The following is a 56,740-nucleotide window of genomic DNA, read 5'->3' on the forward strand; positions in this document are numbered from 1 at the left end:
GATCAGTACGCGCGGGGCGTTGCTGTGGGTCTTGAACACGCCGACCGGCTTGCCGGATTGCACCAGCAGGGTCTCGTCGTCATTCAGGTTGGTCAGGCTTTCGACGATCTTGTCGTAGCATTCCCAGTTACGTGCCGCACGACCGATACCACCGTAAACCACCAGTTCTTTAGGGTTCTCGGCGACTTCCGGGTCGAGGTTGTTCATCAACATGCGCAGCGGTGCTTCAGTCAGCCAGCTTTTGGCGGTCAGCTTGTTACCGCGGGCAGCGCGGATTTCGACATTACGATATTTCGTAGGTTTCTGGGTATTGTCAGTCACGNTGCTTCAGTCAGCCAGCTTTTGGCGGTCAGCTTGTTACCGCGGGCAGCGCGGATTTCGACATTACGATATTTCGTAGGTTTCTGGGTATTGTCAGTCACGAAAAAGACTCCTCAGCGATCAATCCAAACCAACCCTGGCGGTGGGTAAGCCAGCCTGTGTGCATCGTTGCGCCACAAGCGAATCAGTGGACGTTGCGAGGAGTCTCGGTCGACTCATACGCATACGTCTTTACTTGTACATACAAGCATATGCAATCAAGCGGCCAACTTGCTGGATGGCGGTTCAAGAAAAGTTTTTAACACGCTGTAACGCTTCTGGATCAAGGGTTGTAGAAGAGATGAAATTTTTCGGGGGGATTTTTCGGGGGGCGTGACCGCTGTTACTAGAGCGTGGTTTTGCGCCACGCTGGGGCGTTCGGTAACAAGTTGGTGCGCAGTTTCGAATCAGAAGATCGTTCCCACGCGCTACGTGGTAACGATCATCGGTGGTCTTGGATCAGCGTGCAGTCAGTTCGATCACACAGCACGGGCCATTGCTCGAGACTTCCAGCAGGCCGGCGTTACCGTCGAGTTGCAGACAGTCATGACGGCCGAGTTGTGACGCTCTGTTTCCGAGCTTCACTTCAAGCTCGTCAGTGACACTAAATACGAGCACGGTGCCTGCCGAGCTGAAAAACCGCTGCTCGCCGTCCAGCCACTGCAATCGCGCGCGGTAACGCTGCGGTGCATAAATCAGGTTGAAGTCGCGGATTGGCCCACAGAGCAATGCGCAGGAAACCTGGCTCTCGCCGCTGAACGCAAATGGGTCCAGCGGTAACAGTGGCGGAGTGTCCTGACCATCAACCCGCAACGTCATGCCGTCGCCTTGCAATACCGTGATCACCCGCTCATAGCCGGCGAACGTCGAGAAGCCGCCCGACTCGCCAATATCGGCAATCGACAGGCGCCAGCCGAAACCATCAAGGCCGGTGCCCGCGTCGCGAGTGATCTCTTCGGTACTGCCGCCGCCGTTTTTCCACGGCATGCGCGGGTAATCTATTGCGCGTAGAACCTTCAACTCATTCATTTATGGCTCTCTATTTATGAAACCGCCCTTCCAGACGATGACGGGAACCGGGGTGGATCAAACGGGCGGCGGTCACTGGCTGACGGCCGGACCAGGTGCGGCGACGAATCAGCAGGCACGGCTCGCCCTTTTCAATCTGTAACAACTTGCACTCGCTGGCCTCGGCCAGAATCGCCTCGACCACGTGCTCGCCTTCAGTCAGCGGCGCGACCTGGTTCAGGTAGGCGTAAGGCGTTTGCAGGGTGAAGTCCTGCTTGAGGTATTCCGGGGCTACCAGCGCGTTGACGAAGCGGTCTTCGATTTGCACCGGGATATCATTTTCGAAATGCACGATCAGCGAGTGAAAGACTTTCTGGCCTTCACGCATGTCCAGCGCCAGGGCACGCTCGGAACCGGCGGCCTCTTCTTCCAGGGTGATGACCTTGCAGGTGTGGCGATGGCCACGGGAGGCGATTTCGTCGGCGATGTTGTGCACTTCAAACAGCGCGGACTGACTTTTCGGCTCGGCGACGAACGTGCCGACGCCCTGCATGCGCACCAACAGACCGTCGGCGGTCATCTCGCGCAAGGCGCGGTTGATGGTCATACGGCTGAAACCCAGCTGGTTGACCAACTCGCTTTCCGACGGAACTCGGTAATGCGGCGGCCAGTTTCCACTGTCGATTTGCTGGGTGATCATCTGTTTGACGCGGGCGTACAAGGGCGCCGGACTGTCGCCCAGATTGGCGCTCAGATTGGCATTCGGCGGCAATGTGGCAGACGGAGTTGGCACGGTTAATCCTTGTTCATTTGTTGGGGGCTACTAGCTTGCCGGAGTTTACCGAGCAGGCAAACGTCTGTATATGTATATACAAATAACACACGATGGGGTGCTGAACCATGTCCGCCTTCTTTGCCGAACGCGCGCTGCTGCCTAGTGGATGGGCCAACAATGTACGTCTTGAGGTCGGCGCCGATGGCGTGTTGACCCATATTCAGGCCGATTCCAACGCAGATGGCGCCGAACGGCTGAGCGGTCCGCTGCTGCCGGGTATGCCGAATCTACACTCCCACGCCTTCCAGCGCGCCATGGCCGGGCTGGCGGAAGTGGCGGGTAATCCGAATGACAGTTTCTGGACCTGGCGCGAGTTGATGTATCGCCTCGTCGGAAAAATCAGCCCGGATCAACTCGGCGTCATCGCCCGTCAGCTGTACATCGAAATGCTCAAGGCCGGTTACACCTCGGTCGCGGAATTTCATTACGTACATCACGACACCAACGGCCAGCCTTACGCGGACCCGGCCGAACTGGCGCTGCGCATCAGCCAGGCCGCCCGTTCCGCCGGGATCGGCCTGACCCTGCTGCCGGTGCTCTACAGCCATTCCGGTTTCGGCGGCCAGGCCCCGAACGAAGGCCAGCGCCGCTTTATCAACAGCACCGAAAACTACCTCAAGCTTCAGTCGCGCTTGCAGCCGATGTTGGCGCAGCAACCGGCGCAGTCGCTGGGTTTGTGTTTCCACTCGTTGCGTGCGGTAACGCCGCAGCAGATCAGTGAAGTGCTGGCGGCGAGCAACCAGCAGTGCCCGGTGCACATTCACATCGCCGAACAGCAAAAGGAAGTCGACGACTGCCTGAGCTGGAGCGGTCGCCGTCCGCTGCAATGGCTGCACGAGAACGCTGACGTCGACCAGCGCTGGTGCCTCGTCCACGCGACCCACGCCAACCCGGAAGAAGTCACGCTGATGGCCAAGAGTCGTGCGATTGCCGGCCTGTGCCTGACCACCGAAGCCAACCTCGGCGACGGAATTTTCCCGGCGGTGGACTTCCTCGCTCAGGGCGGGCGCATGGGCATCGGTTCCGACAGCCATGTGTCATTGAGCGTGGTGGAAGAATTGCGTTGGCTGGAATACGGCCAGCGTCTGCGCGACCAACGCCGTAATCGTTTGTATGGCGCGGATCAGCCGATGGTTGGCCGCACGCTGTACGACGCGGCGCTGGAGGGTGGGTCTCAGGCGCTGGGGCAACCGATCGGTGCGCTGGAAGTGGGCAAACGTGCGGATTGGCTGGTGCTGGATGGCAACGATCCGTACCTGGCGACCGCCAGTGGCGACGCGATTCTCAATCGTTGGTTGTTTGCCGGTGGCGATCGCCAGGTGCGGGAGGTGCTGGTCAACGGCCAGTGGGTTGTGCGCGACGGGCGTCATGCGGACGAAGAAGAGAGCAATCGGGCTTTCACCCAAGTCCTGCGCGATCTGTTGGGCTAACACCGGAAACAACAAATGGGAGCGCGCAACTTCGCTCCCACCGTGTTTGATCTTCAGTGGTCGTTAATTCGACGTCTTGGCCATCTGCGTATCGGTCGCCCGCCAGATCAGCCGCGTGGTGTCGTAGCCCTGCTGACGCGCCTTGCTCAGCAGTTCTTCACGCACGACGCCATTAACCGTCGGGGTCCGTGACAGCAGCCACAGATACTTGCGGCTCGGATCGCCAACAATGGCGGTCTTGTAGTCATCGCTGACATACAACACCCAGTACTCCCCCTTTGCCACACCCGGAATCAGCCGCGAAAACCAGTTATCGAACTCGACCCACAGCTTGTCGGTTTTGCCCGGTTCCTGTGGCCAGGCCGTGCCTTTGGCCTCTTCCCATTGCCAGTCCGCCGTCAGGCAGCGGTTCAGCACCAACACCTTGCCGTCAGGCTTGAGCGTGTAATGGGCTTCGGATTGCGCGCAGTTGCGCTGGAAATACATCGGCAGACGGGCCAATTCGTACCAGGTCCCTTGGTACTTCTTGAGATTGACGCTATTGGCGGTTTTCGGTGCCAACGGATCTACGCCAGACGTGGCGCAGCCGGCCAATACCAGGCCAGCTAAAAGGACTATCAATAACCGCTTCATTGTTTTTCTCCCGTGGGTGTATAACCCCGGTTACTTCAGGCCTTGGCCGGAAAACATCAGCACTTTGTCACCGGCGTACTGCACGCTGATAAAGCTGTTTTTGTCGCCCCAGGTGCAACTGGACATGCCAAGCGCGCCCGAGCAATCGGCGGGTTTGCCCAGCAAGGTTTCTACCTCGGTCTTGGGCATGCCTGACGACAGCTTCGAGTAGTTTTCCTGATTAACCTTGCTGCACGCGGCCAACAACACGCAGAACGAAAGCAGGGCAATAGAACGCAACGACATGGAGTAGCTCCTGGGGCGAAGGGGAATGGCATGACTGCCAAGCTGAAGCTTAGAAGAGAAAACCCCTGTCTGGTTCCCCGGCCGGCCGGCTATTTGTTGGGCCGCTCGTCTGTCTTTTTTCGAAAAATCAGCAACTTTGTTTCGCTATTGAGAATTTCGTCGGTTTTCACAAAAACCGCCTAATCTTTGGCGCCGGTCAGTCGACATAAACGCAGCGTAAAGCCGATCGACGGGGTGAACCAGTCGGTGGCGCGGTTGAAGCCGTTAGTGGGTAGCTTCCGAATCTAACCGCCTGTCACTGATCGTACCCATGCACGGGGTGGCAACGATCAGTTAGAACCGCGATCCAGGCCCCGAAAGAAACGCTAACTCCTCAGCCGTAGATTCCCTTCCCAACACCGCATTGCGATGCGGAAACCGTCCAAACCGCGCAATCACTTTCTGATGCCGCTCGGCATAATCCAGGTTACTGGCAAACACCGCCCGATCAGCCTCAGGCTGCTGCGCCACCAACTCGATAAACCGCGAAACCGCTTCGTTCTGCACGGCCAGATTCTCGCAGTGCTCGAATACCAGGTAGATGAATACCCGCTGGATCGGCCGCAATTGCCGATCGAAATCCGCAGCGATGCCTTGCGCCACCAGTGCCTGAGCCCTGAGATCGCCTGAAAAGGATTTTGGAGTGTCGCGAAAGATCATTCGCGGGAGTTGATCGAGCAATAGCACCAGGGCCAACCAACCTTCGGGGCGTTGCGCCCACTCGGTCAAACCGCCGGCCAGTGCCTGCTCGACCCAGTCCCCGAAACGCGTGCGCGCTTCGAGGTCCTGGCTGTTGCGCTTGCCGAACCATAACGTGCCCTTGTCAGTCGCTATTTCGTTGGGGGATTCGAGCGTTCCGAACCACCATTCGAGCAACGGATGCCAGGGCGCGATCATGGTTTATTCCTTGTGGTAAGCCGTGACGCGTTCAACTTCTTCTTTCGAACCGAGGAACACGGCGACACGCTGGTGCAAGCCGTCAGGCTTGATGTCGAGGATGCGCTGATGGCCATCGGTGGAAGCGCCGCCAGCCTGCTCAACCAGGAACGACATAGGGTTGGCTTCGTACATCAGACGCAGCTTGCCCGGTTTGGAAGGTTCGCGGCTGTCGCGTGGGTACATGAACAGACCACCACGGGTCAGGATGCGGTGCACGTCCGCGACCATCGCGGCGACCCAGCGCATGTTGTAGTTCTTTTTCAACGGGCCTTCTTCGCCAGCCAGCAATTCGCCGACGTAGCGTTGTACCGGAGCTTCCCAGTGCCGCTGATTCGACGCGTTGATCGCGAACTCCTGCGTAGAGGTCGGGATCGTGATGTCTTCGTGGGTCAGGACGAAGCTGCCCATTTCGCGGTCCAGGGTGAAGCCTTTTACGCCGTCGCCCAAGGTCAGCACCAACATGGTCTGCGGGCCGTAGATGGCATAACCGGCGGCTACCTGCTCGGTGCCCGGCTGCAAGAAGGCCTTTTCGTTCAAGGCTTCATTCTGGCTCAGGTATTCGCTCGGGCAACGCAACACCGAGAAGATAGTACCGACCGGTGCGTTGATATCGATGTTCGACGAGCCGTCCAGTGGGTCGAATACCAACAGGTACGCGCCTTTCGGGTATTTGCCCGGGATCTGGTAGGCATTGTCCATTTCTTCGGACGCCATGCCGGCCAGGTGACCGCCCCATTCGTTGGCTTCGAGCAGGATCTCGTTGGAGATCACGTCGAGTTTCTTCTGCACCTCGCCTTGGACGTTTTCGGTGCCCATGCTGCCCAGAACACCACCGAGGGCGCCTTTGGACACGGCGTGGCTGATTTCCTTGCAGGCGCGCGCCACCACTTCAATCAGGAAACGCAGATCGGCAGGGGTGTTGTTGCTGCGGGTCTGCTCAATCAAATAGCGACTCAGGGTAACGCGAGACATGGAAGGCTCCGGTGGAATGGGGGGCTAAAAACCCGCGCAGTTTAACGCGAGTCGGGGCGCATTTCCTCCTATCAGACGTGTTACCCCCAATAGAGTTCATGCGCCCGGTTGAGCGTAGTTCGAAACCGCCCGGATGTGCACAGGGCGTTGCTGCCCGTTTCAAGGCTTGACTGGCGGCTTGCGCAACAGACTGAACGCCATCGAGGCCAGAAACAAAACACTGAGCAGCAACACCGCCCACAACCCGAACGTCTTCCAGTTGGTGTCCGTCGTCGCAGCCGTTGTCTCGGTCGACGCCGACGCGACCACCGCCCCGCGCTCCACCGTTGCCTTGCCCAACGTCGCCAACTTTGCAGCGCTGTAATCCGGAATCAACGTCGACAGCGGCAGGTTCGCTGCCTTCACCGTGGCATTTCCCAGCGCGAGCGTATAAGGCCCCGCTCCGCGCGCCAGGAACACCAGTTGAATGGAGCGCATGGCGAATCGCACCGTCGGCGCCTCGGCACCCAGACCGCCGCCGCGCTCGTCCACCGTCAGCTTCAACTGCTGCACGGTTTGCCCCGACAGTTGCAATTCGTTCTGCACCACGTCCTGGCCACTCTGGGTCAGGCGGTAGAGCAAACCACTGCTCAGCGCCTGCCACGGCAGGCTGCTTTCGCGTCGACCGGACAAGGTCACGGGCGCCAAACTGTTGGGCTGACTCAACTCGACTTGCAAACGCTCGACATTCAGCCCCATGGGTAATTGCCAGGTGTATTCCCCGGCCTTTACGCTGCTGCCTGCCAGCGGTTGCGACCAGATAAGCGGTAGTGGCAGGCTGCGGGTCTTGGCGCTTTGCAATTGCGCCGAGGTCAACGTCGGTGCCGATTGCGGCGTGCTCCATAGCAATCGCAGGTAACGGGCCGACTGACCCGGCAAGGCGACTTCATGTTGCTCGACTCGCTCATCGGCGAACGTCAGGCGCGCCATCTGCCCTTCGCCCCACGACTGCCAGTGTTGCAAGTCGTCGCTGGCCTCGATGGTGAAACGCTGAAAGCCATCGCGTTCGCTGGTCCAGTCGAGGATCAACTGCTGCAAGGGTGCTTTGATGCTGCTGGCGTCGAGCAACCAGCCACGCAGCATTTCTTCGCCCGCCTCCAGTTGACTGGACGGCTGCACTTCGACCAGCGTGCCGTTGGCGCTCGATTGCACCCGCACGCTCGGTGCGTGCTCTGTGGAATCCGCCGAGTTGTACAAGGGGAACCACGTCACGTCAGTCAGGGTGGGGGTTTCGCGGGTCTGCGCGGTCGCGCGCGCCAAGGAGTACGCCTGAGCCTCACCGGCGGCATTGAACACGCGCACATCGTTGAGATCGGTCTGCCGCGCATTCAATTGCACGCTCAACGGCAATTCGAGGCGATACCACGGACCTTCGCCGCTGACCGACAACGGCACCTGTGTGGCGAAGTCCGCCAATTTTTCCTGAGCACTGGCCGACAGCGCCATACCCAGCGCAACAGCGCCCAACCAGACACGGTTCAGCTTCTGACTCAAGACGACACTCCTTCAGTTTGCGGGGCCGGTTTTTCAGCCTCCGGCACAGTCTCGACGCGCTTGGGCGGTAACGGGGCGAAATAGCCCACCACCAACAGCAACACGCCAACGCCGATAAACGAGACGATCCGGGCGAGTCCGCCGCGGTTACTCAATTCGACAAAGAACAGTTTGACCACCACCACGCCGATCAGCGCCGCACCGATCAGCCAGACTTCACGGCGATGACGCCGATGGCCGCCGATCATCAGACTCAGGGCCATCAAGGTCCAGACGATGGACAGACCGGCCTGCACCCGCATGGATTCGAGCAACGCCTCCAGCTCGAACGGCACACCGCCCCAATGGTGGGCCGTGCGCATCACCAGCGCCGTGAAGAACACAAACAGCGAGACGCCAGCGATCAGTTGCGTGGCGCGATCACAGTAGTCCTTGCGAATCGCCAGTTGCCTCACGGCGCTGCGGGACCACACGTAAACGCCGAACAGCGCAAACAGCAGACCCAACTCCAGCGGGTTGACCAGCGGCACGTAAGGCAATGGCTCGGCGGTGCCGTCGCTGACGACGTTCGCCAGCCAGAACCAGCCGAGCATCAGCAACGCCAGCGGTGCCGCCGCGTACACACGGTATTCGCGCGAATAAGCAGACACCGGCCATGGCCAGGCACGGGTTGCTGCCATCAGCACCAGATACAGGCTCGGCAGCATCGCCCACCCCAACCAGCGCCAAGCGTTGTACTGCTCGGACAACAGCAACAGGCCGTAACGCAGTTCCAGGGCCAGCACACCGATCAATAGCCAGCAGCCGAGTACATGAGCCGCGCTCAGGGCACGCTGCGGCAACATCGGCGCCAAACGCCGCAAGGAGATGAAATGCACAACGAACACGGCCGCCCATACCAGCCAACCGACATTGGCCGCTGGGTGATAACGCGAGTGCCACGCAGCCAGCAACACCCAACCGGCTGCAGGCATCAGCAAGGTGCAGAGCAAGCCCAGCGACGTCCATTTCAGGCGCAGCGCCAACACCGTCCACAGCGAAACGCTCAGCGCCGCAACGGCCAGCAACAACGTCGCTTGCAGATTCAACGGTGCGAAGCGCAGCACTTCACTGACCCACGCCAGCGCCCACCAACCCGCGCCCCATACCAACAGCAGTTCGGACAAACGCTGCAAGCCCAGCACATCGAAGGCCGAGGCAGGGTTGCCGAGCTGCAAACGCCAGGCGCCAACCATCGCCGCCAAACCCAACACCAGCGGTGTCCAGAAACCGCTATGAGCCAGAGGCTTCAATCCTTCGCTCGCAAGCGGTCCGAGCACATCAGGCCCGACCATCAGGAACGCCGCGCCACCGATGACCTGCAACAGCAAACCGAAGACAAAACTCACGCGCTGCTTCAGGTACAGGCTCAGCCAGATGATGAACAAACCGCTGGCCGCCCATACCGCACTCGCCGTTTGCCAAGGCAGGACGAACAGCACCGCCAGATTGATCAACACCAGACCGGCGAGCAACACCACCGACAAGCCGCGCAGCAATCGCACGTCGCTACGGACCATCTCATCGCGCGCCGCCAGCAACATGCCGGCGATCAGCGCCAGGCCGATCAACGACGCGCTCAGCAGGCCGCTCCACCCCGCGCTGAAAACGGCGCCGGACTCACCGCTCGAGCCCTGCAGCCGCAGCAGGAACAACACACCACCGAGCAACTGTACGGCGAACGCGGTGAACAGGAACGTGCGCGATTGCAGACGCAAGCCAACGAACAACGTCGCCAATCCCGCCAACGCCCAACTGATCGCCGTACCGTGAGTGAAGAAGAACAACGGCGCCAGCAGATAAAGGAAGGTCAGACCGAGGCAAGCCAATACCGGCAACCCTTTGCGCTCCCATTCCGACGCTTGCTCGGGCAAGGCTTTGCGCAACTGGTAGAAGCTGAACAACAACGCCACGCCCAGCATCAACGCGCCGAGCGGCGCACCGTTGAGCAGGCTGCTTTCGCCGATTCGCAGTTCACTGAGAAAGGCCAGCGCCGAGCCCAGTTGCAGCAGCAAGGCAAAGGCCCGGGCCAGCGGTCGTTGCTGACGCAGGCCGAGCCAGAAAATGCCGGCGCCTTCGACGGCCCAGGCCGCAGCCGTCCAGCGCGCATCGAGCCCCAACGGAATCGCCAGGCTGGCGAAGATCACCCCCAGCGCCAGGCAGGTTTCCGCCAACAGCAACGCTCGTCCACCCATCAGCAGCCGCGCCAGGGCCATGTAAATCATGCCCAACGCCAACGCGCTGAAGGCTGCGGCAAACTCGAGATGCTGAACCAGTGCGAACTGCAAGCCGAAGCCCACCAACGGAGGACCGAACAACATCGTGCCGTCGACGTAATCGCCCTTGCGCGCCGACCAGCGCAGCAGCGCTTCACGGCTGCCGTCCTCGGGCGCGTTGCCCATTTCCAGCAACTTGCGCCGGGCGAACAGCAGACCAATGGCCAGGTACATCAGGAAAAACACCATCAGGAACGGCTCGGTGCTCCATAACAGTTCCGGGGTATAGGCACGCAGGCCCCAGGCGACACCGATGCCGAAGGTGCCGACGAAACCGATCAGGTTGAGCAGGCGCCAAGCCTTGAACCAGGCGATGGCGAGGATGCCGGCGTTGAGCAAGGCGAAGTAACTGAACAGCGCGACATGATTGCCGGCGCCGGTGGAGGTCAGGATCGGCGCGGCGAAACCGCCAAGTGCCGCAGCGGCGGCGAGGCCCAGAGCGTCCTGGGTGATGGCAAGAATCGCCGAGAACACGGTCACCGCGACCAGCAGGCCTAACGCCGCCGCGGGATCAAGCAGCGGATGCAGGCGCATCGCGGCAAACACGGTCAGGTACAACACCGCGATCCCGGTGCCTTGCAGCATCAACGCGTAATGGCTGTTGCGTGTTCTAAGCCACCAACCCAGCCCCAGAAGACCCAATGCCGCCGCCGCAACACCGGCGTAACGCAACTCGATCGGCACCACCATGCCTTCGGTGGCGTACCGCAGCAGGAAGGCCAGGCCAAGAAACAACAGCACCACACCGACCCGTAGCACAGTGTTGCCACCCAACAGCCAGTTGCGTGCGCCACTGATCGCGCGCTCGATGAAATTCGGGCCACGCGGGATGGCAGGTTGTTGCGGCTCGCCGGCGACCGCGGTAATCGGTTCCACTTCGGGAGGGAGTTCCCAGATCAGCTCCGGGGCTTGGACAGGGATTTCGTCGAGAATGAATTCAGGAGCCGCAGCAGCTTCGCTGGCATTTGGATCGCTGATGTGCGACGCCTTGACGCCTGACACCTCCAGCAATGCCAGACGTTGCTCGACCGCCTTCAGCGCCGCCTGCGCCTGCTCAAGCAGCCGATGCTGCTCGTCAGCGTGTGAACCCAAACGGCCAACGCGAATGGCCTGGCCAATACCCAACCCGAGCAGCGCGCCCAGCAGCGCATCGCTGAACGACTCGTCGAGTATCCCGCCCAGCACCAGCCCAATCAGCATGAACATCCATTGCATGGTCGATATCCCTAAGCGCAGCAGCCAATCTGGCAAACTGACGCGCAGTATATCGGCCAGACCCAACCATCGTCGGGCCTTGCTCGCAATTATTGCTGAAAGTTACTCCAAAGCTTTCCAGATTTCCGTGGCGTACTCGCGAATAGTCCGGTCGGACGAGAACCAGCCCATCCGGGAAGTGCTCAACACCGCCGAACGCCACCATGCCTCCGAATCATGCCAATGGGCTTCTACCCGCATCTGCGCGTCCCAGTAAGAGTCGAAATCGGCGCAGACCAGGAAGCGATCGTAGTCGATCAGCGAATCGATCAATCCTGTGTAACGGGAAGGATCATCCGGCGAAAACACCCCACCGCGTATCGCTTGAAGCACATCATTAAGCCGGTGGGATGCCGCAATATCGGGCGTCGCATTGAACTCATGGTTCTGCTTGCGCGCTTCAACTTGCTGAGCGCTGAGGCCGAAGATGAACATGTGTTCGGCGCCGATGCGTTCGCACATCTCCACGTTGGCCCCGTCCAGGGTACCGATGGTCAGCGCGCCGTTGAGGCCGAACTTCATGTTGCTGGTACCCGAGGCTTCGAAGCCCGCGGTGGAAATCTGCTCCGACAAATCCGCTGCCGGAATGATGCTCTCCGCCAGACTGACGTTGTAGTTGGGCAAGAACACCACTTTCAGCAAACCACGCACGGTCGGGTCGTTGTTCACCACCCGGGCGATGTCGTTGGTCAGTTTGATGATCAGCTTGGCCTGGTGATAACTGGCCGCGGCCTTGCCGGCGAAGATCTTCACCCGCGGCACCCAATCGATTTCCGGCTCGGCGCGAATGGCCTGATACAGCGCAACGGTGTGCAACAGGTTGAGCAACTGACGTTTGTATTCGTGGATCCGTTTGACCTGCACGTCGAACATCGCCGCCGGGTTGACCGCAATGCCGAGTCGCTCGTGAATGATGTATGCCAAGGCTTTCTTGCTGTGCAGGCGCTGCTCGGCGAAGGCTTTGCGGAACGCAGCTTTCTCGGCAAACGGTTCCAGCTCGAGCAAACGCTCTTCGGCGTTGTCCAGCAGATCCGGACCGAGGGCGTCGACCATCATCGAGGTCAGCTCCGGGTTGGCCTGGTAGAGCCAGCGGCGGAAGGTGATGCCGTTGGTCTTGTTATTGATCCGGTCCGGGTAAATTTTGTGCAGTTCGGAAAACACCGTTTTTCGCATCAGTTGCGTGTGCAGCCCGGACACGCCATTGACGCTATGGGAGCCAAGGAACGCGAGGTTGCCCATGCGCACGCGGCGACCGTTGTCTTCCTCGATCAGCGACACCGCGCGCAGCACCTCGAAGTCATGGATACCCTTGGCCCGCAGCGAATCGATGTGCTGGGCGTTGATCAAGTAAATGATCTGCATGTGCCGCGGCAGCATCCGTTCCATCAAACCGACCGGCCAGGTTTCCAGCGCTTCCGGCAGCAGCGTGTGGTTGGTGTAGGACAGCGTATCGACGGTGACCTGCCATGCCGCATCCCACGCGACGTCATAGACATCGACCAGTTGCCGCATCAGTTCGGCCACGGCAATCGAGGGGTGGGTATCGTTGAGCTGGATCGCGGCATGATCGCCCAGGGTCAGGACCGAGGTGTGCATGTTGCGATGACGACGCAGCAAGTCCTGCAAGGACGCGGCCACGAAGAAGTACTCCTGACGCAGACGCAGTTCCTGGCCGGCTTCGGTGCTGTCCGCCGGGTAGAGCACCCGGGAAATACTTTCGGCCCGCGCGACTTCTGCCACAGCGCCCAAGTGGTCGCCGGCGTTGAAGCGTTCAAGGTGCAAATCTTCCATGGCCCGGGCGCGCCACAGGCGCAGCGTGTTGACGCTCGCCCCACGCCAACCGACAACCGGCGTGTCATACGCAATCGCGCGAACGGTTTCCGCCGGGGTCCAGACTTGCCTGGACTTGCCGGTTTCGTCGGTGACGGTTTCGACGCTGCCGCCAAAGCCGATCGGGTAAACAACCTCTGGTCGTTCGAACTCCCAAGGGTTACCGAAATCCAGCCAGTGTTCGGTCTGTTCCTGCTGCCAGCCGTCGACAATGGCCTGGCGGAACAAGCCGTGTTCATAACGGATGCCGTAACCGTGGCCGGCAATGCCCAGGGTCGACATGCTTTCCATGAAGCACGCGGCCAGACGACCGAGGCCGCCGTTGCCCAGCGCAGCGTCGGGTTCCAGCAGGCGAATGCGTTCAAGGTCGACGCCGAGCTCAGTCAGGGCCTCGCGGGCCACGTCCAACAGGCCAAGGTTGCTCAAGCTGTCGTAGAGCAGACGGCCGATCAGAAATTCGAGGGAGAGGTAATAAACCCGCTTTTGACCTTTACGGTAAATCTGCCGGGTGTGATCCATCCAGTGCTCGACCATGTGATCGCGCGCCGCCAGGGCAATGGCTTCGAACCAGTCGTGGTCGAAGGCGTGGTCCGGGTCTTTGCCCACCGCGTAGGTGAGTTTGGTCAAGACGGCGTCGCGAAATGCGGCCACCTCTGCTTCACGAACAAGTGGTTCTTGAGTCATTGATAGGACCTCGAGCGAGCGTGGAGTAGTTGAGCCTAGACGGTCTGACAGGCCGCTGGAGCTCTGGTTCGGCAGTTTTTCCTGATAGTGCGAGATAGATCGATATTACAACGCCATGTACCGGAAAGAATGCAGGGCCCGTGCCGCAATACCGGTGTTATTGGGCAGTACACGAAAAAATCTGGCGAAAGGTTGTTCAAAAATTCACCAGTCCCGGTATGATCGCGCGCCCTGATGCACGCTGGTAACAACCGATGATGAAGTCCAACCTGATCGCCGCCGCGGAGATCGATCGCCTCGATACCTGGGCCAAGTACTCCGCCCCGATGTGTGGTTCGTGCGTTTCCAGCTGCTGCACGCTGCCGGTCGAGGTCAAGATCAAGGATCTGATCCGTATCGGCATCGTCGATGAATTCGAGCGCGGTGAGCCGCCGAAGAACATCGCCAAGCGCCTGCAGAAGGAAGGGATCGTCGAGCGTTACAACCAGAAGTCCGAGATCTTCACCCTTCAGCGCATGAGCAACAACGATTGCCTGTACCTGGATCGTAAGAGCCGTCTGTGCACTATTTATGAAAAGCGCCCGGATACTTGCCGCAACCACCCGAAAATCGGGCCGCGGCCGGGGTATTGCGCGTATAAGCCCAAAGAAGTGGCGCGCGAGACCAGCGCCAGCCGTCGCCCCCTCGAGAAGTTTTAACACACCCCAGACAAACAAAAACGCCCCCGACCTTGCGGTCGGGGGCGTTTTTTTAAGCGCTAACTAAGTCGAAACTCAGTTGCCGCTTTTCTTGGCCGCGCGGGTACGCTCGCTTTCGCCCAGGATCTTCTTACGAAGACGGATGGACTTAGGAGTGACTTCGCACAATTCGTCTTCTTGAACGAATTCCAGAGCCTGCTCCAGCGTGAAGCGGATAGGCGGAACCAGAGCGATGGTTTCGTCTTTACCCGAGGCACGCATGTTGTCGAGCTTCTTGCCTTTGGTTGGGTTAACGCCCAGGTCGTTGTCGCGGCTGTTGATGCCGACGATTTGACCTTCGTACACGTCTTCACCGTGACCCAGGAACAATTTGCCACGCGCTTGCAGGGTTTCCAGCGAGTAAGTCAGCGCCTTACCGGTAGCCACCGAAACCAGCACGCCGTTCTGACGGCCGGACATGTCGCCGGACTTCATCACGTCGTAACGGTCGAAGATCGAGGTCAGGATGCCTGCACCGGAGGTCAGGGTCAGGAACTCGTTACGGAAACCGATCAAGCCACGAGCCGGGATGTTGTACTCAAGGCGCACACGGCCCTTGCCATCCGGAACCATGTTGGTCAGGTCGCCCTTACGGATACCGATCTGTTCCATGATCGCACCTTGCGATTCTTCTGGCAGGTCGATGGTCACGTTTTCGTACGGTTCGTGCTTGACGCCGTCAACCATGCGGATGATCACTTCCGGACGACCAACACCCATTTCGAAGCCTTCGCGACGCATGGTTTCGATCAGTACCGAGAGGTGCAGTTCACCACGGCCGGAGACTTTGAACTTGTCGGCGGTGTCGCCTTCTTCAACGCGCAGGGCAACGTTGTAGAGCAGTTCTTTGTCCAGACGCTCTTTGATGTTACGGCTGGTGACGAACTTGCCTTCACGACCGCAGAACGGCGAGTCGTTAACCTGGAAGGTCATCGAAACGGTTGGTTCGTCAACGGTCAGCGGCTTCATCGCTTCGACGTTCAGTGGGTCGCACAGAGTGTCGGAGATGAACAGCGAATCGAAGCCGCTGATGCAGACGATGTCGCCGGCAGCTGCTTCTTCAACGTCAACGCGGTGCAGACCGTGGTGACCCATCAGCTTCAGGATACGGCCGTTACGGCGCTTGCCGTCGGCATCGATCGCCACAACCTGGGTGTTCGGCTTGACGCGACCACGAGCGATACGGCCAACGCCGATGATGCCCAGGAAGCTGTTGTAGTCCAGTGCCGAGATTTGCATCTGGAACGGACCGTCACGGTCAACTTTCGGCGCAGGTACGTTGTCGACGATCGACTGGTACAGCGGGGTCATGTCTTCAGCCATGTCGGTGTGTTCCAGACCGGCAATGCCGTTCAGGGCCGAGGCGTAGACGACTTTGAAGTCCAGCTGTTCTTCGGTAGCACCGAGGTTGTCGAACAGGTCGAAGATCTGGTCCAGAACCCAGTCCGGACGTGCGCCTGGACGGTCAACCTTGTTGATAACCACGATTGGACGCAGGCCGGCTTCGAAAGCCTTCTTGGTCACGAAACGGGTTTGCGGCATAGGGCCGTCTTGAGCGTCAACCAGCAGCAGAACGGAGTCAACCATCGACATTACGCGTTCAACTTCGCCGCCGAAGTCGGCGTGGCCCGGGGTGTCCACGATGTTGATGTGGTAGCCGTTCCAGTTGATGGCGGTGTTTTTCGCCAGAATGGTAATACCGCGCTCTTTCTCCTGGTCGTTGGAGTCCATCACGCGCTCGTCGTTGAGCTCGTTGCGCTCCAGGGTGCCGGATTGACGCAAGAGTTTGTCTACCAGGGTGGTCTTACCATGGTCAACGTGAGCAATGATGGCGATGTTGCGTAGATTTTCGATCACTTGTGTATCTCGATCAGAGGATTCGGTGTGCTGACAAGTCTTGGCAGCGATTTACAGTAGAGTCAGGCCTTGCCGTTACAGCTTGACGGCAGAGTCGGGGGGCCGGTGACGCAGGCCACAGGCATACAGCCCCGGGCTCTTAGCTCGGTCGATAAACGCGCACATTGGCATGCCCCTCACTGAGCAAATGGTGGGCATGCAGGCGACTCATCACGCCTTTGTCGCAATACAGCAGGTACTGGCGAGTAGGGTCCAGTTCCTTGAAACGAGCGTTCAATGCATAAAACGGCATCGTTTGTACCTCAATGCCAACGAGGCCCAGCGGGTCGTCTTCAGCGGCATCCGGATGACGGATGTCGATGACGATCTGACCAGCCAGCGCTTCACTGACTTCTTCGATCTGCAAGTCCTGGCCCAATTCGTCGATCACGCGATCGATCGGCACCAGTTTGGCGTTCTCGAGCGCACGCTCAAGCACTGCCATGTCGAACTGTTGTTCTTCGTACTCCACGCGTGGACGCTTGGCGTGGGTCTTGGGGTTCACCGAGATGACCCCGCAGTATTCCGGCATGTGCTTGGCGAAATCGGCAGTGCCGATTTCGTTGGCCAGGTCGATGATGTCCTGCTTGTGACTGGCGATCAGCGGACGCAAGACCAGCTTGTCGGTCACGCGGTCGATCACGGACAGGTTCGGCAGCGTCTGGCTCGACACCTGGGAAATCGCTTCACCGGTGACCAGCGCATCGATGTCCAGCCGATCGGCAATACGGGAAGCAGCGCGCAACATCATACGCTTCAAAACTACGCCCATATGACTGTTATCGACTTTACCGAGAATTTCTCCCAGTACTTCCTCGAACGGCACACTCACAAATAACACGCGTTGGGAGCTGCCGTACTTCTTCCAGATGAAGTGCGCGACTTCCATAACGCCCAGTTCATGGGCTCGTCCGCCCAGATTGAAGAAGCAGAAATGGCTCATCAGCCCGCGGCGCATGATCTGGTAAGCGGCGACGGTGGAATCGAAGCCGCCGGACATCAGCACAAGCGTCTGTTCCAAGGCACCCAGCGGATATCCGCCGATGCTGTTGTGCTGGCTGTGGATCACGAACAACCGTTTGTCGCGAATTTCGAGGCGAACTTCGATTTCCGGGTCTTTCAGCGAGATCCCGGCGGCGCCGCACTGACGACGCAGCTGGCTGCCGACGTATTTCTCGACGTCCATCGAGCTGAATTCGTGCTTGCCGGCACGCTTGCAGCGCACCGAAAAAATCTTCCCGGCCAACGCATCACCGAAGTGCTGCTTGCACTTGGCGACGATGTCGTCGAAGTCACCCAGCGGGTATTCGTCGACTTGCAGGAAATGCGCGATGCCCGGCATGCAGCTCAGGCGCTCGGTCATCTCCTTCAGGGCTTTGGGCTCAGCGATGCGCGTTTCAAGCTCGAGATTGTCCCACACACCGTTCACCACCACAGCCGGGTCCAGGTCGCGGAGCACGGTACGGATGTTTTTGGCCAACTGGCGGATGAAACGCATCCGTACCGGGCGGCTCTTGATGGTGATCTCGGGGAAGACTTTTACGATTAGTTTCATGAAAACAGCGCGCGCTGGGCCAGCCGAAAAAGGGGGGCGCGGATTATAGCGGAAATTGCTCAAGGTTTAACCAGTTAATGTGCAGAAGGTTTTGCGCGCACCAAAACAGGTCATTTGTTGAGTTTGACGCTACATTACGGGGCGCTATTTCCGCCTTTACTACGCTTTGCATCTTTATAAGCGTGAAATTGGGGCAAAAAACCCATGGTGGGGCACTGGCATGCAATTTGCTCCCTTGTGAGGCAGGTTGCCTTGGCAGAGTATTCGCGCCGGCATCACCCACATTCCAAGGGCATCCACTACTAAGCCCGAAGCCACCCGGAGGACACTATGTCGAAGTCGGTTCAACTCATCAAAGATCATGACGTCAAATGGATTGATCTGCGCTTCACGGACACCAAAGGCACTCAGCACCACGTGACCATGCCGGCTCGCGACGCGCTGGATGACGCTTTCTTCGAAGAAGGCAAAATGTTCGACGGTTCCTCCATCGCAGGCTGGAAGGGCATCGAAGCTTCCGACATGATCCTGCTGCCAGACGACAGCACTGCCGTTCTCGATCCGTTCACCGAAGACCCAACGCTGATCATCGTGTGTGACGTCATCGAGCCTTCGACCATGCAAGGCTACGATCGCGACCCACGTGCGATCGCCAAGCGTGCTGAGGAATACCTGAAGTCGACCGGTATCGGCGACACCGTTTTCGTTGGCCCGGAGCCTGAGTTCTTCATCTTTGATCAGGTGAAATTCAAGTCGGACATCTCCGGCTCGATGTTCAAAATCTTCTCCGAACAGGGTTCGTGGATGTCCGACCAGGACATCGAAGGCGGCAACCACGGCCACCGTCCAGGTATCAAAGGCGGCTACTTCCCGGTTCCTCCGTTCGACCACGACCACGAAATCCGTACCTCCATGTGCAACGCCATGGAAGAAATGGGCCTGGTCATCGAAGTTCACCACCACGAAGTGGCGACTGCCGGCCAGAACGAAATCGGTGTGAAGTTCAACACCCTGGTGGCCAAGGCTGACGAAGTTCAGACCCTGAAATACTGCGTGCACAACGTAGCTGTGGCTTACGGCCGCACCGCGACCTTCATGCCTAAGCCGCTGTACGGCGACAACGGTTCGGGTATGCACGTTCACCTGTCCATCGCCAAAGATGGCAAGAACACCTTCGCTGGCGAAGGCTATGCCGGCCTGTCCGACACCGCCCTGTACTTCATCGGCGGCATCATCAAGCACGGTAAAGCACTGAACGGCTTCACCAACCCGTCGACCAACTCCTACAAGCGTCTGGTCCCAGGTTTCGAAGCGCCGGTCATGCTGGCCTACTCGGCGCGTAACCGTTCCGCTTCGATCCGTATTCCTTACGTGTCCAGCCCTCGCGCTCGCCGTATCGAAGCCCGCTTCCCGGATCCAGCAGCCAACCCGTACCTGGCTTTCGCAGCCTTGGTAATGGCCGGCCTGGACGGTATCCAGAACAAGATCCACCCTGGCGATGCTGCTGACAAAAACCTGTACGACCTGCCGCCTGAAGAGGCGAAAGAGATCCCACAAGTTTGCGGCAGCCTGAAAGAAGCCCTGGAAGAGCTGGACAAAGGTCGTGCGTTCCTGACCAAAGGCGGCGTTTTCAGCGACGATTTCATCGACGCTTACATCGCCCTGAAAAGCGAAGAAGAAATCAAAGTACGTACCTTCGTACACCCACTGGAATACGAGCTGTACTACAGCTGCTGATCCGGTAGCGCCAGCTGCACGCGGCGTGACAAAAAGAGGCCTCCTTTTGGGAGGCCTTTTTTGTGGGCGCCGTTTTATGCCCTGACCTATGCTGCACCCCAATGCTTTCGTATCGGGTCGATTTTATGGGTCGTGGTTTTCTACTGATGTTGCTGTTGATCGCCCTGCCCGCCGCCGCGCAGATCTATAAATACACCGACGCCGACGGCAACACTGCCTACAGCAATCAACCGCCCGATGGCGTGAAGGCTCAGCCGGTCGAGTTGCCGCCGCTCAACAGAGCTGAACCCCTAGCCCCTTCTGCGCCATCTGTCGAAGCCACCCGCCGCGAACAGCCGCACAGCGCGTACGAGGGGCTGCAGCTGACCCACTTACCCACCACCGAAGCACTGCGTGCCAACAACGGCACCTTCACCGTCAACGTGCTGATCAACCCCCGCCTGCAAGGCCCTCATCTGTTCAGGCTGTTGCTGGACGATCAACCTTATGGCCAGCCGAGCAACGTGCCGATCCTGCAACTGGTCAATATTGATCGCGGCACACACAGCCTCGCGGTGCAGGTGATCGACGGGGAAAACATTGTTCAACAAAGTCCCACCGTGACGTTCACCGTCCAACGGGTGCACAAGCCGTGAGGCTGTGGCTGCTGATGACCTGCCTGATCACCCTGCCGGTGACGGCCGAGGTGCTCACCTACGTCGACGCCCAGGGCAATCGGACCTACACCGACCAGCCGGGCTCCGGCAACGCAGTCACCGCCACTCGCTGCTACTTGACGGCCAACCCACCGCAGCGCCCGGTCTGAACCCGGCGTTCGCCCGGAGCAACATCGATCGCGGCAGCCATAATCTCTCAGCGGAATCCTCGACGAGCAACGCCGCATCGTTGAGCGCACAGCCAACCAGCCGCTCCACATGCTGCGCATCTTCTAACGCCGCACAGGCTTGTGCACTATATTGGTGCAATTGACTGCACCGTACCCACATTCCAACCCATTTTGGTTCGAAAGTACTCGCCAAGGCTGGCATAACGCCACGCAAACGAGCGTCAAACGCCCGTTTCAGGCCTTGAACGCTTCTTTTCGGAGCCTTGGTTTGGTTTTTGCAGTTTCCACGTATCGGCGCGTTATTCACACGCATGCCCTGCTCCAAAAGAGGTCCTGATGACCATTAGTGACGCACTGCATCGATTGCTACTCGACAACCTGACCACCGCAACCATTCTGCTCGACGCCGAACTGCGCCTTGAGTACATGAACCCGGCGGCGGAGATGCTCCTGGCCATCAGTGGTCAGCGTAGCCATGGGCAGTTCATCAGCGAGTTGTTCACCGAATCTACCGAGGCGCTGAACGCCCTGCGCCAGGCGGTCGAGCAGGCACATCCGTTCACCAAGCGCGAAGCGATGCTCACCGCCCTCACCGGCCAGACGCTGACCGTCGACTACGCGGTAACACCGATCCTCGCCAACGGCGACACGATGTTGCTGCTGGAAGTCCACCCCCGTGACCGCCTGCTGCGAATCACCAAGGAAGAAGCGCAACTGTCGAAGCAGGAAACCAGCAAGATGCTGGTGCGCGGCCTCGCTCACGAAATAAAGAACCCTCTCGGCGGGATTCGCGGCGCGGCGCAATTGCTTGCCCGCGAACTGCCGGAAGAAAGCCTGCGCGACTACACCAACGTGATCATTGAAGAGGCCGACCGCCTGCGCAATCTGGTCGATCGCATGCTCGGCTCCAATAAGCTGCCGTCACTGGCGATGTGCAACGTCCACGAAGTTCTGGAACGCGTTTGTCATCTGGTGGAGGCCGAAAGCCAGGGCTGCATCACGCTGGTGCGCGATTACGACCCAAGCATTCCCGACGTGTTGATCGACCGCGAACAGATGATTCAGGCCGTGCTGAACATCGTGCGCAATGCGATGCAGGCCATCAGCAGCCAGAACGAACTGCGCCTTGGCCGCATCAGCCTGCGCACCCGCGCCATGCGCCAGTTCACTATCGGCCACGTGCGCCACCGCCTGGCGACCAAGATCGAAATCATCGACAACGGCCCGGGCATTCCTGCGGACTTGCAAGAAACCATCTTCTTTCCCATGGTCAGCGGCCGCCCGGACGGTACCGGGCTGGGCCTGGCCATAACCCAGAACATCATCAGCCAGCACCAGGGCCTGATCGAATGTGACAGCCATCCAGGCCACACCACCTTCTCGATCTTTTTGCCACTGGAACAAGGAGCCACATCGACATGAGCCGTAGTGAAACCGTGTGGATCGTCGATGACGACCGTTCTATCCGTTGGGTCCTGGAAAAAGCCTTGCAGCAAGAAGGCATGACCACGCAAAGCTTCGACAGTGCCGATGGCGTGATGAGCCGCCTGGCGCGCCAGCAGCCGGACGTGATCATCTCCGACATCCGCATGCCGGGTGCCAGCGGTCTGGACCTTCTGGCGCGGATTCGCGAACAACACCCACGACTGCCGGTCATCATCATGACCGCTCACTCCGATCTGGACAGCGCTGTCGCGTCTTATCAGGGCGGCGCGTTTGAATACCTGCCCAAGCCGTTCGACGTTGACGAAGCGGTGTCCCTGGTCAAGCGCGCCAACCAGCACGCTCAGGAACAGCAAGGCCTGGAAGTCCCGGTCGCCTTGACCCGCACCCCGGAAATCATCGGTGAAGCACCGGCGATGCAGGAAGTGTTTCGCGCCATCGGGCGTTTGAGCCACTCCAACATCACTGTGCTGATCAACGGCGAATCCGGTACCGGTAAAGAGTTGGTGGCACATGCGCTGCACCGTCACAGTCCGCGTGCGACGTCGCCGTTCATTGCGCTGAACATGGCGGCCATCCCGAAAGACCTGATGGAATCCGAGCTGTTCGGCCATGAGAAAGGTGCGTTCACCGGCGCGGCCAACCTGCGTCGCGGGCGCTTTGAACAGGCTGACGGCGGCACGCTGTTTCTCGATGAAATCGGCGACATGCCGGCAGACACCCAGACCCGCTTGCTGCGGGTATTGGCGGACGGCGAGTTCTACCGCGTCGGCGGCCATGTGCCAGTGAAGGTCGATGTGCGAATCATCGCCGCGACTCACCAGAATCTGGAAACCCTGGTGCACGCCGGGAAATTCCGTGAGGACTTGTTCCACCGCCTCAACGTGATCCGCATCCACATTCCACGGTTGTCGGACCGTCGCGAAGACATCCCGACGCTGGCCAAGCACTTCCTCAGTCGCGCCGGGCAAGAACTGGCGGTGGAGCCGAAGCTGCTGAAAAGCGAAACCGAGGAATACCTGAAGAACCTGCCGTGGGGCGGCAACGTACGTCAGTTGGAGAATACCTGCCGCTGGATCACGGTAATGGCTTCGGGTCGCGAAGTGCACATCAGCGACCTGCCGCCGGAGCTGCTGAACCTGCCGCAGGATTCGGCGCCCGTGACTAACTGGGAGCAAGCGCTGCGTCAGTGGGCTGATCAGGCGCTGGCTCGTGGTCAGTCAAACCTGCTGGACAGCGCTGTACCGACGTTCGAGCGGATCATGATCGAAACCGCCCTCAAACACACCGCCGGCCGTCGCCGCGATGCTGCTGTTTTGCTGGGCTGGGGGCGTAATACCCTGACGCGCAAAATCAAGGAGTTGGGGATGAAGGTTGATGCCGGGGATGATGATGAAGGGGAAGAGGGTTAACGTTTAACCCGATCGTTCTCACGCTCTGCGTGGGAACGTTCAACACCCTTGCGTGCACCGCCGCAATGCACGGTGAACCGCAATCGCGCACGGCAACAGATTCGAGATTCCGCCTGCGCTCACCATCGAACCCTTATCGAGAAAACACGAAAGCCCCGGAATACGGGGCTTTCGACGTTTCAGCGCGACATTTTGTTTCAACCTATAAAAACCTGGCACGCCCCCTGCAATAGTTCATTCAGTGATTCGATTCACTACCCAGTTTTGGGGGCCTTGGTACAGGCAGGCCGGGGATTCCCCTCTTTTATTGCTCTCGGAGATGGATCTCCAGCCGCCAGCGGTCACCGACCTCGCTACCGGCCCACTCGCCCTGCAGTGGCCGGGCCGCCACCACCGTCAGCAACAACCCCCCATCACTCAAACGCACACGCCAGTTCACGCTCTTGTCGTTGATTTTGAGCTGACCGTTCTGGGCCTTTCCTTCAGCCTCGAACAGCAACCCAAGGCTACCGTCGACGAACTCGCCGTGAGCCTTGGGCTCGTTGTTGAACCACACCATCAGCCCATCGCTCGTGACCTCGACCTGCTGCAATTCACTGGGGCCGGGCGTGGTCAGACGACCGATCATCAGCCCTACCATCACCCCGACAATCGCCAGCGACGCCATCACTCGCGGGAATAGCTTCGAACGCGGGTCAGCTTCAGGCGTAGAATGCCGCTCATCTTTACCTTCGGAGCCGTGCATGTTTCACGTCATCCTTTTCCAACCAGAAATTCCGCCGAATACCGGCAACGTTATCAGGCTGTGCGCCAACAGTGGCTGCCACCTGCATTTGATCGAACCGCTGGGCTTCGAGATGGACGACAAGCGCCTGCGCCGGGCCGGCCTCGATTACCACGAGTATGCCACCCTGCAACGCCACGCAGACCTCGCCAGCTGCCTGGAAAGCCTCGGTCATCCTCGGTTGTTCGCCTTCACCACCAAGGGCTCGCGGCCGTTCCATGATGCCAGCTTCGCCGAGGGTGATGCGTTCCTGTTCGGCCCGGAAAGCCGTGGCTTGCCGGCAGAAATACTCGACGCCCTGCCCGGCGAACAGCGCCTGCGCCTGCCGATGCGTGAAGGCTGCCGCAGCCTGAACCTGTCGAACACCGTGGCGGTCGCCGTGTATGAAGGCTGGCGCCAACTCGGGTTCAAGTAGCCCCGTGACTGATCGTTCCCACGCGCGTGGGAACGATCATCTGCGGCCCAAGAAAAAAGCGCCTGTTACGGCGCTTTTTTCGTTTTGCATCGAACGCTTATTGCACCGTCGGGGTTTCGCCCGAGGCCTGCATGCGTTGCAGTTCTTGTGCGTACAGCGCGTCGAAGTTCACCGGGGCCAGCATCAGCGCCGGGAACGAACCGCGGGTGACCAGGCTGTCCAGGGTTTCGCGAGCGTACGGGAACAGGATATTTGGGCAGAATGCGCCGAGGGTGTGGCTCATCGAAGCGTCGTCGAGGTTCTTGATCAGGAAGATCCCGGCCTGTTGCACTTCAGCAATGAACGCCACTTCGTCGCCGTTTTTCACGGTGACGGACAGGGTCAGAACGACTTCGTGGAAGTCGCCTTCCAGTGCCGTCTGACGGGTGTTCAGATCCAGACCGACGCTCGGTTCCCACTGCTGGCGGAAGATTGCCGGGCTTTTCGGCGCTTCGAAGGACAAGTCACGTACGTAGATGCGCTGCAAGGAGAATTGCGGTGCGGTTTCTTCTTCGCTAGCGGCAGTGTTCTGTTGGTCAGTCATCTCAGATCCTTTCTGATCTTGCGGTCTTATAGGGAAGGCATTCAGGCCTTGAGCATGGCGTCGAGCTTGCCGGCGCGCTCAAGGGCAAACAATTCATCACAACCACCTACGTGGGTGCTGCCGATCCAGATCTGCGGCACGGACGTACGTCCGGCCTTCTGAGCCATGGCGGCACGCACCTGCGGCTTGCCATCGACCTTGATCTCTTCGAAGGCCACGCCTTTGTTCTCGAGCAAGTACTTGGCGCGCGAACAGAAAGGGCAGTAATCGCTGGAATAGACGACGACGTTGCTCATATCACTTCACCAACGGCAGGTTGTCGCCTTTCCAGCTGGAAATACCGCCGGAAAGCTTGGCGGCGGTGAAACCGGACTTCATCAGTTCACGGGCATGAGTGCCGGAAGTCTGGCCTTGGGCGTCGACCAGGATGATGGTCTTGTCCTTGTGCTTGTTCAGTTCGCCGACGCGAGCGGTCAGTTTGTCGTGAGGAATGCTCAACGCGCCAACAATGTGGCCGGCGGCGAAGTCCTTGGTCGAACGAATGTCGATCACAACGCCTGCGTCCTTGTTGACCAGCCCGGTCAGTTCACCGGTGCTCAGGCTGCGGCCGCCGCCTTGCATTTGATAAGCGATCAGCAACGCCAGCAGTACGACGAAGATACCGACGAGCAGATAGTGGTTAGTGGCAAATTCAATCAGGTGAGCAACCATCGAAGGAGGTTCCAGGGCGTTAAAATGTCGGCCAGTATACACAGCCACTATGGTGGGCCAAACCCCGTCCGGCGGTGACGCGGATTGAACTTGCCTTTAAACTGCCACTGCTTTTTCCATCGCCCTCTATTAACTCAGCCACGAGTGGAATCCATGACTACCACGCCTAAACCTTTGGTCCTGATTATTCTCGACGGCTTCGGTCACAGTGAGAGCCCTGACTCCAACGCCATCTTTGCGGCGAAGAAGCCCGTGCTGGACCGTCTGTGGGCCACCGTGCCGAACGGCCTGATCTCGGGCAGCGGCATGGACGTCGGCCTCCCGGAGGGCCAGATGGGCAACTCCGAAGTCGGCCACATGAACCTCGGTGCCGGCCGCGTGGTGTATCAGGACTTCACGCGCGTGACCAAATCGATCCGCGACGGCGAGTTCTTCGAGAACCCGACCCTCTGCGCCGCTGTCGATAAAGCCGTCGCTGCCGGCAAAGCGGTGCACTTCATGGGCCTGTTGTCCGATGGCGGCGTTCACAGCCACCAGGATCATCTGATTGCCATGGCCGAACTGGCTTATAAACGTGGCGCTGAAAAAATCTATCTGCACGCTTTCCTTGACGGCCGCGACACGCCGCCGAAAAGCGCTCAGTCGTCCATCGAACTGCTGGATGCGGCCTTTCAGGCCCTCGGCAAAGGCCGGATCGCCAGCATTGTCGGCCGTTACTTCGCCATGGACCGCGACAACCGCTGGGACCGCGTGTCCCAGGCCTACAACCTGATTGTCGATGGCAACAGCGAATTCAACGCCGCCACTGCTCAGGAAGGTCTGCAAGCGGCGTACGAACGTGGCGAAAGCGACGAATTCGTCAAAGCCACCTGCATCGGTGAGCCGGTGCGCGTCGAAGACGGCGATGCCGTGGTGTTCATGAACTTTCGCGCTGACCGCGCCCGCGAACTGACCCGCGCGTTCGTCGAGGACGATTTCAAGGAATTCGAACGGGCCCGCCAGCCTAAGCTGGCCGGCTTCGTCATGCTGACCCAATACGCCGCCAGCATCCCCGCGCCATCGGCCTTCGCCGCAGGCAGCCTGGACAATGTGCTGGGCGACTACCTGGCGAAAAACGGCAAGACCCAACTGCGCATTGCCGAAACCGAGAAATATGCCCACGTGACCTTCTTCTTCTCCGGCGGGCGTGAAGAACCGTTCCCGGGCGAAGAACGCATCCTGATCCCGTCGCCAAAAGTCGCCACTTATGACTTGCAACCCGAGATGAGCGCCCCGGAAGTCACCGACCGCATCGTCGATGCCATCCAAAACCAGCGTTACGACGTGATCGTGGTCAACTATGCCAACGGCGACATGGTTGGTCACAGCGGCGTGTTCGACGCCGCCGTCAAAGCCGTTGAATGCCTAGACCTGTGTGTCGGCCGCATCGTCGATGCGCTGGAAAAAGTCGGCGGCGAAGCACTGATCACTGCCGACCACGGCAACGTCGAGCAAATGGCTGACGAATCCACCGGCCAGGCGCATACCGCCCACACCACCGAACCGGTGCCGTTCATCTATGTCGGCAAGCGTGACTTCAAGGTTCGCAACGGCGGCGTGCTGGCAGATGTGGCACCGACCATGCTGATGCTCATGGGGCTTGAGAAACCTGCCGAGATGACGGGCACTTCGATATTGGTCTGATGGCAAAAGCACCCGATAAATAGCCCGAAACGGCTTTTTATGACGAACGCCTCAAAGCAGTTGCCTTTGAGGCGTTTTTTTTGCAGCGCTTGGCGGGCATACTAGGCCGTCCCTTTCCCTGGTGTCGCCCGCCTCTATGCTTCGCGTCCTGATAGCCCTTGCTCTGACATGCCTGCTCCAACCGGCCTTTGCTGACGAGCGCGCGCAAACCCAACAACAGTTGGACGCCACGCGCCAGGACATTGCCGAGCTGAAAAAACTGCTGGGCAAACTGCAGGAAGAAAAATCCGGCGTGCAGAAAGACCTCAAGGGCACCGAGACTGAGATGGGCAAGCTTGAGAAGCAGGTCGAAGCCCTGCAAAACGAGCTGAAAAAAAGCGAAGCCGAGCTGCAGCGACTCGACACCGAGAAAAAAAAACTCCAGAGCGCGCGCATTGAACAGCAGCGACTGATTGCCGTACAGGCCCGCGCGGCCTATCAAAACGGCCGTCAGGAGTACCTGAAGTTGCTGCTCAACCAGCAGAACCCGGAAAAATTCGCCCGCACCCTCACTTATTACGACTACCTGAGCCAGGCCCGCCTGGAGCAGCTGAAGAGTTTCAACGAAACCCTGCGCCAACTGGCCAATGTCGAAAAAAACATCGCCATGCAACAGGCGCAATTGTTGGTGCAGAAAAGTAGCCTCGACAGCCAGCGCGACGAACTCGACAAAGTCCGCAAGGAGCGCCAGCAAGTCCTGGCCAAGCTCAACGACGACGTGAAGGCCCGAGATCAGAAGCTGGCAGCCCGCGAGCAGGATCAGACAGACCTGTCTAAAGTCCTTAAAACCATTGAAGAAACCTTGGCCCGTCAGGCCCGAGAGGCAGAACAAGCGCAGAAAAAAGCGCTGATCGCCCAGCAGGAAGCCGAAAAAAAGCGTTTACGTGAGGCGCAGGCAGACGCAGACGTCACTGATGCCCCACGCAAACCCGTTAAATCGACACCCGGCGCCCTGGTATCAAGCTCAGGTCAGACCTTTGGCGGCCCCTTTGCTTCAAGCCGGGGAAAACTTCCCTGGCCAGTTGATGGTCGACTGCTGGCACGCTTTGGCGAAACCCGTGGCGGCGACGCCCGCACCAAGTGGGACGGCGTAATGATCAGTGCCTCCGCCGGCAGCCAGGTGCACGCTGTGCATGGCGGTCGCGTGGTGTTCGCCGACTGGTTGCGAGGCGCCGGGCTGCTGGTGATTCTCGACCACGGCAACGGTTTTTTGAGTCTTTACGGTCACAACCAGACGCTGCTCAAGGCGGCCGGTGACGTGGTAAAAGCCGGTGAGTCCATCTCCACTGTCGGTAACAGTGGCGGGCAGGACACACCAGCGCTGTATTTCGCTATTCGTCAGCAGGGTCACCCGAGTGATCCAGCGCAATGGTGTCGCGCGCAAGGATAGGCGTTGAGTCACCTACATTAGGAGTTCGTTCGACATGCTGCATTTGTCCCGCCTTACCTCGCTGGCCCTGACGATCGCCCTGTTGAGCGGCGCGCCCTTGGCCTTCGCTGCTCAACCGGCCCCAGCGGTCGCGCCTGCCGGCACTGCTGCGACCACCAAGGCGCCATTGCCGCTGGATGAGTTGCGCACCTTTGCCGAGGTCATGGATCGGATCAAGGCCGCGTATGTCGAACCGGTGGACGACAAGACCCTGCTGGAAAACGCCATCAAAGGCATGCTCAGCAACCTCGACCCTCACTCCGCCTACCTGGGCCCGGAAGACTTCGCTGAGTTGCAGGAAAGCACCAGCGGCGAATTCGGCGGCCTGGGCATCGAAGTCGGCGCCGAAGACGGTTTCATCAAAGTGGTTTCGCCGATCGATGACACCCCGGCCTCCAAGGCTGGCATTCAGGCCGGCGACTTCATCGTCAAGATCAACGGGCAGCCGACCCGCGGCCAGAGCATGACCGAAGCCGTGGACAAGATGCGCGGCAAGATCGGTCAGAAAATCACCCTGACCCTGGTGCGCGACGGCGGTGCGCCGTTCGACGTAACCCTGGCCCGCGCCATCATTCAAGTGAAGAGCGTGAAGAGCCAGTTGCTGGAGTCCGGCTACGGCTACATCCGCATCACCCAGTTCCAGGTCAAGACCGGCGAAGAAGTCTCTAAAGCCCTGGCCAAGCTGCGCAAGGACAACGGCAAGAAGCTCAAAGGGATCATCCTCGATCTGCGAAACAACCCGGGCGGCGTGCTGCAAGCGGCGGTGGAAGTGGTCGACCACTTCATTACCAAGGGCCTGATCGTTTACACCAAGGGCCGTATTGCCAACTCCGAACTGCGTTTCTCCGCCACCGGCAAAGACGAAAGCGAAGCCGCGCCAATGGTCGCACTGATCAACGGCGGCAGTGCCTCGGCCTCGGAAATTGTCGCCGGCGCCCTGCAGGATCAGAAACGCGCGGTGATCATGGGCACCACCAGTTTCGGCAAAGGCTCGGTACAAACCGTACTGCCGCTGAACAACGACCGCGCACTGAAGATCACCACAGCGCTGTATTACACACCGAACGGCCGCTCGATCCAGGCTCAGGGCATCGTCCCGGACATCGAAGTGCGCAGGGCCAAGATCACCAACGAGCAGGACAGCGAGTACTTCAAGGAAGCCGATCTGCAAGGTCACCTGGGCAATGGCAACGGCGGCGCCGACAAACCGACCGGCTCCAGTGGCAAAGCCAAGGCGATGCCGCAGGATGACGACTACCAATTGGCCCAAGCCTTGAGCTTGCTCAAAGGGTTGAACATCACCTCCGGCCGCTGAGATGCGCCTGCGGTTATTCCTCGGCCTGCTGAGTTGCCTGACGGGTGTTGCTCATGCAACGCCCGTCACAACGGCGCCTCAAAAGGCCTATCTGAGTCTGATCATCGATGACCTGGGGCAGAACCTGCCTCGGGATCGCCGCGTGCTGGCCCTTCCCGGCCCGGTCACCACGGCAATCATGCCCGATACACCTCACGCCACCGAATTCGCCCGCGAAGCCCATCGCGCCGGCAAGATCGTCATCCTGCACATGCCCATGGACCCGGCCACCGGGCCGTTTGCCTGGCATCCCGAATTACCCGTCGAAGAGCTCGAAAAGCGCCTCAACGCGGCGTTCCAGGTTGTGCCGTATACCGCGGGCATCAACAACCATATGGGCAGCCGCATGACCATTCAGCAACCGGCCATGACCTGGCTGATGGCGGACTTGCTGCGCCGCCACAAGTTCTTCGTCGACAGCCGCACCAGTGCGCAAACCGTGGCGGCCGCCGAGGCGCAGAAAATTGGTTTGGCGAGCGTTTCGCGGGATGTGTTCCTGGATGACGAGCCCACTGAAGCCGCGATCTTTACTCAGCTACAGACGGCTATCAGCCTGGCGCGCAAACAGGGTTCCGCGGTGATGATCGGGCATCCGTATCCGCAGACATTAGCGGTACTTGAACGTGAATTGCCCAAGCTCAAGGCTCAGGGCATTGACTGGATCGACATCAAACAGATGATCAGCGTGCGCGGCAATCGTGCAACGGCAGCGCACGGCAAGGATGGCAAGTACCGCCTCCCGACCGCCCGATAACGCCTCGCAGCCCGCTCCATTTCGCGATAACTATTTATACCTGCCGGTACACCGCCGCGTGCCACGATAGCGCTCACCCTGAATTTCATCACCAAGGAATGGACATGAAATACCTTAGCTTCTTTGGCTTCGCAGGCCTGATTGGCCTGCTGGCTATTTCCGCCGTGCAGGCCCGCGATCTGGGCGAAGGCGCCGTCAACGACTCACCGTCAAGGGCACTGCAAAACAGCGAGCGTTTTTATGAAATCTGGAGCGGCGTGGGACGGCTCAGCCTCCAATCGGGCGAGACCTGCGGCGCCGTTCTACTGGATACGCGAAACAGGCAAGGCCGAGCCACCGGCCCTGCTTACCTGCTCACCAGCGGTCATTGCGTGTTCTTTCACTACGGTTCGGCGCGGACCAATCTACCTTTGAAAGCCAGCGTCACCTTCCACTACTTTCATGACAGGCCACAGCGTAAGCGCCAATACGCCATCCAGACCGCCCGATGGAGCAGTCTGGTCGGGACCGATCTTGCAGTACTGGAGGTCGACGCAACATTGGCGTCGCTGATACAAGACGGGGTCAACCCGCTCAAGCTGGCGTCCCATCAAACCAGCGAGACTCATGACGCCCTTAACATTGGCGCGCCGAGCGGCTTTACCGAACAAGGGCTTCGATTGAGCGCCTGCGCTGAACAAACCGCCGGAACGTTCATCGACCACCCGGGGGTGTTTCCTTTGGACATGAAAAACAACTGCGACCTTTACCCCGGCAACTCCGGTAGCCCGATGCTGAACCGCCGCACCAATGAAATCACCGGCATCGTCAGCAAAGTCGGGATCTCGCGCAATACCCCAGCGCCGCCTGCTTGTGAGCACTCCACCTCTTGCAAGGCCGCCCGTTTCAACTACAGCTACTCAGCCAACTTTCTGTACAAATGCTTTATTGACGGCGTCTTCACCAGCGATGGCGCGGACTGTTCGTTGGGGCCGGTCGAACTGACTGTCACGGCGCCCTGGAAACTCAAGTCATACGTTCATAGAACGCAAAACGCGGATAAGCAGATCGTATTGCCTACGTGGGACTTCAGGTTCTCCCTCGAGGCGCCCTTCTATCGCTACAAAACGGTCCAGAACGCCAGGGACTGCAAAGCTGCCGACAATTACAGCCCCGCCATCAGCGCTGAAGATGCTTACATCAACACTGAAATCGGGCCGCAAAACGGCGCACATGCACTGTGCATTATCGGCGTCGTCTCAGGGGAACGGCAGCTGACAAGGGCGGTGTTGAACAACGTGTTTACAAGTGCCGTGTACTTGAGCGCAACGCCAGCTCCGTCTCAGGGTGTATCGAAGTGATGCTTACAGATACTTCGCCATGATGTTGTCCACCACGCCTTCCTTGCGCAGTTGATCCAGCGCTGCCTGAAGCTTGGCGACGACGTCATCCGGCACGTCCTTGTTCAACGCCAGGTACAACTCAGCGCTGTTGAAACGCAGCACGGTCTTGAGCCCGGTCACACCGTCCTGGCGCGCCAGATAGCGCCCGGCCGGATCACCCGTGGCCCACAGATCAATCTGGCCATTGACCAGCTTCTTCGCGTTGTCCTGATCCCGCAGCACGACTACCGGCTTCAATCCCTGCTTGGCCAATGTCTGGGCAATCGCATCGCCCTTGTAGGCACCGATCTTGTACTTGCGCGCCTGCTCCAGCGACTCAAGGCTGATCTTGCTATCGGCCTTGGCCAACATGATCCAGTCATCCGGCCCGATCGGACCAACCCACTTGAACAGGTTCTCGCGATCCGGCAACCGCGCCATCACAAAGACACCGTAACCGGGCTTCTCCAGAGCGAGCTTGTAGATTCGCTCCCAAGGGAAACGCAACGTCAGGCTATAGCTGACTTCGGCGCGTTTAAACATCTCGCGGACGATGTCCACCGCGATGCCATTGATGTTCTCGTCCTGAGCGAAGTTCTTGCTGTTCTTCGCCATGTTGTAGGGGGGGAAATTTTCAGTCAGCAACACCAGGCCGGTGTCGGGATTTTCTGCGGCATGCGCTCCATTGACGAGCAATAGAGAAGCGCTGGCGAGGACAAGAAGAAGGCGTTTAAGCATGTCTGGCTACCGAGATCCATGGCGTACCCAAGAGTGCCCTGAGCCCGCCATGATGTCCACTGGCCTGTATCGGTTTGTTTAACGCATCACGATGCCGCGATGAGCCATGTAGGCCTTGGCTTCCTGCACGGTGTATTCGCCAAAGTGGAAAATACTCGCCGCCAACACTGCGCTGGCGTGGCCTTCCAGAATGCCGTCAGCCAAGTGCTGCAGGTTGCCGACACCGCCGGAAGCAATCACCGGAATCCCCAGCGCATCGCTGATGGCACGGGTGACGCCCAGGTCGAAGCCGTTTTTCATGCCGTCCTGGTCCATGCTGGTCAGCAGGATTTCACCGGCACCGAGGCCTTCCATCTTCTTCGCCCACTCAACGGCGTCGAGACCCGTTGGCTTGCGACCGCCGTGAGTGAAAATTTCCCAGCGCGGGGTTTCACCCGGACCGGAAACTTTCTTCGCGTCGATGGCAACGACAATGCATTGCGAGCCGAAATGCTGAGCCGCTTCGCCGACGAACTCCGGGTTGAACACCGCAGCGGTGTTGATCGAAACCTTGTCCGCGCCGGCATTGAGCAAGTTGCGTATGTCCTGCACGGTACGTACGCCGCCGCCCACGGTCAGCGGGATGAACACCTGGCTGGCCATGCGTTCGACGGTATGCAGCGTGGTGTCGCGACCATCGACGCTGGCGGTGATGTCGAGAAAAGTAATCTCGTCAGCACCCTGCTCGTCGTAACGACGGGCGATTTCCACCGGGTCGCCGGCATCACGGATGTTCTCGAACTTGACGCCCTTGACCACCCGGCCGTTATCCACGTCCAGGCAAGGGATGATGCGTTTGGCCAGCGCCATGGTCAGTCCTCAGCCTTTGTACGAATCGCAGAAAGCTTGCGCTTGAGCGACATCGAGAGTGCCTTCGTAGATCGCCCGGCCGGTGATGGCGCCGATGATGCCTGGCGCCTTGGCGTCGAGCAGCGACTTGATGTCACCGAGGTTGTGGATGCCGCCGGAGGCGATCACCGGGATCTTCGTTGCAGCGGCCAGTGCAGCGGTGAACGGTACGTTGCAGCCCTGCATCATGCCGTCTTTGGCGATGTCGGTATAAACGATCGCGGACACGCCATCAGCTTCGAACTGCTTGGCCAGGTCGATCACCTGAATGGTGCTGATTTCAGCCCAGCCGTCAGTGGCGACAAAACCGTCTTTCGCATCCAGACCGACGATCACTTTGCCCGGAAACGCGCGGCAGGCTTCAGCAACGAAGGCCGGATCTTTCACGGCTTTGGTGCCGATGATCACGTAGCTCACGCCAGCCTTCACGTAGTGTTCGATGGTTTCCAGAGAACGGATACCGCCGCCGATCTGAATCGGCAGGTTCGGGTAGCGCTTGGCGATGGCGGTGACCACTTCGCCGTTGACCGGCTGGCCTTCGAAGGCGCCGTTCAGGTCGACCAGATGCAGACGACGGCAACCGCCCTCCACCCACTTGGCAGCCATGCTCACCGGATCATCGGAGAACACCGTGGAATCTTCCATGCGGCCCTGGCGCAGACGAACACAGGCACCGTCTTTAAGATCGATAGCGGGAATAATCAGCATCTGGCAAACCTTCAAATTCGATTGTTCAGCTTCGCTCGAAAATCAGTTTTTCTCGAGCGCCCACAAGTCGCTTTCGATGCTTTCGAACCTCTCTTTGAGGTGCGTCTGCACATCGAAAATCGCCCTGTTGTAATAGTGCGGCGCAATTTCACGGGTAAACAGCTCAAGGATTTCACCCGCCTCGAATGAACCCAGGTCCAGTTCGAAGCGATCTTCCATAAAGCGTTTGATCTTGTGATTGGCCTCGTTCTCCTGTTCAGGAGTGAGGGTCAGGATCGGCGGCTTCTTCTTGACGACCATTTACCAGCGACCATCCCACGCGGCGAAGTTCTGCAGCAATTGCAGGCCATGGGCATGGCTCTTCTCCGGGTGGAACTGCACGGCGAATCGCGAGCCATCGGCCAGCGCCGCAGCGAAATCGACACCGTAGTGCCCGCCACCCACCACTTGCCGCGAGTTGCCGGCAGCGATGTAGTAGCTGTGCACGAAGTAGAAACGCGCCAGGTCCGGAATGTTGTGCCACAGCGGATGTGTAACCGTCTGCTTCACTTCGTTCCAGCCCATGTGCGGGACTTTCAGGTGTTCGCCGTCTTCGTGCAGGTCTTTGCCGAAGAACTTCACCGAGCCCGGAAACAGACCGATGCAGTCGACGCCGTCGTTCTCTTCACTGCTGTCGAGCAAGGCTTGCATGCCGACGCAAATGCCGAGGAACGGACGGTCCTGGCTGACTTCACGCACCAGCGAATCGAAGCCCAGGCGACGGATCTCCGCCATGCAATCGCGAATCGCGCCGACGCCGGGGAATACCACCCGGTCGGCCTCGCGAATCACGTCGGCATCACTGGTGATCAAGACCTTGCCGGCACCAACGTGCTCTAGGGCCTTGGCCACCGAGTGCAGGTTGCCCATGCCGTAATCGATAACCGCGACCGTCTGCATTACAGAACGCCTTTAGTCGACGGCATCTGACCGGCCATACGGTCATCAAGCTCTACGGCCATGCGCAGTGCGCGGCCGAAAGCCTTGAACACGGTCTCGATCTGGTGGTGGGTGTTGTGCCCACGCAGATTGTCGATGTGCAGGCTGACGTTGGCGTGGTTGACGAAGCCCTGGAAAAATTCCTGGAACAGGTCAACGTCGAAACCGCCGACGGTGGCGCGGGTATAAGGAACATGCATCTGCAGGCCAGGACGGCCGGAGAAGTCGATCACCACGCGCGACAGCGCTTCATCGAGCGGCACGTAGGCGTGGCCGTAGCGACGGATGCCTTTCTTGTCGCCGATGGCTTTGGTGAAGGCCTGACCCAGGGTGATACCAACGTCTTCCACCGTATGGTGGTCGTCGATATGCAGGTCGCCCTTGCTGACAATATCCAGGTCGATCAGCCCGTGACGGGCTATTTGGTCCAGCATGTGCTCAAGAAAAGGAACACCGATATCAAATCGGGCCTTTCCGGTGCCATCCAGGTTGATCGAGGCTTTGATCTGGGTTTCCAGAGTGTCGCGCTCGACTGACGCCTTACGTTCGGCCATCACCAGCTCCGCAAAATCATTGGGCGAAAAAGGCAGCCATTATAGGGGCGCGGGCGCCAAACAGAAACACGGGAGGTGATATCACTGACGGAGTGAATTCAGCGCCGCCAGCGATAGACATGTCAGTACAAGCACCCCAAGACCACTGATCGCCCCCACGCTCTGCGTGGGAACGATCAGTGTCAGGGTATTTAGTGGAAGAGTACTGCCGTTTTCTGCAGGGTCACCCAAACGCCCCACGCTAACGGAATACCCACCACCAGCCACGCAGCCACTGCCAAAGGCTTGGTACCCGCACCCGCTTTCCACTCCAATACGGTGCTGCTGTCAGCACCTTTGTCGTGGCCCAGCGCCTGTTCGGCGGCCAGTTCAGCGTCGGTCATGAAGTACTTGTCAGCCACCGGACGCACCAGCAGGTTGCAGATGAAACCCAGCACCAACAGGCCCGCGAGGATGTACAGGGTGATGTCGTAAGCCGCGGCGCGTTCAACGCCGATGCTCAACTGATACTCACGCAGGTAGTTCACCAACACCGGACCCAACACGCCCGCGGCTGCCCAGGCTGTCAACAGACGACCGTGGATCGCGCCGACCATCTGCGTACCGAACAGGTCCGCCAGGTAAGCCGGCACCGTCGCAAAACCACCGCCGTACATCGACAGGATGATGCAGAACGCCGCCACGAACAGCGCAACGCTGCCCAGATGACCGAGGTTCGGGATCAGCGCGTACAGCGCAAAGCCAAGAGCGAAGAACACGAAATAAGTGTTTTTGCGGCCCAGGTAGTCCGAAAACGACGCCCAGAAGAACCGGCCACCGATGTTGAACAGACTCAGCAAACCGGTGAAACCGGCAGCGATTGCAGCAATTGAGGCCAACTGCGAGGCATCCAGCTGACCAAATGTCAGGTCGTTACCCAGCAACTTACCGGCAAACACTTCCTGCAACAGTGGCGAAGCCATGCCGAGGATGCCAATACCCGCCGAAACGTTCAGGCACAGCACCAGCCACACTAGACGGAATTGCGGGGTTTTCCATGCCACGTTCACGTGTACATGACGGTGGGTGATCATCGCGTTGGAAGCTTTTTTCGCCGGAGCGGTCCAGCCTTCAGGCTTCCAGCCGGTTGGCGGAACGCGGTAGGACAGTGCGCCACCGATCATGAACACGAAGTAGATCGCGGCCATCACCAGGAAGCTCTGCCATACGCCGACGCTGGTTGGCGAAGCGAAGTGGCCCATCAAGGCTGCGGCCAGCGGAGCACCGACCATCGCGCCACCACCGAAACCCATGATCGCCATGCCGGTCGCCATGCCGCGCTTGTCCGGGAACCACTTGATCAGGGTCGAGACCGGCGAGATGTAACCCAGGCCCAGGCCGATACCACCAATGACCCCGGAGCCGATCCACATCAGCCATATCTGGTGGGTATAGACCCCCAGCGCTGAAATCAGCAGACCACCACACCAGCACAGTGCCGAGACAACGCCAGCCTTGCGTGGCCCGGCGTGTTCCAGCCAGCCGCCCCAGATGGCGGCCGAGCAGCCGAGGAAGATGAAGAACAGGGTGTAGATCCAGCCGAGCATCGAGATCGGCCAGTCACATTGAGATGAGAAGACTTGCGAAATGAAGCTCATGTCCGGCGCGCAGGCCACTGCCTCGGTTACGCCCAGGGCTTTGGACAGTGGCAACCAGAACACCGAAAAACCGTAGGCCATGCCGATGCACAGGTGGATGGCCAAGGCGGCCGGTGGTACCAGCCAACGGTTGAAACCGGGCTTGGCGATGATGCGCTCCTTGGACAGGAACGCGGGCTGGTCGGCATTGAGGCCGTCCGCCGTGATGCTCGTGGTCATTGTGTATCCCCCAATTATTAGTAGGGTTCGTCAGCGAACCTCACCCTCAGCCTTTATGCGCACGCATGACTGTTTTTGAGGTGAAGCCCCATTTTTGTGCGACATCAGGTCGCACAAGGACGGACGAACCGACAGAGGTTACCATCTGCACGCGACAGAAAAACCAAAGTGATATCACCTTTTGTAGACCCTCAGTTCTCGCACCACCGAAGGAACCCTCATGCCGATCATTGTCGAGCCGTTGAACGAAGTCACTTATCAGGATCAGCAAGATCTGCAGAAAATCTACCGCGATGCTCCGGACTGGCTGTTCGCCCCGTTTGCCGGGGGTTTGCAGTTGATCGAAGGCTGCCTGCTGGACGGTTCGCTGATCGCTGGCCGCTTCAACGATCGACTTTTGGGTGCTGCACGTCTGCAACGGCACCAGGATGTCTGGCACCTGTCCCAATTATGCGTACGAAAAATCACCCGTCGTCGTGGCGTGGCCGAACGGCTGGTGAACGAAGCGCAGAAAATGGCGACGCAAGCGGGTGCGACATTGCGTCTGTTGGCGCCTGCCGGGCATCTGGAGGCACAAGCGCTGGCGGCCAAACTGAAAATACCGCTGGATATATTGCCGACGTGATCGCTGACCGGTCGTCCGCTGCAGAGCGCTATACTCCCGGGCTAAATTTCGAATTCGACTAACTACAAGGACTCGCCCATGAAAGCGTTCGGCAAAATCCTGGGTCTGGTACTTCTCGGGCTGTTGCTGATCATTGTGGCGCTGGGCTTTGCCCTGACCCACCTCTTTGATCCCAACGACTATAAAGACGAGATTCGCCAGATAGCCCGCGACAAGGCCCACATCGAACTGACGCTCAATGGCGATATCGGTTGGAGCCTGTTCCCATGGTTGGGCCTGGAGTTGCACGAAGCCAGCGTCGCGACCCTGGCCAAACCCGCCGAGCCGTTCGCTGACTTGCAGATGCTTGGCTTGTCGGTCCGCGTGCTGCCGCTGCTGCGCCGTGAAGTGCAGATGAGCGATGTACGCGTCGAGGGCCTGCGCCTGCGCCTGACCCGCGACAAGGACGGCCACGGCAATTGGCAAGACATCGGCAAGGCACCCACCCCAACCACACCGCCCGCAACCACTGACGAACCCGCGACTGAGACCACCGCCCAAACGGAAAAACCGGCCCAGCCGATTCGCCTCGATATCGACAGCCTGACCGTCAACAACGCCCGCGTTGAATACAGCGACGAGAAAACCGGCAAGCAATTCAGCGCCGAAAGCATCCAGCTGAGTACCGGGCCAGTGCATGACTCCACGAACATCCCGGTCACGCTCACCGCGTTCCTGGGCACCAACCAGCCAGTCTTGCGTGTCCGTACCGAGCTCAAAGGTGAACTGCGTTTCGAACGTGCCCTGCAGCGCTACAAATTCGAAGACATGAAGCTCTCTGGCGAAGTGGCTGGCGATCCGCTGCAAGGCAAAACCATGACCTTCGCCGCCCAAGGCCAATTGCTGCTTGATAAAGCCGCGAACGTCGCCGAATGGACCGGCATCAAGATCTCAGTCAACCAGCTGCGAGCATTGGGTGAACTGAAGGTCAACGACCTCGACAAAATCCCGCAAATCAGCGGCGGCCTGTCGATTGCCCAGTTCGATCTGGCGAAATTCATCGACAGCATCGGCCAGACCCTTCCGGCAATGGCGGAAGGCAGCCTGAGCAAAGTCGAACTGGTCAGCCGCCTTGCCGGCACGCCCACCAGCGTGGTGCTCGACAACATCAACCTGAAAGTCGACGACAGCACCTTCAGCGGCCGTATCGCCGTCGAGGACTTCGCCAAGCAGTCGCTGCGGGCGACCCTCAAGGCCGACACCTTCAACGTCGACCGTTATCTGCCACCAAAATCCGCCGAAGCCAATAGCGCGACGCAAGTGCGTCAGGCCGAAGTCGCCAGCACCGAAGCCGACGCCATGGCTGGCGCGGGCAGCACCCCGCTGCCGAACGCACCAACCAAAGGCGCATGGAGCAACGAGCGCCTGCTGCCAGTGGAGCGCCTGAGCAAACTCGACGTGGACGCGGACCTGACATTCGGCCAGTTGACCCTCGAAAAATTGCCGATCCGGAACGCTGTGCTCGAAGCCAAGGGCCAGGGCGGCCTGCTGACACTGGAAAGCCTGCGCGGCGACCTGTACGACGGCAACTTCGACGCCAAAGGTACGCTCGACGTGCGCCAGCAGGTGCCAGCGCTGAACATGCAGACGAGCATCAGCAAAGTCCCGGTGGAGAAAATCCTCGAAAGCCAGGGTAAAAACCCGCCGGTCAAAGGCCTGGTGACGGTCAACAGCAACCTGACCGGCAGCGGCAATAGCCAGAAAGCACTGATCGAAAGCCTCAACGGCAACGCCAGTTTCGTCATCAACAACGGCGTACTGCTCAATGCCAACCTCGAACAACAGCTGTGCAAAGGCATCGCCACCCTGAACCGTAAAGCCCTCAGTGGTGAGCCAAAGGGCAAGGACACACCGTTCCAGGAGCTCAAGGGCAACCTGACCTTGCGAAACGGCGTGGCCAGCAACCCGGACCTGAAAGTGCGCATCCCGGGCATGACCGTCAACGGCGACGGCGATGTCGATCTGCGGGTGCTGGGCATGGATTACCGCGTGGGCGTTATCGTCGAAGGCGACAAGAGCGACATGCCGGACCCGGCCTGCCAGGTCGGCGAGAAGTTTGTCGGCATCGAGTGGCCGCTGCGCTGCCGTGGCCCGCTGGAACTGGGCGCCAAGGCTTGCCGCCTCGATAACGAACGCATGGGCCAGGTCGCGAGCAAACTGGCCCGCGAACGGATCAGCGAAAAAATCGACGAGAAGCTTGGCGACAAGATCAGCCCGGAACTGAAAAACGCCTTGAAGGGGCTGTTCAAGCGATGAGAGCCGAGCAGTTTTCATCGGCGGTGCTGAACTGGTACGACCGCCACGGCCGCCACGACTTGCCCTGGCAACAAGGCATCACCCCGTATCGGGTGTGGGTCTCGGAAATCATGTTGCAGCAGACTCAGGTCAGCACCGTGCTGAACTACTTCGACCGCTTCATGGACTCGTTACCCACGGTCGAAGCCTTGGCTGCTGCGCCGGAAGACGAAGTCCTGCACCTGTGGACCGGCCTCGGCTACTACACCCGGGCGCGCAACTTGCAGAAGACCGCGAAAATTGTTGTCGAGCAGTACTGTGGCGAGTTTCCCCGCGACGTGGAAAAACTGGTCGATTTACCGGGCATCGGCCTGTCCACGGCCGGCGCCATCGCCAGCCTGAGCATGGGCTTGCGAGCGCCGATCCTCGACGGCAACGTCAAACGGGTGCTGGCGCGCTTTACCGCGCAAGAGGGCTATCCCGGCGAGCCAAAGGTCGCCAAACAGCTGTGGGCCAACGCTGAGCGCTTTACGCCCCATGATCGGGTCAACGCCTACACCCAGGCGATGATGGACCTGGGCGCCACGCTTTGCACCCGCAGCAAGCCGAGTTGCCTGCTCTGCCCGCTGGAAAAGGGCTGCGAAGCACACATGCTTGGCCTGGAGACGCGCTACCCGATCCCCAAACCGCGTAAAACCGTGCCACAGAAGCGCACGCTGATGCCGATGCTCGCCAACGGCGACGGCGCGATTCTGCTTTACCGTCGCCCTTCCACGGGCTTGTGGGGCGGTTTATGGAGCCTTCCGGAACTCGATGACCTCGACGACCTGCAACATCTGGCTTCGCAGCATTCGCTGGAACTGGGCCGTCAACAGGCGCTGCCGAGCCTGGTACACACCTTCAGTCATTTTCAGTTGTCCATCGAACCCTGGCTGGTTCAGGTCCAGGAGGCCGGCCATCACGTGGCCGAGGCCGACTGGCTCTGGTATAACCTCGCCACCCCGCCGCGCCTGGGCCTTGCCGCCCCGGTCAAAACTTTGCTCGAGCGCGCAGCCGCCGTATTGAACGCAGGAGAGTCGTCATGACCCGCACCATCATGTGCCGCAAGTACAAAGAAGAATTGCCCGCCCTGGAGCGCGCTCCATTTCCAGGCGCAAAAGGTCAGGACATTTTTGACCACGTCTCGGCCAAAGCCTGGGCAGACTGGCAAAAGCACCAGACCCTGCTGATCAACGAAAAACGCCTGAACATGATGAACGCCGAAGACCGCAAATATCTTCAGGGCGAGATGGACAAGTTCTTTTCCGGCGAGGAATACGCCAAGGCGGACGGCTACGTTCCGCCGGCTGAATAATCCCGCTTTTTCGAGGGTCGGAACGTAAGCGACGGTAATAATTAAAATTTTTTTGAAAACTTTCTTGACGACCCCCTGAAAAACCAGTTTAATGCGCCCCGTTGCCCAGATAGCTCAGTCGGTAGAGCAGGGGATTGAAAATCCCCGTGTCGGCGGTTCGATTCCGTCTCTGGGCACCAAATACCGAAAACCCTGAATCGCAAGATTCAGGGTTTTTTTATGCCTGCGATTTAATGGCCACGGGACCATTTCTGGATCAAGCCACTTCCAAAGCCATCTCCCCGAAAGAAAATGCTTCAAGACGGTTTCGAAGATACACCAGAGGCCCTCGGCACCTGCGCCAGAGCACTCGTTTCGACACCAACAAAAGTCACTCGGCATGCGCGGCGCTCATTTCACAGGCGAGAGAATTTATGAGCATAGGAAATTTCTGATTTTTCTATTCTTCACAATTCCTGCATTGAAGCCAGTTATGCATTCCGGCACCATCAGAAGCCGATATTCATGGATTGGATCAAGGCATGCTGGACGCTAATGCAACGCACATTTCCCTGACCCTTGAAGGCGTATCCACACTTCCAGCACAGCTCCCAAGCGCACAAGCTGGTATTGGGTGATGACCAGACGGTGTTTCGCAAGCTAGCGCCCGTGGCCTACCAGCAAGACTCTGGAATGGCTGCAGAGAAGCCGGTAATCAATCGTTTCAACCTGCGGCTAGAAACCCGTACCACTCGGGTCAGTCGTCGCGACTATGACTTTGAAAAGCCACGCCTGCTACCAGAAGGCACCGCCAAAAGCGACTTCCTGCCTGACCTGGAAGACTATGACTACCCTGGCCGCTTCACCCATCGCGAACGTGGTAAGCAATTGGCGACCCGTGCACTCGAACGGCATCGCAGCGAGTACCAATTGGCCGAAGGTAAAGGTGATGAGCCCTCGCTGACTACCGGACACTTCCTACCCCTGAGTGATCATCCCCGCAACCAATGGAACGACCTCTGGCTCCTGCTGGAAGTGATCCACGAAGGCAAGCAACCACAAGTACTCGGCGAGTCGATCACCAGCGACGTCACCAATAACAAGGACGACTTCCAACAGGGCTACCGCAACCGATTTCTGGCTACCCCCTGGGATGCCAATTACCGACCACCGCTTGACCACCCAAAACCCAAAGTATTGGGCAGTCAGACCGCAGTAGTCTCCGGCCCCAAGGGTGAAGAAATTCACTGCGATCAATACGGTCGAATCAAGGTGCAATTTCGCTGGGATCGCTTAGGGCAAGCCGATGACAACACCAGTTGTTGGCTACGAGTAGCCAGCGGCTGGGCAGGAGCGGCTTACGGTGGCATCGCAGTCCCTCGCATCGGCATGGAAGTGCTGGTGACGTTCCTTGAGGGCGACCCCGACCAGCCACTGGTCACTGGCTGCCTGTTTCACAAAGAAAACGTCGTGCCCTACGACCTACCGGCGAATAAAACCCGCAGCGTGTTCAAAACACTCAGCTCACCGGGCGGCAAGGGTTTCAATGAACTACGCATTGAAGACAAGAAAGGTCAGGAGCAAATATTCCTGCATGCCCAACGTGATTGGGACGAAAACATCGAGCACGATCAGAAAATTCGGGTAGGCAACGAACGTCATGACACGGTTGACGCCAACAACCACCTCAAACGCCGCAGGGCTGTACCAACACCAGCATCGAAGGCACGATCAAACAGGCTTCACTGCCCAACCCGGATAACAAGCCTTACTTGATGGAGAAAGCGAATTACGCTTCGCGGTTTCCAAAGTTATCTATCAAGAAGGCGAGGGACGGCGGCGTCACAGGTCTGGAACTCAAACAACTTGTCATGAGTGGGTTGATCCGAGCGGACGAGTACCGCTGGGATTTTCTCTGGGACTACAAAGCAGAAGTCTGCTTTGACATGGCATTCCTTCCACCCAAACCATTTCTCAGCTCCTCGTGGTTTGGCGAAGATGAGAAACCCGATCCGTTGCGGCGCCATACCTTATTTCCGTTTCCCAAAGGTTCGGTCAAAGGTTTACTGAGACGCCCGGACGTCATCATCGTAAAAAGTCGGAGTATTCGCTGGCCGGGACAGGCAGGGCCTGATCATCAGGGTGTTGCTCATCCGAACAACCTAGAGCGGCTAGTGGAAGTGAAATTTCCTGGAGACGTGCTTGGAATGGCTCAGAGGGAGGCCTACCTGGATATCGCTGGGGAGCCGAACCGGTTCTCCGTCTTGGAAATCAGCGACTGTCGCGATGATGACGACCGCGAACGAGATCGCCAGTACAACAAAGAGCACAAGCCAACCGGCGAATTCGATCCTCTACAATGGCCGGTGTTATTACCTCCCAGAACTCCTGATGAGCCGCCAAGGCCTGCACCTGTTCCAGTACCCGCGTATGGCCCAGTACCGACGCCTAAACCTGCCCATATTGAAAGCTGGACTCAACAGGTCCAGCAGGCTGTAGACGGCCTTCTAGAACAAGGAGCTGAAGGTATTCGGATACTTTCTCAGGAAGTACAACAACACCTCGAAGACGCCGCAACTTGGCTAGGAATCAAAGGTGAATGGGTTCGACGCGAATCACAAAAAGCTTGGGAGTGGGTCAGTGAAACGGGGGCTAAGGTTATTCGCTGGACAGATGAGCAACTGAGAGCCATTTGGAAAGAAGTACAACGCTATACAGACATAACCCTCGACATGCTTCGGAAAATCGACTGGGTACAGGTTTTGATCGAATTGGGAGTCGCTGTAGCCACCGTCGTAATAGCATTTGCCATTGGCGCCGCCTGTGTAGCAGCTGGTATTCCAGCAGCTATCGTTGCCGGCTTACTGGTTATTGTGCGCCTCGCTCAGCTTTCATGGGCTTTGTTAGCAAGCATCTTGGGCGGTGCTGCTGTTACTGCTGCGGTTACCGCCGGATAAAAGAGACGACTATGAATACATTGGAAAAACTGATTGACCAAGCTCCGAACTTAGCCTTTGAAATGTCTGATAACACTCCTGTCGTCAGACTGGGACTGATCGCAACGGTGTATTTCAAAGAAGGCTATTTGTTTGAAAGCAAGCAAAAAGTCCTGGAGTGCTTCGACCGTTTTAAGGAAGAGTTCGGCCAGCACCTGAAAGGGCAATTTGATGGTCGATATAAGAAGCTGACAAACGAAAGCTTCAAAAAAACGACGTTGAAAATCCTTGAAACTGGGGCAAACGAACAATATGAGTGGCATATCAGTAGCGCTCCGACTGCAAGTGAAGCTGCTGAATACAGCCTTTCGGCATTGAACTCTTTTGAAGTCCATGGCAACCAGAAACGCTCGTATCTGAAGATCACTTTGCCTTGGACATTGTTGCAGGAAGCTGATGGCGCGGCTCGATATCAGAACTGGCTGCTTTATCTCTGTAACCAAGTCAAGGCCGAACATGGCTATGGCGGTCTGTCCAGCATTCTACCTTATGACTACGATAGCTACATGCCAATGGAGTTTCAGCTGGCTCAGCAGTTCTCCGGACTTGAAGTGGACTCCATGGTGCACAACTTTAAGCGAGCGCTGCTCAATCACATCAAGGGTGTGAATTGGTACACTATCCTTGGATCTTATTTTGCCGAGCAGTTGGGGGGTGAAGACCAGATACGTCACGCCTTTAGTGGTCGGGGTGATATAGAAGTGCTGAGCTACGACAACGGGCTAATCATTCGTGCGGGCGAACTCCCTGAGTTGGGCGAGAAAAACGAGCCGCTTCCCGCAGCCTATGTAGCGGTCAACAGAGTCGTAAAATCACTGCGCATTCCCAATCCGGATCAATTGCATACCTATTTACCCTATGGTGATGGCTTCGAAGAGGACAGTACTGCTCGTTGGTATGCGCGATTTGATCACGAAGATAACCAGCTAAAAGCGCCTGCACGCCTTGAAGCCGGTCAACCATGCAGCGTGACGGGTTATTGGTTCAGTCCTGCTCAGGCAGGCTCTCGACGTCATTTTCAGCAAGGCGATATCCTGCCGAGTTTCAGCGGCTCCAGCTGGGGAGATACGCTTTGGTATTGGTCAGGAGAGTAAACGTCTGGGCCTCAATCAGTGAGGGAGGCCCCCTCCAAATGGCTTAGCCCTCACTTCTACACTTGGCATAGACGTTGAATTTGGAACACATTGCGCTCCGAATTCAAAAGCCGAAGAACAGCCACGCTGCGTCCACTCGCGGAATCACTCCCGAAGACATCCGCGAACAAGAAGTCGGACATTTCGCCTTTTTTCGCAGCGCATACCAAGCCACACTATGGCCCATTGCATTGTCCTGGCTGCAGCCCGGCAAACAGGCCCCCGACGCACCTGGGCGGCTAGTGCCACGCAACTGACTCATGCGCCCACTCAACGAAATACGGAACGACGCCCATGGCCTCCACCAACAAGCAGCAAAAACGCGCCACACGCGCCAAAGCCAAGGCCAAGCAGAACCGCACCCAACGGGCTGCCGTGCCGGTCGAGCTGGACCCGAACGATGATCGTATCGACTTCGAATCGGTGGACCTTACCGACATGTTCAAAGAAATGATCGACGCTGAAAAGATCAGCCAACGCACTATGTGCGCGGCATTTCTTGAACACCCGCTGCTCGCGCTGGTGCTGGAGCAGGAGGGCGAAGAAACTGCGACAGACTTTATCGTCGCCGCGCTGATCGAATATCGCCAATGGTCAACCGAAGTCGACGAAGCCGGCGCATTGGCGTGGATCGAATCCCCAGCCTTCCAGGCTGACTACGTGGCGGCGTCCGACGCCATCGCGGCCCAAACACAACCCAAAGCAAACTGAGTTCCCATGGCATCCCTGAACAAGCAACAGAAACGCGCCAAACGCGCCAAGATCAAAGCCAAGCAAATCAATATCCACGGTAGAAAACCCGCCGCGCTGGACGATGGCCTGGACGAAATCGGCGAGCCGATCCCGGAATACACCCTGGCGATGTTCAGCAAAATGCACGACGCAGAAGCCACCAGCCGTAACGATATGCTGCTGACCCTGTTGTCGAACCTCGCCGGCATCATCAGCGACCATCCAGAACTGCTGGATATGGAAAACGCCGACAACGAAGCCATGGCCGCCACTCACCTGGCCGCCGACATGTTGATCGATTACCGCATGTGGGCCGACGGCATGGACCGCGACACCGCCCAGGCCTGGCTGACGGACCCGCAGTTCATCACTGACTTTGGCACCGCGCTCGATAACTATCGCGAGTCGCTGGACGCGCAGGAAGAAAAGGCCGAGTAAGCGCCTTCGAGTGGAAGAAAAACGCCAGTCACCAGCACGGCCGGCGCTGATAAGCATGGTCACATGACGCGGCTTGAGCCCCTGTTCGAGGCCACTGGAGCTTTGGGCTCTCCGCCGGAGAGCCCCGCCATCGAAAATGGCAATTCACCAGAACGTCACCCTGCAGTCCACTTTAAGAGCAAAAGAGCGCACCAGAAACACACCCGAAAATGGTCAAGCGCACAATAAAAGTGCGGCTCAGGAACGTTTGGCCGGTTAGCGCTTCCAACACCCCGCCAAAGCTGGCAACATCGCGCCCTTTTTTGGGACAGCCCCACGTTTTTCATCGACAGGCAGGGTTCAAACGCCTGTTCGGTTGATAGCAGCGCGACAGTCTGCTGTACCGATGCGACAACCTGCCACAGGCCACCCGTTTACCGCCCGTAGCGCTGTTGGCTGCCATTGAGACCCTATGCTAGCTTGGCCGCCTCGCCAGGAAGGCCGCCAATAGCAGGAGCGAAATACTTATGAGGAACGCACATGGCTGAGGCCACGCCCGCGCTTGAAATCCGCAACTTGCACAAACGCTACGGACAGCTTGAGGTGCTCAAAGGCATCTCGCTGACCGCCCGCGACGGCGACGTGATCTCGATCCTGGGTTCTTCCGGTTCCGGCAAGTCCACCTTCCTTCGTTGCATCAATCTGTTGGAAAACCCGCATCAGGGACAAATCCTGGTGGCCGGCGAAGAACTCAAGCTAAAAGCCGCCAAGAACGGCGAACTGGTCGCTGCCGATGGCAAGCAGATCAATCGCCTGCGCAGCGAGATCGGTTTTGTGTTTCAAAACTTTAATCTCTGGCCGCACATGAGCGTGCTCGACAACATCATCGAAGCCCCGCGCCGCGTGCTCGGTCAGAGCAAAGCGCAAGCCATCGAAGTTGCCGAAGCCTTGCTGGCCAAGGTCGGCATCGCTGACAAGCGCCACGCCTACCCCGCGCAACTCTCCGGCGGCCAGCAACAACGCGCAGCCATCGCCCGCACGTTGGCGATGCAGCCCAAGGTGATCCTGTTCGACGAGCCCACCTCCGCCCTTGACCCGGAAATGGTCCAGGAAGTACTTAATGTCATCCGCGCATTGGCAGAAGAAGGCCGCACCATGCTGCTGGTCACCCATGAAATGGGCTTCGCCCGTCAGGTTTCCAGCGAGGTGGTGTTCCTCCACCAAGGCCTGGTAGAAGAGCAAGGATCGCCACAGCAGGTGTTCGAAAACCCGCTTTCGGCGCGCTGCAAACAATTCATGTCCAGCAACCGCTAACGGAGCTACCCGCATGCAGAACTACAAAAAAATCTTCCTGGCTGCTGCCGTCACCCTGGCCTTCAGCGCCGGTGCCGCCGCCGAAACCTTGAAGATGGGTATCGAAGCGGCCTACCCGCCGTTCAACAACAAAGATGCCAGTGGCAATGTCGTCGGCTTCGACAAAGAAATCGGCGACGCCCTGTGCGCCAAGATGAAAGTCGAATGCACTGTGGTTACGTCTGACTGGGACGGCATCATTCCGGCCCTGAACGCCAAGAAATTCGATTTCCTGATCTCCTCGATGTCGATCACCGACGAGCGCAAGCAAGCGGTGGACTTCACCGACCCGTACTACTCCAACAAGCTGCAATTCATCGCGCCGAAAAACGTTGATTTCAAAACCGACAAGGACTCCCTGCAAAGCAAAGTGATCGGTGCGCAACGTGCGACCCTCGCTGGCATCTGGCTGGAAGACAACATGGAAGGCGTTGACGTCAAACTTTACGACACCCAGGAAAACGCCTACCTCGACCTGACCTCCGGTCGTCTGGACGGCATCCTGGCCGACAAATACGTCAACTACGAGTGGCTCAAAAGCGACGCCGGCCGGTCCTACGAGTTCAAAGGCGACCCGGTGGAAGAAAGCGACAAGATCGGTATCGCTGTACGTAAAGGCGATGAGATTCGTACGAAGCTGAACACCGCGCTGAAAGAAATCGTCGCTGATGGCACCTACAAAAAGATCAACGACAAGTACTTCCCGTTCAGCATCTATTGATCCTGACCTGCCGGGCCTGCGCCGTTATTTGACGGCGCCAGTCCCTGGCATTGCCTGCCGCGATTTGAAAAGAAATCCATGACTATCGATCTCTACGGATTCGGCCCGGCGCTCGCCGCTGGTGCGCTGATGACTGTGAAACTGGCACTCTCGGCCTTGTGCCTGGGGCTGGTGCTCGGTCTGCTTGGCGCCTTGGCCAAGACTTCCCCGTACAAGCCGCTGCAATGGCTTGGCGGCACTTATTCAACCCTGGTTCGCGGCATCCCTGAATTGCTCTGGGTGCTGTTGATCTACTTCGGCACGGTCAACTTGATGCGTGCCCTGGGCGAGTTCTTCGGCAACCCCGACCTCGAACTCAATGCCTTCGCCGCTGGCGTAATTGCGCTGGGGCTGTGCTTCGGCGCCTACGCCACGGAAGTGTTTCGTGGCGCAATTTTGGCTATCCCCAAAGGTCACCGCGAAGCGGGTGTGGCGTTGGGCCTGTCGAAATTCCGAATCTTCACAAAACTGATCATGCCGCAGATGTGGCGCATCGCCCTGCCCGGCCTGGGCAACCTGTTCATGATCCTGATGAAAGACACCGCACTGGTATCAGTCATCGGCCTGGAAGAAATCATGCGTCACGCGCAAATCGGCGTAACCGTGTCCAAGCAGCCATTCACCTTTTATATGGTGGCCGCGTTCATGTACCTGGGCCTGACGGTTCTCGCCATGACCGGCATGTATTTCATGGAAAAACGCGCCGCTCGCGGCTTCGCGAGGAGCACCCAATGAACTGGGAAGTCATCATCAAGTGGCTGCCGAAACTGGCTCAAGGGGCAACGCTGACCCTGGAACTGGTGGCCATCGCCGTGATCGCCGGTTTGCTGCTGGCAATTCCACTGGGCATCGCGCGCTCGTCGCGACTCTGGTACGTGCGGGCACTCCCCTACGGCTACATCTTCTTTTTCCGTGGTACGCCGTTGCTGGTTCAGCTGTTCCTGGTCTACTACGGCCTGGCGCAGTTCGATGCGATCCGTAGCAGTTCGATGTGGCTATACCTGCGCGATCCGTTCTGGTGCGCTACAGCGACCATGACGTTGCACACCGCGGCCTACATCGCCGAGATCCTGCGTGGTGCAATTCAGGCGATTCCGCCGGGTGAGATCGAAGCGGCGCGAGCCTTGGGCATGTCCCGGGCCAAGGCGCTGGTCTACATCATCCTGCCCCGTGCCACGCGCATCGGTCTGCCGGCCTACAGCAACGAAGTCATCCTGATGCTCAAGGCCAGCGCCCTGGCCAGCACCGTGACCCTGCTGGAGCTGACCGGCATGGCCCGCACCATCATTGCCCGGACCTACTTGCCGGTGGAGATCTTCTTCGCCGCCGGCATGTTCTATCTGCTGATGGCTTACGTGCTGGTTCGCGGCTTCAAGCTGCTGGAGCGCTGGCTGCGCGTCGATGCCTGCCAGGGGCGTTGATGGGTGCGTGCTGACGGGTGAAGCCTTACTCGCCCGTTTCACGGCGCTGGATGCTTTTCTGATCGAGCATCAGACGCTGTGGAAGCCTCGGCCGTTTACTCATCTGCAGCTTCCCTGGGAAGCGTCCTACCCCGAGTTGTCTTTATGGCTACGCGGCAGGTCGTTGGAGGATGCGGAAAATGCTCACAACCAACCGGCGCTGTTGGATGCGCCGCAGCCTTTTGCTTCGCTGGCGGCGCTGTCACTTGAGCTGAGCGCAGTGGGTGAACTGCCCAGGCATGCGCTTGAAGCGGCTGGGCATCGGCTGAATGTCGATGTTTCGGGGCGCAAGTGGCAGCAGATTGAGGCGTTTGCCAGCCGGTTGGCGTTTGTCTCTGCACCGAAGCATTGGCTGGATTGGTGTTCGGGCAAGGGCCATTTGGGGCGGCGATTGTTGCAAACCGGTCAGCAGCTCACTTGCCTGGAATACGACCCGGCGCTGGTCGTCAGCGGTCACGCACTCAGTCAGCGTCATCAATTGCATGCGCTTCATGTCGAGCAAGACGTGCTCGCGGCCGGCGTTGCCTCTTTATTGAATGCTGACCACACGCCGGTAGCGCTGCACGCCTGCGGTGATCTGCATGTGCGCCTGATGCAGCTCGCTAGCGCCACCGGTTGCAAGCAACTGGCCATTGCCCCTTGCTGCTACAACCGGATCAGTGTGAGCGAGTACCAGACGCTTTCCTCTGCGGGCATGGGATCCGACCTACACCTGTCGCTCGAAGACCTCTCGCTGCCAATGACCGAAACCGTCACCGCCGGCGCTCGCGTGCGACGTCAGCGCGACACCTCCATGGCCCGGCGCCTGGGTTTCGACCTGCTGCAACGGCAACTGCGCGGCGTTGACGAGTACCTGCCGACCCCTTCGCTGCCCAGTGCCTGGCTGGATAAATCTTTCGCCGAGTACTGCAATCATTTGGGCTCGCTAAAGGAGTTATCCACAATCGGACCGCAGAATTGGCCAGAGCTCGAAACTTCCGGTTGGCGGCGACTGGCCGACGTGCGCAATCTGGAGCTGCTGCGCGGCCTTTTCCGACGTCCACTGGAGCTTTGGCTGGTACTCGATCGAGCCCTTTTCCTCTCCGAACAAGGGTATGCGGTTCGCCTCGGAACCTTCTGCGAAACCGCGCTTACACCCCGTAATTTTCTGATCCTGGCTGAGCGCCCTTAAAGCACCTCCTCCTGTGGATAACTCTGGGGATGAAATTATCGTGGATCCAATATATACGGCCGTTTCGGAGCTGAAACACAACTGTTCAAATTTCGTACACCTGTAAAAAAATTGGAAAAACAGCCATTTGCGATCAAATGAGAACCGGTCCGCAGATTTGCCTCTAAGCAGGTGCGGTACAAATCCCGTTGTGCATAAGCATTCAGCCAAAACAACATAAACGAGGGACGAAACCTCAACTATCTTTGCCAGACGCCAGAATTGTCTGGTGTTCAAACAGCAAGGAGCTGGGAAAACATGAGCACATTGAACAGTGCGCAGGAAGCCGTCGACACCGTCGCCAACCAAGCCATTGATGCTGCGCTGCAGCAAACCTTTGCGGTGGGTGGTGCCATCATCAACAACGCAACCGGCGAAGTCATCGCCACGCTGCACAACAACGTGCTGATGCCTTTCCCCGGCAGTGGCACCACGTACTTTCTACCTCATGACCCGACCGCACACGGCGAGCGGCAATTGGTGGACTGGTACTACGAAAACGTCTCGCCATTGAACCTGCCACCGCCCAATCAGTTGACTGTCGTCACCACGCTGGACCCGTGCGCCATGTGCGCTGGTTCACTGCTGACGGCAGGATTTAACGTCGCCGTCAGTGCGATCGATGATTACGCAGGCATCAACTACAACAGCCAGTTCACCTTTCCGTCGCTGCCGCCGCAGATCCGCCAACAGGCGCAGGACACCTGGGGTTATTACGCGATTGCGGCGCCTGTCAGCCGGGCTTATCAAGGTTCTACCAGCCCGGTATTCGGCGGCCAGACCATCGACTCCGCGGCTTACTTCCTCACCAGTTCGATCTTCTCCGCCAGTGTCAACACCGTACGTGAGGCCAGCAACAACAGCGGTCTGCCACCGGATCAACTGCAAAACCCGGCAAACCTGCCGACCAACAGCAAAGTCCGCCAGGCACTGACTGCGCTCAGCCCGTTTGCGCTGACCGTGCAATCGGCAAACCCACGCGACCCCGGCGCAGAACTCGCTCCTCCACTGTTACAAACCGCACAGCACAGCCCGGTGTTCAACTCGGTAGCCCTCATCGATCCATTCGGCAACCTGCTGGTGTGCCTGGGAGGCGCCGAGAACCAGTCGCCGATTCGTACAGCGTTCATGGAAACCACCCGAAACTACGCAGTCATGCGCTGGACCTTGATGAACGACCCCGACCCGGCGGTTCGCGCCCAGGCCGAGCAATACCTGACGCATCCAAAGTACGGCACCTTCGTCTTCCTCTACGCCCCCGACCCCACCACCCCACAGGCGGTAATGACCTTCGGCGCGTACGGTTCGACCATGGAAGGCCCTGTGCCACAGAGCTATCCGTCCAATCTCCAATACGTGCTGCTGCCGGGCAACACCACCGCACAAGCGCTGTCGACACTGGCCCAAAACCTGCCGCCGTTCTACACGCAAAGCGTGCAAGTGGCGCCCGCACAGGTGCTGAGTCAGGACCTGATCAACGCGGTTAAAAACGGCGTGTAACGCTTTATAGCAATGGCATTGGCCGGCCCCTCAGAAGCGTCCGCGGGGCCGACCTGACGCCTACGCAAAAATAGTCTGAATTCAGGGGTTTACAGAACCAACCCAATCGCTATAATCGTCGCCCTAACACGCCGGTATAGCTCAGTTGGTAGAGCAACTGACTTGTAATCAGTAGGTCCCGGGTTCGACTCCTGGTGCCGGCACCATACAAGGTTCCAGAGAAGGCTTTCAAAATCTCTGAACCCCCGAAAAACCCGCCTTCTGGCGGGTTTTTTCGTTTTGGGGTTCCGTCGGTTTCCGTCAGAAACTGGTGGATTCCAACCGTTTTAAGGGTAGAGTTTGGGATACAGGTCACTTCGATAAAAGGGAGTACCCTTATGTCGCGCACCACAGCTCCGCTCTCCGACGCAGCTTGCCGCTTGGCAAAACCTACAGACCGCGCCTACAAGCTTTTCGACGGCGACGGCCTCTACCTTCTAGTCCAACCCAATGGCCGCAAAGGCTGGCGGCTCCGTTACGTCAAACCTGACGGACGGGAAGGACTGACCTCGTTCGGCAACTATCCCGTCATTGGCCTCGCCGACGCGCGCCGCAAGCGCTTGGAGGTCAAGCGAATGCTGGCGGATGGCATTGATCCCATAGAGACCAAGCACCAAGCCAAGGCGGAAGCTGTGATCAAAGGCAGAACCTTTGAAAACGTTGCGCTGGACTGGCACACGGAAATGTCGGCCAAGTGGGCACCAGGCCATTCCAAGACAGTGATGAGCCGCCTCAAAACCCACGTATTCCCGCTGATCGGCGCACGCGCCATTGTTGATCTCGACACCCATGACCTTATGCAGCCCTTGGAAGCGATCAAGAAGCGCGGAACGATAGACGTTGCTTTAAGGGTACAAAACTACCTGCAGAGCATCATGCGCGAGGCAAAACGCCTCCGGCTTATCACCGCAAACCCTGCTTACGACCTCGAAGGCTTGATCAAAGCCCCGCGGGTGGTACATCGCCCCGCTCTACCCTTATCGCGACTGCCGGAACTACAGGAGCGGATCGACACCTATAAAGGCCGCGCACTTACCCGTCTGACAGTGATGCTATCGCTGCATGTGTTTGTACGATCCAGCGAACTGCGTTTCGCCCGCTGGAGCGAGTTCGACCTCAAGCGCGGCACCTGGGAGATACCTGATACTCGTCCAGCGTTGGACGGAGTACCCTTTTCAACAAGGGGGACGAAGATGGCCGGGGACATCCACCTTGTACCCTTATCGCCGCAAGCGGTGACGCTACTCGAACAAATCCATACGCTCACAGGTAAATTCGCATTGGTCTTCGCAGGTGATGCCAAACCCTGGAAGCCCATGTCCGAAAATACCGTGAACAACGCGCTTCGGACGATGGGATACGACACCAAAACCGATATCTGCGGGCATGGATTTCGTTCGATGGCCTGCAGCGCACTGATCGAGTCAGGATTGTGGTCGGAGACAGCCATTGAACGGCAGATGAGCCACAAGGAGCGCAACAACGTCCGCGCCGCTTACATCCACAAGGCCGAGTTCATCGAGGAGCGCAGGCTGATCATGAACTGGTGGAGCCGGTATCTGGAGGCCAACCGGCAGGAGCATGTCACTCCACACGAGTTTGCAAACCAGACCGGGACGAACGTCACGCGGCTCAAGGCGAAAAGCCGCTTGAGGGAGTAGGCCGTTAGCCTACTCCTCGTCCTGCCCACCAACGTACGCTTTGTACGCCTGCCTTTCATGAGTCGGCTTGGACGGAAATGCCAACTGAATCTGCCTACTTTTCACCATTCCATTCAGGTACTGCTGACGGAGGGCATCTGGACTGCGCTTTACCAAATTAGCCAACACGTTAAGCGTCAGATAGTGCTCCTTGCATAGGGTGATAATCACCTGTTGCATACGATCCTTTTGCATGCGCTCTCGATTGCGCGGCTCCTCAGCCAGTATTTCGAGCTTTTCTCGAAACCCTGCATCAAGCCTGTCCAAAGCATCGATCAGCGGCGCGTCAATATGATCGCTCAACAAGCAGCCATCATCGTTTCGCTGCATATCCAGCTCGACCTTATGTTCGGAGCTACCTGCGTTATGTTCGGAGCTAGCCCCGTTATGTTCGGAGCTGCCGGCGTAATGTTCGGAGCTCTGTAGCGGACCTGCGAACACTTGCTCCGGCGTAGGCAGTTGCTCACCCGGCAGGTGATAAATCATGCCCCGTGAGCGCCCGTCGGGCACAAGGAATCCCTCGCGTACCAACCGCGCAAGCAGTTGGCTCAAGTCATGAGCATGAGTATCACAAATCTCAAGGAGACGATTATGGCTGACCACCCGCTCAATCGCGGCCGTGGCCAAAATCAACCTGGCAGTATGTTCCA

At 58.7% G+C, this 56,740-nt stretch carries 51 protein-coding genes, 2 tRNA genes and 3 pseudogenes (2 of these 56 cut by a window edge); 32 read left to right on the top strand and 24 right to left on the bottom strand.

All coding sequences use genetic code 11. The annotated features are described in order from the left end of the window. From hutU to hutC, 3 genes are all read right to left on the bottom strand, one after another. Positions 1–321 carry the start of a urocanate hydratase gene (gene hutU / locus ACXPVS_RS16270; protein WP_458510841.1) on the bottom strand. The gene continues 1,368 nt to the left of window position 1, outside the view, so only the first 321 of its 1,689 coding nucleotides appear in the window; the start codon lies at positions 319–321; the stop codon falls past the left edge of the window. A gap of 498 nt (positions 322–819) precedes the next feature. Then, entirely contained in the window at positions 820–1,389 is a 570-nt protein-coding gene (locus ACXPVS_RS16275; protein ID WP_458510842.1) for a HutD/Ves family protein, read from the bottom strand. A gap of 10 nt (positions 1,390–1,399) precedes the next feature. Then, entirely contained in the window at positions 1,400–2,068 is a 669-nt protein-coding gene (gene hutC / locus ACXPVS_RS16280) for a histidine utilization repressor (RefSeq protein WP_458510890.1), read from the bottom strand. Between the two features lie 200 nt (positions 2,069–2,268). On the opposite strand from hutC, the gene ACXPVS_RS16285 reads away from it, so the two are divergent. Further along, on the top strand, positions 2,269–3,633 hold the full coding sequence (locus ACXPVS_RS16285) for a formimidoylglutamate deiminase (RefSeq protein WP_458510843.1): 1,365 nt from the start codon (positions 2,269–2,271) through the stop codon (positions 3,631–3,633). A gap of 63 nt (positions 3,634–3,696) precedes the next feature. On the opposite strand, the gene ACXPVS_RS16290 is transcribed toward ACXPVS_RS16285, so the two are convergent. The 7 genes from ACXPVS_RS16290 to ACXPVS_RS16320 form a co-directional block, all read right to left on the bottom strand. Continuing rightward, entirely contained in the window at positions 3,697–4,266 is a 570-nt protein-coding gene (locus ACXPVS_RS16290; RefSeq protein ID WP_458510844.1) for a lipocalin family protein, read from the bottom strand. Positions 4,267–4,296: 30 nt separating this feature from the next. Then, positions 4,297–4,551 carry a hypothetical protein gene (locus ACXPVS_RS16295; protein WP_458510845.1) on the bottom strand — a complete coding sequence of 85 codons (255 nt, stop codon included), beginning with the start codon at positions 4,549–4,551 and terminating at the stop codon, positions 4,297–4,299. 333 nt (positions 4,552–4,884) lie between these two features. Continuing rightward, the gene (locus ACXPVS_RS16300; RefSeq protein WP_458510846.1) at positions 4,885–5,487 is read right to left on the bottom strand and encodes a DUF924 family protein; all 603 of its coding nucleotides are present in this window, start codon (positions 5,485–5,487) and stop codon (positions 4,885–4,887) included. Positions 5,488–5,490: 3 nt separating this feature from the next. Continuing rightward, on the bottom strand, positions 5,491–6,501 hold the full coding sequence (locus ACXPVS_RS16305) for a class 1 fructose-bisphosphatase (protein ID WP_458510847.1): 1,011 nt from the start codon (positions 6,499–6,501) through the stop codon (positions 5,491–5,493). 159 nt (positions 6,502–6,660) lie between these two features. Continuing rightward, the gene (locus tag ACXPVS_RS16310) at positions 6,661–8,034 is read right to left on the bottom strand and encodes a DUF3999 domain-containing protein (protein WP_458510848.1); all 1,374 of its coding nucleotides are present in this window, start codon (positions 8,032–8,034) and stop codon (positions 6,661–6,663) included. After that, positions 8,031–11,564 (bottom strand): DUF2339 domain-containing protein, encoded by a 3,534-nt coding sequence (locus tag ACXPVS_RS16315; RefSeq protein ID WP_458510849.1) that lies wholly within the window; start codon positions 11,562–11,564, stop codon positions 8,031–8,033. Before ACXPVS_RS16315 ends, ACXPVS_RS16310 begins: the two co-directional genes overlap by 4 nt. Before the next feature lie 102 nt (positions 11,565–11,666). Beyond that, complete coding sequence (locus ACXPVS_RS16320; protein WP_458510850.1) at positions 11,667–14,117, bottom strand: glycogen/starch/alpha-glucan phosphorylase; 2,451 nt, start codon at positions 14,115–14,117, stop codon at positions 11,667–11,669. 254 nt (positions 14,118–14,371) lie between these two features. Between ACXPVS_RS16320 and ACXPVS_RS16325 the strand changes: the two genes are divergently transcribed. Then, entirely contained in the window at positions 14,372–14,815 is a 444-nt protein-coding gene (locus ACXPVS_RS16325; RefSeq protein WP_458510851.1) for a YkgJ family cysteine cluster protein, read from the top strand. A gap of 75 nt (positions 14,816–14,890) precedes the next feature. Here the strand turns inward: ACXPVS_RS16325 and typA are convergent, their stop codons facing one another. Then, positions 14,891–16,711, bottom strand: coding sequence for a translational GTPase TypA (gene typA, locus ACXPVS_RS16330; protein ID WP_458510852.1), 1,821 nt, complete (start codon positions 16,709–16,711; stop codon positions 14,891–14,893). Between the two features lie 139 nt (positions 16,712–16,850). After that, positions 16,851–18,305, bottom strand: coding sequence for a tRNA uracil 4-sulfurtransferase ThiI (thiI, locus tag ACXPVS_RS16335; protein ID WP_458510853.1), 1,455 nt, complete (start codon positions 18,303–18,305; stop codon positions 16,851–16,853). Between the two features lie 330 nt (positions 18,306–18,635). Between thiI and glnA the strand changes: the two genes are divergently transcribed. The 5 genes and pseudogenes from glnA (at position 18,636) to ntrC (ending at position 23,723) form a co-directional block, all read left to right on the top strand. Continuing rightward, entirely contained in the window at positions 18,636–20,042 is a 1,407-nt protein-coding gene (glnA, locus tag ACXPVS_RS16340) for a glutamate--ammonia ligase (protein WP_140668136.1), read from the top strand. A gap of 125 nt (positions 20,043–20,167) precedes the next feature. Continuing rightward, positions 20,168–20,677 carry a DUF4124 domain-containing protein gene (locus tag ACXPVS_RS16345; protein WP_458510854.1) on the top strand — a complete coding sequence of 170 codons (510 nt, stop codon included), beginning with the start codon at positions 20,168–20,170 and terminating at the stop codon, positions 20,675–20,677. Continuing rightward, positions 20,674–20,968, top strand: a pseudogene (locus ACXPVS_RS16350) (DUF4124 domain-containing protein); the annotation flags it as partial. The gene ACXPVS_RS16345 and the pseudogene ACXPVS_RS16350, both read left to right, overlap by 4 nt. Before the next feature lie 236 nt (positions 20,969–21,204). Next, the gene (gene glnL, locus ACXPVS_RS16355; protein ID WP_458510855.1) at positions 21,205–22,290 is read left to right on the top strand and encodes a nitrogen regulation protein NR(II); all 1,086 of its coding nucleotides are present in this window, start codon (positions 21,205–21,207) and stop codon (positions 22,288–22,290) included. Beyond that, positions 22,287–23,723, top strand: a complete 1,437-nt coding sequence (gene ntrC / locus ACXPVS_RS16360; protein ID WP_458510856.1) for a nitrogen regulation protein NR(I) — start codon at positions 22,287–22,289, stop codon at positions 23,721–23,723. Before glnL ends, ntrC begins: the two co-directional genes overlap by 4 nt. Before the next feature lie 304 nt (positions 23,724–24,027). Here the strand turns inward: ntrC and ACXPVS_RS16365 are convergent, their stop codons facing one another. Further along, the gene (locus ACXPVS_RS16365) at positions 24,028–24,468 is read right to left on the bottom strand and encodes a hypothetical protein (protein WP_458510857.1); all 441 of its coding nucleotides are present in this window, start codon (positions 24,466–24,468) and stop codon (positions 24,028–24,030) included. On the opposite strand from ACXPVS_RS16365, the gene ACXPVS_RS16370 reads away from it, so the two are divergent. Next, complete coding sequence (locus ACXPVS_RS16370; RefSeq protein WP_458510858.1) at positions 24,467–24,922, top strand: tRNA (cytidine(34)-2'-O)-methyltransferase; 456 nt, start codon at positions 24,467–24,469, stop codon at positions 24,920–24,922. The genes ACXPVS_RS16365 and ACXPVS_RS16370 overlap by 2 nt on opposite strands. 97 nt (positions 24,923–25,019) lie before the next feature. Here ACXPVS_RS16370 and secB read toward each other — a convergent pair whose 3' ends face one another. The 3 genes from secB to ACXPVS_RS16385 are packed head-to-tail and all read right to left on the bottom strand — an operon-like array spanning position 25,020 to position 26,216. Beyond that, positions 25,020–25,505: a protein-export chaperone SecB gene (secB, locus tag ACXPVS_RS16375; protein WP_458510859.1), complete on the bottom strand. Its 486-nt coding sequence runs from the start codon at positions 25,503–25,505 to the stop codon at positions 25,020–25,022. A gap of 41 nt (positions 25,506–25,546) precedes the next feature. Next, positions 25,547–25,801: a glutaredoxin 3 gene (grxC, locus tag ACXPVS_RS16380; protein ID WP_458510860.1), complete on the bottom strand. Its 255-nt coding sequence runs from the start codon at positions 25,799–25,801 to the stop codon at positions 25,547–25,549. Between the two features lies 1 nt (position 25,802). Beyond that, complete coding sequence (locus ACXPVS_RS16385; RefSeq protein WP_458510861.1) at positions 25,803–26,216, bottom strand: rhodanese-like domain-containing protein; 414 nt, start codon at positions 26,214–26,216, stop codon at positions 25,803–25,805. Between the two features lie 153 nt (positions 26,217–26,369). On the opposite strand from ACXPVS_RS16385, the gene gpmI reads away from it, so the two are divergent. The 5 genes from gpmI (at position 26,370) to ACXPVS_RS16410 (ending at position 32,815) form a co-directional block, all read left to right on the top strand. Continuing rightward, positions 26,370–27,899, top strand: coding sequence for a 2,3-bisphosphoglycerate-independent phosphoglycerate mutase (gene gpmI / locus ACXPVS_RS16390; RefSeq protein ID WP_458510862.1), 1,530 nt, complete (start codon positions 26,370–26,372; stop codon positions 27,897–27,899). Between the two features lie 136 nt (positions 27,900–28,035). Then, positions 28,036–29,328: a murein hydrolase activator EnvC family protein gene (locus ACXPVS_RS16395; protein WP_458510863.1), complete on the top strand. Its 1,293-nt coding sequence runs from the start codon at positions 28,036–28,038 to the stop codon at positions 29,326–29,328. A gap of 34 nt (positions 29,329–29,362) precedes the next feature. Beyond that, positions 29,363–30,682 (top strand): S41 family peptidase, encoded by a 1,320-nt coding sequence (locus ACXPVS_RS16400; protein WP_458510864.1) that lies wholly within the window; start codon positions 29,363–29,365, stop codon positions 30,680–30,682. Between the two features lies 1 nt (position 30,683). Next, positions 30,684–31,475, top strand: a complete 792-nt coding sequence (locus ACXPVS_RS16405) for a divergent polysaccharide deacetylase family protein (RefSeq protein ID WP_458510865.1) — start codon at positions 30,684–30,686, stop codon at positions 31,473–31,475. 104 nt (positions 31,476–31,579) lie between these two features. Next, positions 31,580–32,815, top strand: a complete 1,236-nt coding sequence (locus tag ACXPVS_RS16410; RefSeq protein ID WP_458510866.1) for a trypsin-like serine peptidase — start codon at positions 31,580–31,582, stop codon at positions 32,813–32,815. A gap of 3 nt (positions 32,816–32,818) precedes the next feature. Here ACXPVS_RS16410 and ACXPVS_RS16415 read toward each other — a convergent pair whose 3' ends face one another. From ACXPVS_RS16415 to ACXPVS_RS16445, 7 genes are all read right to left on the bottom strand, one after another. Continuing rightward, on the bottom strand, positions 32,819–33,574 hold the full coding sequence (locus ACXPVS_RS16415) for a substrate-binding periplasmic protein (RefSeq protein ID WP_458510867.1): 756 nt from the start codon (positions 33,572–33,574) through the stop codon (positions 32,819–32,821). A 78-nt stretch (positions 33,575–33,652) separates the two neighbouring features. Next, positions 33,653–34,423 carry an imidazole glycerol phosphate synthase subunit HisF gene (gene hisF, locus ACXPVS_RS16420; RefSeq protein WP_007897430.1) on the bottom strand — a complete coding sequence of 257 codons (771 nt, stop codon included), beginning with the start codon at positions 34,421–34,423 and terminating at the stop codon, positions 33,653–33,655. A gap of 9 nt (positions 34,424–34,432) precedes the next feature. Further along, entirely contained in the window at positions 34,433–35,170 is a 738-nt protein-coding gene (gene hisA, locus ACXPVS_RS16425) for a 1-(5-phosphoribosyl)-5-[(5-phosphoribosylamino)methylideneamino]imidazole-4-carboxamide isomerase (RefSeq protein ID WP_458510868.1), read from the bottom strand. Between the two features lie 42 nt (positions 35,171–35,212). Then, positions 35,213–35,470 carry a DUF2164 domain-containing protein gene (locus ACXPVS_RS16430; protein WP_458510869.1) on the bottom strand — a complete coding sequence of 86 codons (258 nt, stop codon included), beginning with the start codon at positions 35,468–35,470 and terminating at the stop codon, positions 35,213–35,215. Continuing rightward, on the bottom strand, positions 35,471–36,109 hold the full coding sequence (gene hisH / locus ACXPVS_RS16435; RefSeq protein WP_458510870.1) for an imidazole glycerol phosphate synthase subunit HisH: 639 nt from the start codon (positions 36,107–36,109) through the stop codon (positions 35,471–35,473). Beyond that, positions 36,109–36,702, bottom strand: a complete 594-nt coding sequence (hisB, locus tag ACXPVS_RS16440; RefSeq protein WP_129439274.1) for an imidazoleglycerol-phosphate dehydratase HisB — start codon at positions 36,700–36,702, stop codon at positions 36,109–36,111. The genes hisH and hisB overlap by 1 nt, the downstream gene beginning before the upstream one ends. Before the next feature lie 191 nt (positions 36,703–36,893). Continuing rightward, the gene (locus ACXPVS_RS16445; protein WP_458510871.1) at positions 36,894–38,558 is read right to left on the bottom strand and encodes an OFA family MFS transporter; all 1,665 of its coding nucleotides are present in this window, start codon (positions 38,556–38,558) and stop codon (positions 36,894–36,896) included. Between the two features lie 220 nt (positions 38,559–38,778). On the opposite strand from ACXPVS_RS16445, the gene ACXPVS_RS16450 reads away from it, so the two are divergent. From ACXPVS_RS16450 to ACXPVS_RS16540, 19 genes and pseudogenes are all read left to right on the top strand, one after another. After that, a complete protein-coding gene (locus tag ACXPVS_RS16450; RefSeq protein WP_458510872.1) occupies positions 38,779–39,183 on the top strand; it encodes an acetyl-CoA sensor PanZ family protein in 405 nt (134 codons plus the stop codon). Between the two features lie 78 nt (positions 39,184–39,261). Beyond that, a complete protein-coding gene (locus ACXPVS_RS16455; protein ID WP_458510873.1) occupies positions 39,262–41,478 on the top strand; it encodes an AsmA family protein in 2,217 nt (738 codons plus the stop codon). After that, positions 41,475–42,542 (top strand): A/G-specific adenine glycosylase, encoded by a 1,068-nt coding sequence (mutY, locus tag ACXPVS_RS16460; protein WP_458510874.1) that lies wholly within the window; start codon positions 41,475–41,477, stop codon positions 42,540–42,542. Before ACXPVS_RS16455 ends, mutY begins: the two co-directional genes overlap by 4 nt. Beyond that, positions 42,539–42,811 (top strand): oxidative damage protection protein, encoded by a 273-nt coding sequence (locus ACXPVS_RS16465; RefSeq protein ID WP_008149405.1) that lies wholly within the window; start codon positions 42,539–42,541, stop codon positions 42,809–42,811. Before mutY ends, ACXPVS_RS16465 begins: the two co-directional genes overlap by 4 nt. 103 nt (positions 42,812–42,914) lie before the next feature. Beyond that, positions 42,915–42,990 (top strand) — tRNA-Phe (locus tag ACXPVS_RS16470). Between the two features lie 394 nt (positions 42,991–43,384). Then, positions 43,385–44,470, top strand: a pseudogene (gene tssI / locus ACXPVS_RS16475) (type VI secretion system tip protein TssI/VgrG); the annotation flags it as partial. Between the two features lie 95 nt (positions 44,471–44,565). After that, complete coding sequence (locus ACXPVS_RS16480) at positions 44,566–45,747, top strand: VRR-NUC domain-containing protein (protein ID WP_458510875.1); 1,182 nt, start codon at positions 44,566–44,568, stop codon at positions 45,745–45,747. An 11-nt stretch (positions 45,748–45,758) separates the two neighbouring features. Next, positions 45,759–46,880 carry a type VI immunity family protein gene (locus ACXPVS_RS16485; protein ID WP_458510876.1) on the top strand — a complete coding sequence of 374 codons (1,122 nt, stop codon included), beginning with the start codon at positions 45,759–45,761 and terminating at the stop codon, positions 46,878–46,880. A gap of 143 nt (positions 46,881–47,023) precedes the next feature. Next, a pseudogene (locus ACXPVS_RS16490) lies at positions 47,024–47,176 on the top strand (alpha/beta hydrolase); the annotation flags it as partial. A 37-nt stretch (positions 47,177–47,213) separates the two neighbouring features. Then, complete coding sequence (locus tag ACXPVS_RS16495) at positions 47,214–47,630, top strand: hypothetical protein (RefSeq protein WP_458510877.1); 417 nt, start codon at positions 47,214–47,216, stop codon at positions 47,628–47,630. 6 nt (positions 47,631–47,636) lie between these two features. Beyond that, complete coding sequence (locus ACXPVS_RS16500) at positions 47,637–48,089, top strand: hypothetical protein (protein ID WP_458510878.1); 453 nt, start codon at positions 47,637–47,639, stop codon at positions 48,087–48,089. 519 nt (positions 48,090–48,608) lie between these two features. After that, positions 48,609–49,382, top strand: coding sequence for an ABC transporter ATP-binding protein (locus tag ACXPVS_RS16505; RefSeq protein ID WP_458510879.1), 774 nt, complete (start codon positions 48,609–48,611; stop codon positions 49,380–49,382). Between the two features lie 13 nt (positions 49,383–49,395). Continuing rightward, positions 49,396–50,142 carry an ABC transporter substrate-binding protein gene (locus ACXPVS_RS16510; RefSeq protein WP_458510880.1) on the top strand — a complete coding sequence of 249 codons (747 nt, stop codon included), beginning with the start codon at positions 49,396–49,398 and terminating at the stop codon, positions 50,140–50,142. 78 nt (positions 50,143–50,220) lie between these two features. After that, positions 50,221–50,916: an ABC transporter permease gene (locus ACXPVS_RS16515; RefSeq protein WP_149416717.1), complete on the top strand. Its 696-nt coding sequence runs from the start codon at positions 50,221–50,223 to the stop codon at positions 50,914–50,916. Further along, positions 50,913–51,602: an ABC transporter permease gene (locus ACXPVS_RS16520; protein ID WP_458510881.1), complete on the top strand. Its 690-nt coding sequence runs from the start codon at positions 50,913–50,915 to the stop codon at positions 51,600–51,602. The genes ACXPVS_RS16515 and ACXPVS_RS16520 overlap by 4 nt, the downstream gene beginning before the upstream one ends. Continuing rightward, positions 51,583–52,812, top strand: coding sequence for a methyltransferase (locus ACXPVS_RS16525; RefSeq protein ID WP_458510882.1), 1,230 nt, complete (start codon positions 51,583–51,585; stop codon positions 52,810–52,812). The genes ACXPVS_RS16520 and ACXPVS_RS16525 overlap by 20 nt, the downstream gene beginning before the upstream one ends. A gap of 297 nt (positions 52,813–53,109) precedes the next feature. After that, complete coding sequence (locus ACXPVS_RS16530) at positions 53,110–54,351, top strand: nucleoside deaminase (protein ID WP_458510883.1); 1,242 nt, start codon at positions 53,110–53,112, stop codon at positions 54,349–54,351. Positions 54,352–54,481: 130 nt separating this feature from the next. Next, positions 54,482–54,557: transfer RNA gene (locus ACXPVS_RS16535), tRNA-Thr, on the top strand. 171 nt (positions 54,558–54,728) lie between these two features. Then, complete coding sequence (locus ACXPVS_RS16540) at positions 54,729–56,051, top strand: tyrosine-type recombinase/integrase (protein WP_458510884.1); 1,323 nt, start codon at positions 54,729–54,731, stop codon at positions 56,049–56,051. A 9-nt stretch (positions 56,052–56,060) separates the two neighbouring features. Here ACXPVS_RS16540 and ACXPVS_RS16545 read toward each other — a convergent pair. Further along, positions 56,061–56,740, bottom strand: part of the annotated coding region (locus ACXPVS_RS16545; RefSeq protein ID WP_458510885.1) for an ATP-binding protein (this coding region is incomplete at its 5' end). Its footprint extends 1,100 nt past the window's final position; 680 of its 1,780 annotated nt are in view.

This window comes from Pseudomonas sp. Ma2-10, assembly GCF_054330215.1.

What these genes read in the sequence shown, in the direction of transcription:
- ACXPVS_RS16275 (WP_458510842.1), bottom strand. Translation starts at nt 1,389, where the DNA reads ATGAATGAGTTGAAGGTTCTACGCGCAATAGATTACCCGCGCATGCCG.
- hutC (WP_458510890.1), bottom strand. Translation starts at nt 2,068, where the DNA reads ATGATCACCCAGCAAATCGACAGTGGAAACTGGCCGCCGCATTACCGA.
- ACXPVS_RS16285 (WP_458510843.1), top strand. Translation starts at nt 2,269, where the DNA reads ATGTCCGCCTTCTTTGCCGAACGCGCGCTGCTGCCTAGTGGATGGGCC.
- ACXPVS_RS16290 (WP_458510844.1), bottom strand. Translation starts at nt 4,266, where the DNA reads ATGAAGCGGTTATTGATAGTCCTTTTAGCTGGCCTGGTATTGGCCGGC.
- ACXPVS_RS16295 (WP_458510845.1), bottom strand. Translation starts at nt 4,551, where the DNA reads ATGTCGTTGCGTTCTATTGCCCTGCTTTCGTTCTGCGTGTTGTTGGCC.
- ACXPVS_RS16300 (WP_458510846.1), bottom strand. Translation starts at nt 5,487, where the DNA reads ATGATCGCGCCCTGGCATCCGTTGCTCGAATGGTGGTTCGGAACGCTC.
- ACXPVS_RS16305 (WP_458510847.1), bottom strand. Translation starts at nt 6,501, where the DNA reads ATGTCTCGCGTTACCCTGAGTCGCTATTTGATTGAGCAGACCCGCAGC.
- ACXPVS_RS16315 (WP_458510849.1), bottom strand. Translation starts at nt 11,564, where the DNA reads ATGCAATGGATGTTCATGCTGATTGGGCTGGTGCTGGGCGGGATACTC.
- ACXPVS_RS16320 (WP_458510850.1), bottom strand. Translation starts at nt 14,117, where the DNA reads ATGACTCAAGAACCACTTGTTCGTGAAGCAGAGGTGGCCGCATTTCGC.
- ACXPVS_RS16325 (WP_458510851.1), top strand. Translation starts at nt 14,372, where the DNA reads ATGATGAAGTCCAACCTGATCGCCGCCGCGGAGATCGATCGCCTCGAT.
- thiI (WP_458510853.1), bottom strand. Translation starts at nt 18,305, where the DNA reads ATGAAACTAATCGTAAAAGTCTTCCCCGAGATCACCATCAAGAGCCGC.
- glnA (WP_140668136.1), top strand. Translation starts at nt 18,636, where the DNA reads ATGTCGAAGTCGGTTCAACTCATCAAAGATCATGACGTCAAATGGATT.
- ACXPVS_RS16345 (WP_458510854.1), top strand. Translation starts at nt 20,168, where the DNA reads ATGGGTCGTGGTTTTCTACTGATGTTGCTGTTGATCGCCCTGCCCGCC.
- glnL (WP_458510855.1), top strand. Translation starts at nt 21,205, where the DNA reads ATGACCATTAGTGACGCACTGCATCGATTGCTACTCGACAACCTGACC.
- ntrC (WP_458510856.1), top strand. Translation starts at nt 22,287, where the DNA reads ATGAGCCGTAGTGAAACCGTGTGGATCGTCGATGACGACCGTTCTATC.
- ACXPVS_RS16370 (WP_458510858.1), top strand. Translation starts at nt 24,467, where the DNA reads ATGTTTCACGTCATCCTTTTCCAACCAGAAATTCCGCCGAATACCGGC.
- ACXPVS_RS16365 (WP_458510857.1), bottom strand. Translation starts at nt 24,468, where the DNA reads ATGCACGGCTCCGAAGGTAAAGATGAGCGGCATTCTACGCCTGAAGCT.
- secB (WP_458510859.1), bottom strand. Translation starts at nt 25,505, where the DNA reads ATGACTGACCAACAGAACACTGCCGCTAGCGAAGAAGAAACCGCACCG.
- grxC (WP_458510860.1), bottom strand. Translation starts at nt 25,801, where the DNA reads ATGAGCAACGTCGTCGTCTATTCCAGCGATTACTGCCCTTTCTGTTCG.
- ACXPVS_RS16385 (WP_458510861.1), bottom strand. Translation starts at nt 26,216, where the DNA reads ATGGTTGCTCACCTGATTGAATTTGCCACTAACCACTATCTGCTCGTC.
- gpmI (WP_458510862.1), top strand. Translation starts at nt 26,370, where the DNA reads ATGACTACCACGCCTAAACCTTTGGTCCTGATTATTCTCGACGGCTTC.
- ACXPVS_RS16395 (WP_458510863.1), top strand. Translation starts at nt 28,036, where the DNA reads ATGCTTCGCGTCCTGATAGCCCTTGCTCTGACATGCCTGCTCCAACCG.
- ACXPVS_RS16400 (WP_458510864.1), top strand. Translation starts at nt 29,363, where the DNA reads ATGCTGCATTTGTCCCGCCTTACCTCGCTGGCCCTGACGATCGCCCTG.
- ACXPVS_RS16405 (WP_458510865.1), top strand. Translation starts at nt 30,684, where the DNA reads ATGCGCCTGCGGTTATTCCTCGGCCTGCTGAGTTGCCTGACGGGTGTT.
- ACXPVS_RS16410 (WP_458510866.1), top strand. Translation starts at nt 31,580, where the DNA reads ATGAAATACCTTAGCTTCTTTGGCTTCGCAGGCCTGATTGGCCTGCTG.
- ACXPVS_RS16415 (WP_458510867.1), bottom strand. Translation starts at nt 33,574, where the DNA reads ATGCTTAAACGCCTTCTTCTTGTCCTCGCCAGCGCTTCTCTATTGCTC.
- hisF (WP_007897430.1), bottom strand. Translation starts at nt 34,423, where the DNA reads ATGGCGCTGGCCAAACGCATCATCCCTTGCCTGGACGTGGATAACGGC.
- hisA (WP_458510868.1), bottom strand. Translation starts at nt 35,170, where the DNA reads ATGCTGATTATTCCCGCTATCGATCTTAAAGACGGTGCCTGTGTTCGT.
- ACXPVS_RS16430 (WP_458510869.1), bottom strand. Translation starts at nt 35,470, where the DNA reads ATGGTCGTCAAGAAGAAGCCGCCGATCCTGACCCTCACTCCTGAACAG.
- hisH (WP_458510870.1), bottom strand. Translation starts at nt 36,109, where the DNA reads ATGCAGACGGTCGCGGTTATCGATTACGGCATGGGCAACCTGCACTCG.
- hisB (WP_129439274.1), bottom strand. Translation starts at nt 36,702, where the DNA reads ATGGCCGAACGTAAGGCGTCAGTCGAGCGCGACACTCTGGAAACCCAG.
- ACXPVS_RS16445 (WP_458510871.1), bottom strand. Translation starts at nt 38,558, where the DNA reads ATGACCACGAGCATCACGGCGGACGGCCTCAATGCCGACCAGCCCGCG.
- ACXPVS_RS16450 (WP_458510872.1), top strand. Translation starts at nt 38,779, where the DNA reads ATGCCGATCATTGTCGAGCCGTTGAACGAAGTCACTTATCAGGATCAG.
- ACXPVS_RS16455 (WP_458510873.1), top strand. Translation starts at nt 39,262, where the DNA reads ATGAAAGCGTTCGGCAAAATCCTGGGTCTGGTACTTCTCGGGCTGTTG.
- mutY (WP_458510874.1), top strand. Translation starts at nt 41,475, where the DNA reads ATGAGAGCCGAGCAGTTTTCATCGGCGGTGCTGAACTGGTACGACCGC.
- ACXPVS_RS16465 (WP_008149405.1), top strand. Translation starts at nt 42,539, where the DNA reads ATGACCCGCACCATCATGTGCCGCAAGTACAAAGAAGAATTGCCCGCC.
- ACXPVS_RS16480 (WP_458510875.1), top strand. Translation starts at nt 44,566, where the DNA reads ATGGAGAAAGCGAATTACGCTTCGCGGTTTCCAAAGTTATCTATCAAG.
- ACXPVS_RS16485 (WP_458510876.1), top strand. Translation starts at nt 45,759, where the DNA reads ATGAATACATTGGAAAAACTGATTGACCAAGCTCCGAACTTAGCCTTT.
- ACXPVS_RS16495 (WP_458510877.1), top strand. Translation starts at nt 47,214, where the DNA reads ATGGCCTCCACCAACAAGCAGCAAAAACGCGCCACACGCGCCAAAGCC.
- ACXPVS_RS16500 (WP_458510878.1), top strand. Translation starts at nt 47,637, where the DNA reads ATGGCATCCCTGAACAAGCAACAGAAACGCGCCAAACGCGCCAAGATC.
- ACXPVS_RS16505 (WP_458510879.1), top strand. Translation starts at nt 48,609, where the DNA reads ATGGCTGAGGCCACGCCCGCGCTTGAAATCCGCAACTTGCACAAACGC.
- ACXPVS_RS16510 (WP_458510880.1), top strand. Translation starts at nt 49,396, where the DNA reads ATGCAGAACTACAAAAAAATCTTCCTGGCTGCTGCCGTCACCCTGGCC.
- ACXPVS_RS16515 (WP_149416717.1), top strand. Translation starts at nt 50,221, where the DNA reads ATGACTATCGATCTCTACGGATTCGGCCCGGCGCTCGCCGCTGGTGCG.
- ACXPVS_RS16520 (WP_458510881.1), top strand. Translation starts at nt 50,913, where the DNA reads ATGAACTGGGAAGTCATCATCAAGTGGCTGCCGAAACTGGCTCAAGGG.
- ACXPVS_RS16525 (WP_458510882.1), top strand. Translation starts at nt 51,583, where the DNA reads ATGCCTGCCAGGGGCGTTGATGGGTGCGTGCTGACGGGTGAAGCCTTA.
- ACXPVS_RS16530 (WP_458510883.1), top strand. Translation starts at nt 53,110, where the DNA reads ATGAGCACATTGAACAGTGCGCAGGAAGCCGTCGACACCGTCGCCAAC.
- ACXPVS_RS16540 (WP_458510884.1), top strand. Translation starts at nt 54,729, where the DNA reads ATGTCGCGCACCACAGCTCCGCTCTCCGACGCAGCTTGCCGCTTGGCA.